Source organism: Streptomyces sp. CNX435 (genome assembly GCF_059570575.1).
Genome location: NZ_JCANTA010000010.1, coordinates 1 through 56,646 on the forward strand (window position 1 = coordinate 1; position 56,646 = coordinate 56,646).

The following is a 56,646-nucleotide window of genomic DNA, read 5'->3' on the forward strand; positions in this document are numbered from 1 at the left end:
GCGCGACATCCGGCAGTGGATCAACGAGTGGAACAAAGACCCCAAGCCGTTCGTCTGGACCAAGACCGCCGACCAGATCCTCGACACCCTCACCGCATACTGCCAGCGAATTAACGACTCAGGACACTAGTGCCGCATCAGGCAACGTTCGCCCTGTTCACGACCTCGCGGAGGCGTTCGTCGGAGGCGTGTGTGTTCCGCCAGATGATGTAGCGGCGGATCATGCTTCCCTGTTCCTTGTGGCTGGCGTGGTCGGTGCCGTCGAGAGCGAAGTAGCGCAGGGCGGTGAACTGGGCTTCGATCCGATTGAGCCAGGAGCTGTTGGTCGGGGTGTAGGCGATCTCCACATTGTTCGCCGCTGCCCAGGTCGCGACCCGCTGGCACCGCTTCGTCGTCAGGTGCGGAGAGTAGTTGTCGCAGACGATCGCAACGCGTACTTCCCTCCGGTGCAGCGAGCGCAGGTAGCGGCAGAACTCCAGGAACTTCGACCTGTTCTTGGTCTTCTTGATGTGCCCGTAGAGCTGGTCCTTGGCGAGGTCGTAGGCGGCGAACAGGTGTCGGACCCCGTGCGGGCGGGTGTAGGTCGCCCGTCGGCGGCGCCTCGGCTCCCGGTTGGAGTCCCTGTGCCGTCCGCTACGCTCGGCCCACTGCCGGCCGGGGTGGGGCTGGAGGTTGAGCGGGCCGAACTCGTCCATGCAGAAGACGACTTCGGGTTCGCCCTCCTCGGGTATGACCTCGCCGTCGGCGATCGCGTAGAGGTGCTCGACACGGGCCTTCTTGGCGGCGTAGTCCGGGTCGCGGGAGGTCTTCCAGGTCTTTATGCGTTGAAACGAGACGCCCTCCTCGCGGAGCAGGACCCGAAGGCCCTCGTGGCTGATGTCATCGACCACCTCCTCGGCGACCAGGAAGTCGGCCAGCTTGGCCAGGCTCCAGGTCGAGAACGGCAGGCCGTGCTCGGTCGGCCTGGACTTGGCGATCTTCTTGATCTCCCGGCGTTCCGGGAGGGTGAAGGTCCTCGGACGGCCGCCCTTGTACTTCGGGTAGAGCGCCTCGAAGCCGTCGGCGTTGAAGTTGTGGATCACGTCCCGGACCCGGTCCGGACTGGTGAAGGTAACTTCGGCGATCTTCGCCACGGGCATGCCCTGCGCCGATAACAGCACCATCTGGGCCCGCCGCCAGGTCACCACCGAGCCGGTGCCTCTGCGGATGATCCGCAGCAACCGCCTGACCTCGTCGTCATCAATCTCCCGGACCTGCACACGTTCAGCCACGTGATCATTCTGGCCGTCCCTCTCCGGTACGCGCTGTTGCCTTTGGTGGTAAGCGCAGTCGGCTTGGTCGTCACGGACAGCCGTGGGCCGATGGCCCGATGTGCTCCTCCGGCATCGACCACGCCAGTAAGGCTTCAAGGTCGCGGTAGGGGTGGGCTTCCAAAGGAATATTGCAACGTACGGTCCAAAACGGCTAAGGTCGCGCCATGGCCCGACCGAGGACGTTCGACGAGGAAGGTGCCCTGGATGCGGCGATGCGCACGTTCTGGGAGAAGGGCTACGAGGCCACCTCCACACAGGACCTGTGTGACGCCACAGGGCTGGGGCGCAGCAGCATCTACAACACGTTCAAGAGCAAGCACGACCTCTTCGAGCGCGTACTGGCCCGCTACATCGACTCCATGACGGCCGCCCAGCTGGCCGTCCTGGAGGATACGCGGCTCAGTGCCGCTGACCGGCTGCGCACCCTGTTCGCCATGGTCGTCGACGGCGAGACGGTGCACCGGACGGGCGGACGCGGCCTCGGCTGTCTGACCGTGAACACCACGGTCGAGTTGGTCGCCCGGGACCCGCGGGCGGCGGAAATGCTGGAGCGCGACACACGGCGTCGGCTGACGGCGCTGCGCGCGGTGCTCGAGGAGGGCCGGCGGGACGGCAGCATCACATCCCCCCGCGACACCGGGGCGCTTTCCCGCTTCGTCAACGCGGCGATCGGCGGCATGCGCATCTCCAGCCAGGGTGGCGCCGACCGGGCCGCACTGGAGTCGATCGCCGAAATCACCTTGGACGCACTCACCGGCTGACGGTGTACGCCGCCGCGGGCCGCGTCCACGTCTGCCCAAGTTTTGGACCGTTCAATACATAACTGACCGAGAAGGAGATCGAATCGTGCCTCGTGCCGTATACGTCCTGGCACTCGGCATCTTCGCCATGGTGACCAGTGAGTTCGTGGTCGCCGGGCTGATGCCGCAGATGGCCGAAGGGCTGGACGCGACCATCCCTCAGATCGGCTACCTCATCACCGCCTTCGCGGTGGCCATGGCCGTCGGCGGCCCGTTCCTGACCGTGGCCCTGATGAAGTTCCCCCCGCGTACGGCGCTGATGGTGCTGTTCGTCATCTTCCTCGCCGGCAACGTACTGGCCGCCACCGCGACCGGCTACGGCACGATGATGGCCGCGCGGATCATCACCGGCATCGCCTCCCAGGCGTTCTTCGGCGTGGGCATCTCGATGTGCGCCCAGATCACCCGCCCCGAGATCCGTGGCCGCGCGATCGCCGTCGCGATGAACGGCCTCATGCTCGGCACCCTGCTCGGGCTGCCCGTCTCCACCCTGGTCGGCGAGCGTTTCGGCTGGCGTGCCGCGTTCTGGACCATCACCCTGATCACCGTGATCGCGGCCGTGGCCACCCTGTTCGGCGTGCCCCGCATCGAGCGGGCGGAGGGCGGCGGCGGCTTCCGCCAGGAGGCCGGCGTCTTCAAGAAGCCCAAGATGTGGCTGGTGCTGTCCAGCAGCACACTGATCATCGGTGCCACCTTCTCCGCCTTCAGCTACTTCAACCCCATTCTCACCGACGTCACCGGCTTTTCCACCGGCACCGTTCCCCTGCTGCTCATCGCCTACGGCGCCGCCACCGTCATCGGCAACAACGTCGTCGGCCGCTTCGCCGACGGGCACACCGTCCCGGTGCTCGCCGTCGGCCTCGTCCTCAACGCGGTGTTCCTGACCGGCTTCGCCCTCCTTGCCGATGTGCCTGCCCCGGCCGTCATCTGCATGATGGGCATCGGCCTGGTCGGCGTCACCATGAACCCGGCCATGGTGACCCGCGTCCAGCGCACCGGCAACGCCGGGCCGCTGGTCAACACCGTGCACTCCTCCTTCATCACCCTCGGCATCATCCTCGGTTCCTCCATCGGCGCCGTGGTGATCGAAACCTGGGGCCTGCGCGCTCCGCTCTGGCTCGGCGCGGTCTTGGCGCTGGTCGGCCTGGCCACCGTCCTGCCCGACCTCGCCCGCCGCCCCGCCCTGGCTACCGGCCCCGCCCCCTTGTCTGCCGTGCCCGACAAAGGGAATGAGTTTGCACCCATTGATCAGTCGGCAAGGTAGCGATAGCAGATGACGGCTGCGGCAATGTCAGTGAAAGCCACGAAGTGCTCCGCCTTGCACTCGTAACGACCCTGGGCATGAAGGTGGAAGCCGTCGAGGTCGAGGAAGTGCGGGCAGCGACCACGTCGTGGAGCCGCTCGCGACTTCCTCGATCCGATCAGGGGTCGGCCACGCGACCCCATCGCGCCAGGCGAACCGATCGGACATCACGCGAGTACTCGTCCAACTTCGTGGCGCTCCCTACTCATTCGGATGCGCAACACCTACCGACTACACCGACCGGGGATGTGCTGCGGCTCGGCGCGTCCCCGGTTTTCCGGTCAACACCTCGGTGCCGCCCGGCGCAGCAACCCAGCGAGGTCACGACAGGGCGAACGTTGGCTGATGCGGCACTAGCTCGGGGCAGGCGAGGAAGTCCAGTTCCGAGCGCTTACGCACCAGGCACTTGCTCCCACACGGTGTGATCGAGTTGGTCAGTCTCGTGCATCTCCGGCCACGATTCTTCGATTGTCACTCTCCGCTTCTTCTCGATCATCCAGCGTGCGTACGGTCTGAAGGGGATGGGTGTCTCAAGACCACCGTTGAGAGACGAGGACCTCCGATGGGACAGCGACCGCGTGAGATGACTCCCGACCGATCGGCGCGGCACTTCTTCGGTGCCGAAATGCGCCGCTATCGAGAACGGGCGCACATGAGCCTCGAATGACTGGCCGACGTGGTGAAGTACAGCCGAAGCCACTTGGCGCGGATCGAGGTGGCCGAGTGCGTGCCGCCGCCTGACCTGGCTGCGGCGTTGGACGAGGCCTTCGGGACAGATGGGATCTTCCAGCGGTTGTATGCACTGGCCAGGCGCGAGGTGCATCCGGACAAGTGCCGGCGAAGGATGGAGTTGGAGGCGCAGGCGCGCGCCATCGGGGGCTTCGTCGCGGGGGTCCGGGGCGGGGAGTTCGCCGAGCGGTTCTGACCTGCGGGTAGCTCGTGGGGGTGAGAGTTATCCACAGGGGGAAGCGGAGGTTGGGGATCCGCGAGAGAGTAGGGGCATGACGGGGGAACAGAGGCCGCTGGGTGAGTTGGCGGCGCGGAATGGTGGCGTGTTGGTTTGTGCCGAGGCGGTGGCGGCGGGGTGGTCGCCCGGGGCTTTGGTGCGGAGGTTGCGGGGGGAGGGGTGGCGGAAGGCGCGGGCCGGGGTGTGGGTGGAGCCCGGGCGGGCCGATGATCTGCGGCTGCGGTTGAGGGTGGCGCAGGCCGGGCGGGCGGAGTTGGTCGTGAGCCACAGTGCGGCTGCCCATCTGTTCGGGGTCGAGCAGCTGGCCGTGCGGCCGGAGTTCACCCACGTGCGGGGGCGGGGGCGGGCGCCGGAAGGCGGTGTGCTGCATCGGACCGGGGTGGGCGAGGAGGAGATCACGACCGTCGCCGGGCTGCGGGTGACGAACCCCGACCGGACCCTCGTCGACCTGCTGCGCACCGCGGAGCGGGATGCGGCGATGGTGGCGGTGGAGTCGGCGTTGACGCGGCGGCCGTTGGTATGCGGGGGCGGGTCGCCGCGGCGGTGGCGGGAGCAGGTGACCGATCTGCACGCGGTCTCCGAGGCCCTGGCCGGCACCGGGCAGCGGCGGGGTGTCATCGCGGCGCGGCAGCGGCTGGCGCTGGTCGACCCGCGCTCCGGGTCTCCTGCTGAGACGATCGCACGGCTGCGCATGTACGACGTCGGGCTGCGGCCGCTCAGCCAGGTGCCGTTCACCGCGCCCAACGGGCGGCTGATACGGGTGGACTTCTTCTTCCCGTTGGCGGGGCTCGTCGTCGAGATCGAGGGATACGGCCTCCACCGCGGCCGGGCGGCCCACTTGGCCGACGTCGAGCGCCTCAACGACCTCGGGCGCTGCCCCGACGTCCGGCGCATACTGCGGTTCACCGCGGCCGACGTCTTCGAGCGGCCCCAGCGGATGCTGCACACCATCCGCGCCGTCCTGGGTGAAATCGGCGCCGGGCGCGGTACGGGCGCGGCTGCCCTGGCTGCGGCGGTCAAAGCTGCTTGAGCGGACACGGCTACCGGTCCACCCCGAGCTGTCGGTCCCTCGTGGCAGGGTGACCGCATGGACGCCTACGTCAGAAACATCGTGCTCGACTGTGCCGACGCCCGCGAGCTCGCCGACTTCTACACGCGGTTGCTCGGCATGCGGGTCATCCGTGAGGAATGGATGGTGATCGCCAAGGACGAAGACAGCTTTCCACGGCTGGCGTTCGAGGAGGTGGCGGGCTACCGCCCGCCGCTCTGGCCCGACCTCGACCGCGAGTATCCCCAGCAGATGCACATCTGCTTCGGCGTCGACGACTCCGCCGCCGCCGGCGAGCTGGCGCTGCGGCTGGGGGCCACGCGGCTCTCCGAGGAGGGCGGCAGTTGTCCGGTGTTCGCCGATCCGGCGGGGCATCCGTTCTGCCTCTGCGGGCCCGGGGAGTAGTCCGCCCCGCCCGCTTGCGGCGGACGGGGCGGAAGTGCCGACGGCCCTGGTGTTCGGGGGGTCGGCCACCAGGGCCGCCGGCGGTCTCGGCGCGCGCCCGGACGCCACGGGGGAAGGTGCGTACGGGCACGCCGGAGACATGGGAGATGGTTTATGGGGGCTTGCGGTCTTCGGGCGGGCGGGGTGCTCCGGCCTCTGGGGCCGGCCGGGGTGCCTTCCCCGCCGCGCCGGTCAGACCGCGGCGCCGTTGTTGCGCAGCCAGGCCAGCGGGTCTATCGCGTCCCCGCCGCCGGGTCGTACCTCCAGGTGCAGGTGCGGGCCGGTGACGTTGCCGGTGGCGCCTACGCGCCCGATGACGTCGGCGGTCGTGACCTCGCCGGAGGACTGGATGATGGAGGACAGATGGCAGTACCAGATCTCGGTGCCGTCGTCGAGCGTGAGGACGATGCGGTAGCCGTACGAGCCGGCCCAGCCGGCCTCGGTGATCGTGCCGCCGTGCACGGCCTTGACCGGGGTGCCGGTGGAGGCGGCGAAGTCCTGCCCGGTGTGGCCCGCGGCCCACATGTCGCCGGACTCGCCGAACGTCGAGGTGAGCGTGTAACCGCTGAGCGGGGCGACGTAGCTGGCGGCGAGCTTGGCGAGGCGCTCGGCCTCCGCCTTGCGGCGGGCCTCCTCCTCGGCCTTGCGGCGGCGCTCCTCCTCCAGGCGGCGCTGGCGCTCCTCTTCCGCCGCCTTCGCCTCGGCGGCCTCTTCGGCCGCCTGCTCGGCGGCCTCGGCCTCGGCGGCGGCGCGGGCCGTGGCGTCGGCCTCCGCCTGCTGCTGGTCGGCCTGCTCCAGGATGCGCGCCCGCAGGGCCTCGCCGGAGTCGGCGGTCGGGGTGGCGGTGTCCGAGCCGGTGTCGGCGGCGTAGCTGACCTGGGTGAGGGGTGCCGTGGTGACGACCGTGTCGTCGGCGGCGGGCTCTTCCTCGGTGGGCACCAGCTCGCCCACGCCCGGCAGGCTCTCGGCGTCCGGGAGTTGAGCGCTTATCCCGCTCGTGACGGCGTCGACCTGGTCGGGCATGGATATCGCGACCGGCGGCTTCTCCTGCGCCGTGGCCATGCTGCCCGCACCGACGGCGGCGAAGACGCCGACGCCGAGTACGGCGCCGCTGCGCGCCATGCTGCCGCCGCGCTGCTTGGCGAGACGCCGACGGCCGCGGGAGGGAAGGTCGTCCTCGGGGAAGACTTCGTCGACCGGCTCTTCGGCATAGCCGACCGGCTCTTCGGCGGCGTAGCCGGTGGGCGCGTACCCCTCGGGGGCGTTGCCACCGGACGCATAGCCGTCGTAGCCGTAATCGTCATAGCCATGGCCGTAGCCAGGCCCAGACCTGTAGGACGCCACGAAGGCGTACTCCTTTCCTTCCTTCTCGCCTACCGGGTTAGCTGACGGGTTCGGAGCAGGAAGGTCTCCTACAGGCCGCCTCCTGGCGGAGGTTGGCCCGATTCACCCCAAGGTGGTGGTTCCCCGGTTCCCTAGGTGTTGCCGTTGCTGCAGTTGTGACGCGTGCGGGATTCGGCGACGGCGCACGGAGCCGCCTCTTGCGGCGGCAGTGACGACCGCGCTGCGTCACCGAACGCTAGCGGACGACGGCGTTCGATTCCAAGTCGTTCCCGTTATTCAGTTGTGCTTTGCTGCGGACGATACGGGCATGTACCTGTGGAAACGGACAAGTTGACGCACCGGCTACGCGGGGTGAGGTCCGGTCGTTAGCTGATCGTGCATCAGTTGTTATGCGGAGGGGCGCTATTCCATTACGGAGAGTGTGCGGGAACGGGAACGGGAGAGGGCGATCTGCGCGCCCCCGCACCCCCCGTCGCGCGCACACGGCGCCCACCGGCGTCAGGCGAGCCGTACCGGGAAGGACTCCAGGTCGTTCTGCGTCAGCACCGGCAGGTTCCGGATCTCCTCCACCGGCACCGCCGCCCGCAGCCCCGGGAAGCGCGCGAAGAGCGCCGGCAGCGCCACCGCCGCCTCCAGCCGCGACAGCGCCGCGCCCGGGCAGATGTGCGGCCCGTGCCCGAACGTCATGTGCCGGATCGGCGTCGGCCGCGCCACGTCGAAGACGTCCGCGTCCGGCCCGTGCTGCCGGGCGTCCCGCCCGATCGCGCGGTACGAGATGACGACGCCCTCGCCCTTCTCGATCACCGTGCCGGCGATCTCGATGTCCTCCGTCGCGAACCGCATCAGCAGGTGGGTCACCGGCGGGTCGTAGCGCAGCGCCTCCTCGATCGCCGTCTCCCACGCCACCTTGCCCGCCCGGACCATGCCGAGCTGCCCGGGGTGCGCCAGCAGCGCGCGCACGGTGGTGAGCAGGAGCGTGATCGTGGTCTCGTGCCCGGCCGCGATCATCGACTTCAGGTTGCCGACGACCTCTTCCTCGGTCAGCGGCTCGCCGCCCTCGTCGGCGAGGATCAGCGCGCTCGTGAGGTCGTCGCCGGGGTCGGCGGTCTTCTGTCGCACCATGTCCGTGAACACGCGGTCCAGCTCCGCCATCACCGCCAGCCGCTCGTCCTGCGGGGTGAGCATGGAGAAGAACGCCTTCCACAGCCGCATCTGCCGCGGTATCTCCGACTCGGCGACGCCCATCAGCGCGCACACCACCCGCATCGGCAGCGGCTGCGCGAAGACCTCCTTGAGGTCGACCACCCCGTCGCCCCCGGCCGCCGCGGCCTCCAGCGCGTCCAGCAGCTCGGCCGTCACCCGCTCGACCACCGGCCGCAGCGCGTCGAGCCGCCGCGGCGTGATGGCCTGCGCCGTCTTGGCGCGCAGCCGCCGGTGCTCGGCGCCGTCGACCGTGAACATCGACCGGCCCGGGTTGACCATCCCGATCAGCGGCCACTCCGACGTGACCTCGCCCGTCTGCCACAGCCGCCAGGCGCCGATGTCCTTGACCAGCCGGGCGTCGGTGAGCAGTTGCCGCGCCTCCGCGTGCCGCGTGACGGTCCACGCGGGCGCGCCCAGCAGCTCGATCCGGGTGAGCGGGGCGGCGGCGCACAGTTGCGCGGTCTCGCCCGCGAGGTCGCGTACGAGGGGGTCGATGGCCAGCGGCTCGGGGAGGCCCCCGCCGGGGCCGGCCGGGGCGGCGCCGGAGCCGGCGGCGCCGGCGGCGTGCGGGCAGTTCACGGGTGACCTCCTGCGGCGCGTACGGGGGTGAAGGTGACCGGCAGCGCGGTCATCCCGCGCAGGAACGCGGACGGCCGCCGCACCAGCGTCCGGGCCGGCACGGACAGGTCCAGGTCGGGCAGCCGGTCGAGGAGCACCTCGATGCCCGTACGGGCGATGATCTCAGCGATCTCCTGGGCCGGGAAGGGGCAGCGGAAGTCGCCGTAGCTGAAGGCGAAGTGGGCGCTGTTGCCCGCCGGCGCCGGTGCGCCCCCGCCGCCGTACCCGCTCGCGTACCCGCCGTCCCCCGCGAGGGCCTGCCGGATCTGCGGGTCGCCGTTGGCGGCGGCGAGGCCGAGGAGCAGCAGGTCGCCGGCGCCGACGGGGCACCCGCCGAGCTGGGTGTCGCGGGCGGCCCAGCGGCCGACGAGGATCTGCGTCGGGGTGTCCTCCCACAGCACCTCGTTCATCGCCTGCCCGACGCTGTGCCGCCCGCCGCCGAGGGCGGCGGCGAAGCGGTCGTCGGTGAGCATGAGCCGGATGGAGTTGCCGATCCAGTCGGCGGTGGGCAGGAAACCGGCGGCGGTGGTGTCCTTGAGGTCGAGCATGACCTCTTCGTCGGTGAAGTGCATGGGGTCGGCCAGCATCCGCGAGGCGACGTCCTGGCCGGGCACGAGCCGCTTGTCGGCGACCAGCCGGGTCATGTGCCCGATGAACGTCTCGTACGCCTTGAGCGCCCCGGGCCCGCCGTCCGCCAGCTCGTTGAGCACCTGCGCCAGCTGCCGCCCCTCGGCGTCGGGGAAGCCGATGAGCCGGGCGAGTACGAGCACGGGCAGCGGCACGGCGTAGTCGCCGACGAGTTCGGCGCTGCCGCGGGAGCAGAACGAGTCGATGAGCCGGTCGGCGAGCTGCTCGCAGTGCCGGCGCAGGTCGAAGGGGTCGACGCTCTCCAGCGCGGCGCCGACCATGACGGCGTGCCGGCGGTGGTCGGCGGCGGACGCGGTGAAGTGGATGGACGGCATGACCTGGCCGACCATCGGCAGCAGCGGCCAGTCGGGCGGGATCTTCTCCCACTGGTTCCACAGCCCGCGGTCCCGCGGGAACAGGTCGGGGTCGGAGGTGACCTGGTGCAGCTCCTGGTAGCCGATGACGAGCCAGGCGGGGATGTCGCCGGGCAGCTCGACGGGGACGACGGGGCCGTGGTCGCGGCGCATCTCGCGGTAGAGGTCGCGCGGGTCGGTGTGGAAGCGGGGGCCGCCGAGGGGTACGGCACCGGCATGCGCCGGGCAGGCCCGCGGGGGGGCGGCGGAAGCGTCGACGGGCGCCGGGTCGTCGGCGGGCCCGGGGGCGTGGGCGGGCCCGGGAGCGCGGGCGGCCCCGGGAGTCTGCGCGGGCTCGGGAGCGTGCGCGGCCTCGGGAGCGTACCCGGGCTTCGGGTCCTCTACGGCCTCGGGAGCGCCGGCGGACTCGGACGGACGAGCCGACTCGGCCGGTGCGGCACCGCGCTCAGCCAGTGCGGCATCCGGTACGCCCGGCCCGCCGGCCGGCTCGGTCGGCGCGGCACCCGGTTCGGGCTCGGCCGGCGCACCGCGCGCGGCGCGCGCGCCCGGCGCCTCCGTCGCGCCGCTCCCCTCACGTGCGGCCTGGTCGTCGGGAGTCGGGGTCATGTCGCGGTCTCCGGTGCGGTGGGGGCGGTGGCGGCGGCGAGGCGCTGCAGGTGCTCGACCAGGGCGATCAGCACGCCCTTGCTGGACTCGCGGGAACGCGCGTCGCAGTCGACCAGCGGGACGTGCGGGTCGAGGTCGAGCGCGTCGCGCACCTCGGCGCGGGTGTAGGGCGGGCCGCCGAAGTCGTTGCGGGCGACGATGAACGGCGTGCCGTGGTGCTCCAGCCGGTCGATGGCGTACCAGGAGTCGGCGAGCCTGCGGTGGTCGACGAGGACGATGGCGCCGAGCGACCCGGAGAACAGCCGGTCCCACAGAAACCAGAACCGCTCCTGGCCCGGCGCCCCGAACAGGTACAGCACGGTGCGCTCGTCGAGGCTGATGCGCCCGAAGTCGAAGGCGACGGTCGTGGCCGTCTTGCCGGGCACGGCGCTGCGGTCGTCGATGCCGCGGCCGGCCAGGGTCATCGTCTCCTCGGTGTTCAGCGGCCGGATGTCGCTGACGGAGCGGACCATGGTGGTCTTGCCGACGCCGAAGCCGCCGACGATGACGATCTTCAGCCCGTTGTCCGTCGTACGGGCCAGCGGGGCACGCTCGGGCGTCGTCGCGCGCGTGTCAGAGGTCGCGGAGTCCAACGAGCACCTTCTCCAGAGTCTCGGGATCGGCGAACCGTACGCCCCCGGGCGTGCGCGCGGGCGCGACCCGCGGATGGCGCGCGGTGATCCGGTCGGCGGCGAGCAGGTCGGACAGCAGGATCTTGGTGATGCCGACGGGCAGGCCGAGGTCGGCGGACAGCTCCACCACGGCGGTCGGGGTCCGGCAGATACGCAGAATGGCCGCGTGCTCGGACTGCATGCCCGGCACCGGCTCGCACGCCGCGACCACCAGCGTGACGAGGTCGAACTCGTCGCTGGCGGGCCGGCTGCGCCCCCCTGTCAGGGTGTACAGCCGGTCCGGATCGTCGTCCCGGCCGGCGCGGCTCATTCCGCCGCAACCCCGTCGGCCGCGGGCGCCGGCCCGCGGGCCGGCGCGCTGAGGTGCTCGCCGAGCTGCTCGACCAGCTCCAGCATGTTGTGCCCGACGAGCCCGGGGTCGGCGGTCTCCGCGGCGATCACGGCGACGTGGCTGCCGGAGCCGGCCTCGGCGATGAAGAGGATGCCGCCGTAGAACTCGGTCATCGACTGCCGTACGCCGCCGCTGCCGTCGCCGAACTCGACGGAGGCACCGTGCGACAGGCTCTGGATGCCGGCCGAGATGGCGGCGAGCTGGTCCGCCCGGTCCTCCGAAAGCTCGGGCGTGTGGCAGAGCTTGAGCCCGTCGCGGGAGAGGACGAGGGCGTGCCTGGCGCCGGGCGTGCGCTCCAGCAACCCCTCCAGCAGCCAGGTCAGCCCGGTGGCCTCGGCGTGGGACTGGGTCATCTGTCGTCCTCCGAAGGTGAAGCGGCGTTGCGTGCGGGGGGTGCGGCGGAGGAGTCGGGGCCGTCGTCGGGCGCTGCTGATTCCTCGGGTGCCGCGGTGTGTGCGCCGGGCTCGTCGCGTACGCCGTCGGTGTCAGCGGCGGCGCGTACGTGCTCTGCATCCGGTACGTCACCGGCGTCCGGTACGTCGCCTGACGGATCGGCGCCGCGCTGGCGGCCGTTGACGGGGGCACCCGCGGCACCCGCGGCACCCGCGGCGCCCGGGCCGCCCGCGCCGTCGCCGCCGCGCTCCTGGCCGGTCACCGCGCGCCGGAAGGCGCCGAACCGGGCGGCGGAGCCGGCGGGTTCGAGCCGCCGGTGCGACCCGGTGTCACCGCCGGCCGCACCGGCGTCGCCGGTGCCGGTGCCGCTGCCGGTGCCAGCGCCCGTACTCGTACTCGTACTCGTACTCGTACTCGTGCCGAAAGCCTCTCCGGAGGCGCCCCCGCCGGAAGCTCCCTCGCCCGCGCCGCCCTCCGGCACCCCGCCCGGGTGCGCCCCCGCCAGGGTGCGCCCGCGCCGCCGGCGCGGCAGCGCGGCCAGCGCGAAGGGGTCGTGACCGCCGTCGCCGGCCCGCTCGTCCGCGTCCTCGCCGTCCGCCACGTCGCGCTGCCGCGGGAGCGGGAGCCGCGTGCTGCCGGTGTCCTCGGTGGGCATGGGCAGCGCCGGCCGCCGCACCGGCTCACTCGGCCGGGCGCGCGAGATCAGCTCCTGCGGGATCATCAGCACCACGCCCGTGCCGCCGATGGCGGAGGGCCGGAACGAGACGGTCAGCCCGTGCTTCTGCGCCAGGTGCCCGACGACGGGCAGGCCGAGCCGGGTGCCGGTGAGCGTGGACAGGTCGGTGGCGGTGCCCGAGACGGCGCGCTCGGCACGCCGCTGCGCGGCCTCGCTCATCATCAGCCCGCTGTCCTCGATGGTGACGACGGCGCCGGCCGGCACCTCCGCGACGTAGACGTGCACTTCGGTGGTGGGCGGCGAGAAGTTGCAGGCGTTGTCGAGGAGTTCGGCGAGCGCGTGCATGACACCCTCGGCGGCGTGGCCGGCGACCGCGACCTCGGAGACGGCCCGCAGCCGCACCCGCTGGTAGCCGGCGATCCGGCCCATGGCGCCGCGCAGGATGGACTCCATCGCGATCGGCTTTGCCCAGCGGCGCCCCGAACGCGCGCCGCTCAGCACCGCGATGCTGTCGGCGACGCGGCCGGCCTGCGCGGTGCGGTGGTCGAGGTGGAGGAGGTCGCCGAGGACGTCGGCGTCGCCGTGCCGGTGCTCCATCTCGCGCAGGTCGGCGAGCATGCTCGTGGTGATCGCCTGCATCCGGCCGGCGGCGTTGGCGCAGGAGGCCATGGCGGCGGCGCGGCGGTTCTCGCTGCGCCGCGCCTCTTCGGCGACCTGCTGCAGGGCGCGCCGGTACGCCTGGTTGTCCAACTGCGGGGCGGCGGCGAGCGCTTCGTCCACGGGGGCGCCGGCGGCGATCTTGGTCAACACCTCGGGTATGACGCGGTCGGCGAAGACGGCGGCGGCACCGGCCGCCGCGGCGGCGCGCTCGTCGGCGCGGGCGGCCTTCGCGCGGTAGCCGGCCGCGGCGGCGACGGCTATGCACAGCAGGACGGCGGCGGCGCCACCGCCGTAGACGATCTGCCGGGTGTGGTCGTCGGGTCCCGCCACCGCCGCCGCGAGCACCGCGACCGCGGTCGCGGGTGCGGTGACGAAGAGGGCCGACAGGGGGGCGGGCAGTCGGGAACGCGAGGCCCGGGGCAGGGCTGCGTCCTGGTGCGCGGTCATCGACGGGCTCCTCCGGGCAGGTGGCCTGCTCCCAGGTGGGGTGTGTGCGCCGGGTTGAGCAATCTGCACACGGGTGCTCAAGCCGCCGACACTATAGGGAGTTTCCTCACCACACCAGCACACCCAGAAGACCGTTTGCAGCACACCTGTGACAAGAGATGACCGCCCTGGTCAGGGCGGCATCGGGAGGTCTTCCCGAGAGTTCCGCGGCCGTGCGCGCACTGGGTCGCGGTCAAGCGGCGCCCCGCTGTGCTGCTCGCCGTCGACCTCTTCACGCCGCACGTGCAGCCGCCGCCGTACGACATGGAACAGGCCGTTGTGCTGACGCTGTTCGGCAACGGCGCGGCGGCGGTGGTGCTGCTGCCGGACGAGCCGGGAGTCCCCGGTGCTCCCGGCGTCCCCGGGGTCGACGTCGTCGACGCCGAGCAGCTCACCGCGCCGGCGCACGCGGACGACCTCCAGGTCCACCTGGGCGACAGCGGGCTGCGCATCCGGCTCAAGCCGTCCATGCCGGACGTCGTCGCCTCGTCCGTCGAGATCCCCGCGCGGACCCTGCTCGCCCGGCACGGGGTGCCCTGGGCCGACGTGGCGTGGTGGGCCGTACACCCGGGCGGGCGGCGCATTCTCGACCGCGTGGACGAAGCCCTGGGGCTGCCGGGGCAGTCGATGGCCGCTGCGCGGGAAGTGATGAGGGAGTACGGCAACACCGCGGCCCCGGCGGTGCTGGGTGAGCTGCGGCGGCTGCAGGCGGCACGGCCGCTGGCGGCGGGGCAGCACGGGGTGGTGCTGGCGTGCGGGCCGGGGGCGACGGTCCGGGCGCTGCTGCTGCGCGGTGCGCGGTAAGGGCGCGCGGAGCACGTAGCGCGTAGCGCACGTAGACGAACGCTGAGAGCAGACAGAAGGAGAAGGAGAAGCTAATGCTGGAAGTCATCGGCGCGGGAGTCGGCCGCACCGGAACGCTGTCGCTCAAGACGGCGCTGGAACGGCTCGGCTTCGGCCCGTGCCACCACATGCTGGGCCTCTTCGAGGACCCCGAGCAGATCCCGATGTGGCGGGCGGCGGCCCGCGGTGAGCGCATGGACTGGACACAGGTGTACGCGAAGTACCGCTCGACGGTGGACTGGCCGGGCGCCCGGTTCTGGCGGGAGATCGCCGGGGCGTTCCCCGAGGCGAAGGTCGTGCTGACGGTGCGCGATCCGGAGAGCTGGTACGAGAGCGCGGCGGGCAGCATCTACGCCGCCGGGCTGGCACCGACCCCGGCGGACGCCGACGAGGTGTACCTGGGGTTGCGCGACATGGCGGTGGAGGTCATCTGGGACGGCCTCTTCGACGGCCGGTTCACCGACAAGGAGCACGCGATGAAGGTCGTCGCCGAGCACGACGCGGCGGTGCGGCAGGGGATCGACCCGGACCGGCTGCTGGTCTTCCAGGTGAGCCAGGGCTGGGAGCCGCTGTGCGAGTTCCTCGGCGTCCCGGTGCCGGACGAGCCGTTCCCGCGGCGTAACGAGCGGAGCCGGTTCATGGACGAGGTGAGGGAACGGAGCGCGGCGGGCGGCAACGCCGGGTAAGCAGGGCGCGAGGGCGCCGGGGCGCGGTGCGGTGATACTCCTCCGGTCATCGACACCGGCCCGCGCGCACGGCCCGTACGAGAGGGCCGGAGGGACCGCCTCCGGCCCTCTCCGCCACCCGGCCCACCGTCGACGCGCACCTGGCCAGGTGCCTCGGCACCCACGGCACTCAGCGGCACCTGCGCTCCTCAACACGGCGGCCGGGGGCCCGGGGCCCCCGCGGCCGCGTATCCGCGCTAGCGCAACGCCCGGATCACCATCAGCGCGATGTCGTCGTGCCGCGTGCTCAGCCGCTCCGCCCGCCCCACCAGCACGTCCGCCAGGTCGTCCAGCGGCCCGTCCCCCGCCTCCGCCAGCTTCTCCGCGAGCCGCGCCGTCGCGCCGCCGACGTCCTCGCCCGGCGTCTCGACGAGCCCGTCGGTGTACAGCGCCAGCATGGCGCCGGGCCGCAGCGGCACTTCGGTGGTGCGGTACGCGGCGGCGGGGTCGATGCCCAGCAGCAGGCCCGGGGGCAGCGGGAGCGCTTCCGTGCGCCCGTCGGGGTGGCGCAGCAGCGGCGGCGGGTGGCCGGCGGTGGCGAGGAGGGCGCGGTGCCGTCGCAGGTCGAGGTGGGCGTAGAGGCAGCTGGTGAAGAGGCCGGGGTCGAGGTCGGTGAGCAGCCGGTTGGTGCGGGTGAGCACGTCGCCGGGCGGGGTGCCGACGGCGGCGTGCGCGTGGACGGCGGTACGGACCTGGCCCATGAGCGCGGCGGCGCTGACGTTGTGCCCCTGTACGTCGCCGATCGCCGCAGCCGCGGTGGTCCCGTCGTAGCGGATGAGGTCGTAGAAGTCGCCGCCGATGTCCATGCCGCGGCCGGCGGGCAGGTAGCGGGCGGCGACCTCCAGGCCGTCGACGGACGGCAGGCTGCGCGGCAGCAGCCCGGCCTGCAGGCTGCGGGCCAGCTCCAGCTTCGTGTCGTACAGCCGCGCCCGGTCGAGCGCCTGCGCGATGAGCCCGGCCAGCGAGGTCAGCAGGGCGCGCTCGGTGGGCGGGAAGGGGTGCGGGCGCCGGTACAACAGGACGAGGGTGCCGACCGTCCGGCCGGAGGCGATCAGCGGCAGAAAGGCGAAGGCGGCCATATCGTCATGGCAGGGCATGGCGGGGTAGGCGTGGCGCAGCTCGGCGACGGTACCGAAGAAGCTGGGCTGACCGGCGGCCAGGACGCGCGCGGCGGGGTCGTCGGCGGCCAGGTCCAGGTTCTCGGCGCCGTCGCGGTACGCGGCGGTGTGGCCGCGGTGGCCGACGGTCCGCAGCCGGCCCTCCTCCGCGGCCATCAGCAGCATCGCCTGCGGGCCGAACGCGGGCACGACGAGGTCGGTCACCAGCCGGACGACCTCCCGGAGGCCGGCCGTCTCGGTCAGCGCCGCCGCCACGTCCATCAGGTGGAAAAGCGCGGTCGCGCCGACGGAGTCGGCGTCGGGCGTCGTCGGCCGGCCGGGAACGGCCTCGGTGGTCGGACCGGTGGGGACGGGGGTGATGTGCACGCTGATCCCGCTGACATCGGGGTACAGCGCGAAGTGCAGCCGCCGGTTCGGCGGCCGTACGGCGGTGAAGGACGTGGGCCGCCGCGAGAACACCGCCGCCCGGTAGCGCTCCTCGCACACCGGGTCGCGCAGCCACTCGGCCGTCTCCCACGGCCGGGCGCCGAGCAGCTGCTCGGCGTCGACGCCGAGCAGCTCGGCCCCTGCCTCGTTGCAGAACGTGATCCGCCCCTCCAGATCCAGCGCACAGCAGCCCACCGGCAGCCGCGCCACGAACTCCAGCGCCGCCAGCGCCTCCGCGCGGTGCGGGGTCCGCGGGGGTACGGGGCTCAGCACCCGCGGCTTGTCCGCCGCCCGCACCGGCTCACCGCGCTCGGCGGCCCGCCGCAGCCACAGGGCGCAGCGGCGGCCGAACGTGCTGAGCGCGGCGTGCTCGGCGGGGCTCAGCCGCGCCGGGCGCCAGATCGGCCACAGCAGGACGAATCCCCCCCACACCGTGTTGTCGGAGGCGATGGGGCGGGCGGCGAGCGCGAAATCGTACGGCAGGACGTACCCGACGCGCGGGTAGCGCCGGGCCATCTCCTCCCGGCCGACGAGCCACACCGGCTGCCGCTCGCGTACGGCGTCCGCGACCGGGATCGAGGCGTCGAGGGGGATGCGCGCCCACGGCGCGACGAGCGTCCACGACGCCCCGGAGACCAGCGCGAGCCGCAGCACCCGCTCCTCCTTCGGCAGCAGGTAGACGACCCCCAGGGAGGCACCGGTGGAGCGCATGAGCCGCCCGAAGGCGGCCTCCAGCCATCCGAGATCGCCCGAGTCGTGGGAGTCGGCGTGCTGCCGCGGGTCGCCGGCGGCGCGCGAGCGGTGGCCCATATAGGGATAATACGCCCGAATGGGGTGGGTGGCGGCCGCGGCGGATTCCGTTTTGATCTGTTGGACACCCTGGTGGACACCCCTGGATGGGCGCTACTCTCCGTGTCGGGTTGGCTACACATCAGCCCCCGCAGCAAGTCGCACCTTGCACAGCCCCATGAGCCCCACGGGAGATCGCCACATGCCACCAAGACGACCCATCTCCGGACGCAGCCAGCAAGCACGACAGCGCTACGCGGAGGAACTGCGGTTACTGCGCACACAGAAAGGTGAGAGCCTGCGGCAGCTCGGCGACGCGCTGGGCTGGGATCCGTCGTTGTTCCACAAGCTGGAGACGGGGAGCACGATCGGCAGCCCGGAGGTCGCCGAGGCGCTCGACACGCACTACGGAACGACGCCGCTGGTGCTGGCGCTGTGGGAGGTGGCGGCGGGGGATCCGACGCAGTTCCGGGAGCAGTACCGGCGGTACATGCAGTTGGAGAAGGAAGCGAGGAGTCTGTGGCATTACGGGGCGGGCATCATCCCCGGCCTGCTCCAGACCGAGGGCTACGCACGTGAGTTGCTGGCGGCGGACGGCATCGAGGGCAAGGAGCTGGACCAGCAGGTGGAAGCCCGCATGAGCCGTCGCGCACTGCTCGAAGGCCCGTGTGCGCCCCGCTTCCGCAGCATCATCTCGGAAACGGTGCTGCGCACCCGGACGCGCGATCGGCAGGCGTGGCGAGCCCAGTTGGAGCATCTGGTAGAGATGGCCGAGCGGCCGAAGGTGACGCTCCAGGTGCTGCTGCCCAGCGCTGGCCTGCATGCACTGGTCAGTTCGGTGATGTTCCTGAGCCTGCCGGAAGGGCGTACCGTGGCCTACATGGAGAACGCCCTCCGCGGCGAACTCGTCCAGGATTCCCACTCGATCGCGCATCTTCAGGGCCTATACGATGCCGCCCGCGACATGGCGCTCACCCCGGCCGAATCGCACAAGCTCATCGTGCAAACGTTGGAGGACGTACCGTGCGACGCATCGACCTGAGTACCGCAAGCTGGCGCAAGTCCAGCTACAGCAACGCCAACGGCGGCCAGTGCATCGAGGTCTCCGACGACTTCCTGCGCTCCGCCTCCTGGCGCAAGTCCAGTTACAGCAACGCCAACGGCGGCGAATGCATCGAGGTCTCCGACGACCACCCCGCCGTCATCCCCGTCCGTGACAGCAAGGACCCCCACGGCCCCGTCCTCGTCTTCGAGGCCGCCGCCTGGGCCGCCTTCGTCACCGCCGTCAAGACCGGCGGACTCTCCGCCTGACCCGGCCACGGCTCCGACGCCCGCCCGCCCCGGCTGCTACGGCAACGGGTGAGGGCGGCGTCGGGCGTACACCGTGACCGGGTTCCCCGCGAACGTGTCCTCGCGCAGCGGCGCGAACCCCAGCCGTTCCGCCACCCGCACCGAGGCGGTGTTCCCGTGGCGGATCAGGGAGATGAAGTACGCCTCGTCCAGGACCCGGAAGCCCCAGTCCAGACAGGCGCGGGCCGCTTCGGTCGCGTAGCCGTGGCCCCAGGCCCCGGCCTTCAGGGTCCAGCCGAGTTCCACCTCGTCCAGGTCGGCCCAGTAGTTCAGCCCGACGCGGCCGATGAACTCGCCCGTGGTCTTCAACTCGACGGCACACAGCCCGTGGCCGCGTTCCGCCCACTGCCGTTCGATCGCGGCCAGCCGTTCCCGCGCCTGCTCGGGCGAGTACGCGCCGACGAACCGGTTCACCCGCGCGTCGGCATGGAGCGCGACGAACGCGTCGACGTCCGCGACCCGCAGCGGGCGCAGCAGGAGCCGTTCGGTCTCGATCACCCTGCCCAGCCTAACCGCGGCCCGCAGCGCGGCCTCAGGCAACGGTGGCCGTCACGGTCAGGGCCGTGTACCGCATCGTGAACGTGCCGCCCAGGCCGTCGACCGCCGCGGCGGTGGCGTCGAGCAGGGCGGCCTGCCGGGCGGGCGGGATACGGGCCATGCCGCCGCCGGTGGGGAGTTGGTCCAGCCACTCGTCGCGGGTGTACGTGCGCTCCCACCCGTAGCGCCACTCCTCCGGTTCATCGAAGGCGCCCGCGCGGCGGATGCCGTCGGCCGTCTTGTCGACGATCGCCGAGTAGCCGTCGAGGGCGGTGCGGCTCCAGGGGTTGAGGGGCGCGCCGGGCAGGGCGTCGCGGTACGCGGCGGCGAGGGCTTCGGCGACGTCGGGGGCGGGCCGGGAGACGTTCCAGAACACGGCGAGCCTGCCGGTGGGGCGTAGCACCCCGGCCGCCTTCGCGGCGCCCGCGACGGGGTCGATCCAGTGCCAGGTCTGGCCGGCGACGACGGCGTCGAAGCGGCGGCCGGCCGGGTCCCAGTCCTCGAACGGGGCGACCTCGACGTCGAGGCCGTCGCGGCGGGCGTAGGCGGCCATGCGCGCGTCGACGTCCAGGCCGAGGACGCGGCAGCCGGCGGCGCGGAGCTGGCGGGCGACGATGCCGGTGCCGGTGCCGACGTCGAGGACGGCGCCCGCGACCTCCGCGATACGGGCGATCAGCTCGTCCGGGTAGCGGGGACGCGTCCGGTCGTAGCGGTCCGGGTCCGAGCCGAAGGACTCCGCCATGTCCCGGGCGCGGTGCGGCTCGGGCGCGGACGCGGCGTCGGCGGGGTCACGGTCCGGTTCGTCCTCCGACGATAGAGTGGGCATGCGCCCACTCTAGTGGGCACTCGCCCACTAGAGCCACCCGCACCGCGGAGGTCTCCCGCCCCATGCCCACCGGCACCGCCATCCGCGACCCCCGCCGGCAGCTCTTCGCCGCCGCCGAGCGCGTCCTCCTCCGCGCCGGACCCAACGCGCTGACCAGCCGCGCCGTCACCGACGAGGCCGGCTGCGCCAAGGGCGTCCTGCACCGGCACTTCGCCGACTTCGACGACTTCCTCGCCGCGCTGGTCCTCGACCGCATCGCCCGCCTCGACGACCAGGCCAGCGCCCTCCGCGCCGCCGCCGACGCCGGCCGCGGCACCGTCGTCGGCAACCTCACCGACGCGCTGACCGCGCTCTTCGAGTCCGTCGCCGTCGCCGTCGTCGGCCTCGTCGTCTCCCGCGACGCCCTACGCGCCCGCCTCCGCCGCACCCGCCCCACCGGGGTGCCGCTGCTCACCGACGCCGCGGACGTGCTCGCCGCGTACCTCACCGCCGAACGCGACCGCGGCCGCCTCACCCCCGACGCCGACGTCGCCGCCCTCGCCCCCACCCTCGTCGGCGCCGCGCACCTCCTCTTCGCCGACAGCACGTCGGCCCCGCCGGCACCGGAGGAGGTACGGAAGGTCGTCACGACGGTCGTCGCCCCCGCCCTCGGCCCCGCCGCCGACCCCGTCCTACGCCCGGACGACCTCCCGGAGTAGAGTGGCGCCCGCCGTGTTCGTCGTACGGGTTCGCCGTACGGGAGAGACGAGAGCGGGAGGTGAGTTGATGACCGCGCTCAAGGCCACCGTGCGCAGCGCCCGGGTCTTCCTCACGTCCCGGGCCGTGGCCTGACCCTCCCCTGTCTTCGCCCACGCCGGGAGCGTGAGCCCGCGGGGCGCCCACACGAACACGACGATCGAAACGGATCTTCATCCCTCATGGGCAACACCTGGATCACACGCGCCGAGACGCGTGCCGACATCCCCGTCATCCGCGAGATCACCCTCGCCGCCTTCGGCAGGGCCCGCGAGGCCGACCTCGTCGAAGAGCTGCGCGCGGACACGAGCGCGTGGCTCGACGGCCTGTCCCTCGTCGTCACGGAGGACGACGACGCCGACCGCCGCCGGGTCGTCGGGCACATCCTGCTCACCCGCGGCCACATCGGCGACACCCCGGCGCTGTGCCTGGGCCCCGTCTCCGTACGGCCGGAGCGGCAGCGCGACGGGGTGGGTTCCGCGGCCGTACGGGCGGCGCTCACGGCCGCCGCGGCGCGGGGCGAGCGCTACGTCGTCCTGGTCGGACACCCGGCGTACTACCCGCGGTTCGGCTTCACGCGGGCGTCCGCGTACGGCATCCGCGTCAGCGTCGACGTTCCGGACGACGCGCTGATGGCCCTCGCGCTCGACGAGGCCGCTCACCCGCTGCCCGGCGGCATGATCCGCTGGCCGGCGGCGTTCGGGATCTGACCCGTCCCCGGACGGTCCCGACGGTACGGGGCACGCGCCGCCCGGCGCGTGCCCCGTACCACCCTCAGGACGGCTTGCGCGCCTCGACGAGCGTGCGCGAGCTGTACGCGACGAACGGGCCCTCCGACCGGATCCGTTCGTGCATCTCCCGCAGCCGCGGCCGGTACGCCGCCACCGTGAAGCCCGGCACCATCCAGACCACCTTCCGCAGGAAGTACGCGACCGCCCCCACGTCGTGGAACTCCATCCGCAGCCGCTCGGTCCGCAGGTCCACGACCGCCAGCCCGGCCGCCTCCGCCGCCGCGCGCTCCCGCTCGGGATCGCGGCCGTTGCGCGCCTCCTCGGGCCGCGGCCCGAGGAAGAACTCGACGACCTCGAAGACGCTCGCCGGCCCGACGTGCTGCGCGAAGTACGTGCCGCCGGGCCGCAGGACGCGGACGATCTCGTCGAAGTACGGCTTCACCGGGTGCCGGCTCACCACGAGGTCGAACGCGCCGTCGGCAAACGGCAGCGGCGGCTCCTCCGGCGCGGCGACGACGACGGTGCCGAGGGGGTGCAACAGGGCCGTGGCCTTGGCGACGTTCGGCGGCCACGCCTCGGTGGCGACGGACAGCGCCGGCCGCACGGGCACCCCGGCGAGCACCTCGCCGCCGCCGGTCTGGATGTCCAGCGACGCCTCGGCGCGGGCCATCCGCGCGCCCATGGCCCGCTGGTACCCCCAGGAGGGCCGCGCCTCGGTGGCGCGGCCGTCGAACCAGGAGAAGTCCCAGCCGTCGACGGGGGCGGCGGCGGCTTCGTCGAGGAGGCGGTCGAGGTCGGGGGCGGGGTCGGCGGTGGCCATGAAGGCGATCCTCGCAAAGGGGAGAGGGCGGAGGCGACCGGATAAGGCCGCGCCGCCCCCCTGACGCCGGGCGGCGCGCGCACCGCGTTCGCCCCTGGTTTTCCACGGTTTGCCTCGGATACGCCGCACGCGGCGCACTCCGGCGTGACAAATTGTCGTTACGCCGAAGTCGCCCGGTCGCGGCGGCGGCGCGGAACGATGGGCCCTGAGGCCGACGGCGCCTCGCGGCAGATCCGTAGATCCGGTCAAAGCAGGAGGCTCGCCGTGCACACCAACGAAATGGGAGTTTTCGGAGTCTCCCCCGCGGAGGAGCAACTGTACCGGCACTTCCTCCGGCACCCGGATTCACCTTCCGAGGGCGTCCACGTGAAGCTCGGCATAGCCCCACATGAAATGGAGCAGGCCATGACCCGCCTGGTCCGGCTGCGGCTGCTCAGACCGGGGGATCGGCCTGGGTGGTTCCTCCCCGTCGATCCGGAGCAGGTGGTGGCGCGGCTGACCGAGCTGCGGCTGCGCGAGATGTACCAGGAGATCCAGCGGGTCACCCAGAGCCGGCATGTGCTGGCGACGCTGCGCGCGGAGGGCATGGCGGCCACGGCGGCCTCGGTGGAGGGCGGTACGGGAAGCGCGTACGTCGGGGAGCACGGGGTGGAGGAGATCGACGACCGGGCGGAGCTGAGCAACCGGATGGAGGAACTGGTCTTCTTCGCCCGGGAGGAGATCGCCTCCGTCGAGCCCGGCGTCCATCTGTTGTCCGAGGCGGTGCTCAAGCGGCGCACGGTGGAGTGGCGGGCGCTGAAGCGCGGGGTGCGGCGGCGGCTGGTGCTGCCCGCGGACATGTTGCGGCACTCCCGGGTCGCCGGGCACGTGCGGGAGTTGCTGGCCCGCGGCGGGGAGGTCCGGGTGGTGGAGGAGATCACGGACCAGCTCGTGGTGTACGACGGGCGGGTGGCCCTCATGCCCAAGGACCCGAAGAACAGCGACGGCGGCGCGCTGTTGGTACGGGGGCGGGGGCTGGTCAGCACGCTGTCCGGGCTCTTCGAGAAGGTGTGGGAGCAGGCCGAGGACGTCTCCGTCGAGCTGCGCGAGCCCGGCGAGGAGCAGGAGGCGGAGCTGTCGGAGGCGGAGCTGCGGGTGCTGCGGATGATGTGCGAGGTGGGCAAGGACGAGACCGGCGCCCGGGACCTGGGGGTCTCGGTGCGTACGTACCGACGGCACATCGCCGACGTGCTGCGCCGGCTCGGCGCCTCCACCCGCGCCCAGGCCGCGCTGCTCGCCCGCGAACGCGGGTGGGTCTGAACCCGTTCCGCACCCGTTCCGCCGTACGCGGGCGGGGTCGGGCCCCGTGCGGCCGAACGCGGGCGGCTCCGCGCCGCGTTCAGCACTCCATCGACCAGCCCACGCACGCCCGGTGCGTCAGGACGTCCCCCATCGCCCGCTCCGCCACGACCGCCGTCCCGTCCTCCGGCACCGCCAGCGTGAGCCGGATCCGCTCCGACTCCACCCGCAGCTCGTGCGGCAGGTGGGCCCGCAGCAGCCACAGCAGCCGGACGGCCGTCGTCTCCGCGGGCGGGGCGTCGTAGTCCTGCCGTACGAAGGCCACTTCGAGTGTCCGGCCCCCGCTCATCGGCGCCCCTCGCGGGAGCCGGCGCCGGCGCGGGAGCCCGGGTCCGCCCCCGGCCCCGCCCCCGCTCTGAGCGCCCGCCGCGCCGCCGCCGCCAGCGCCTCGATGCCCGTCGGCAGCGTCGTACGCAGGTCCGGCGCGAACCGCGGCGAGTGGTTCCCCGGCACCGGGCGCCCCGTGCGGGCCGCTTCGCGGCGGGCCGACGCGGAGACCGTACCCAGCATCCAGTAGCCGAGCCGGACGCCGGGGGCCCCGTGCACCTCCGCGCCGGCGGGGCCGTACCAGGCGAAGTCCTCCGCCGCGGTGGCCTGTTGCCAGCGCAGCACCCGCGCCGGGGACAGCGCCGCGACGTGTGCCGCCCGTAATCCCGCGGTCAGCGCCGCGTCCGGCAGCAGCGCCCGCGAGCGGGCCCGCACCGTCACCTCCGGGGGCCGCGGCGCGCCCGCCGCCGCCGCCTCGCCGGCCAGCACCCGGCGTACGCCCGCGAGCAGCCGGTCCAGGGTGCCCTCGTCGAACGCCCGCAGGCTGATGCCCAGTTCGGCGCGGTCGGGGATGACGTTCGCCTCCGTGCCGGCCGCGAGCCGGCCGACGGTCAGCACGGCCTGCTCCGCGGGCGCCCGTTCGCGGGCGACGAGGGCCTGCAGCCGCAGCACGGCCGCCGCCGCCGACACCACCGGGTCCACCGTCAGGTGCGGCGCCCCGGCGTGGCCGCCGGTGCCGTGCAGCACCGCGTCCACGGCCACCGTGCCGGCCAGCAGCGGGCCGCCGTCGGCGTGGGCGACGGTGCCGGCGGGCAGCGGCGCGGTGTGCTGGGCGAGGACGGCGTCGGGCGGGCCGGTGAGGTCGTAGAGCCCGGCGCGCAGCATCGCCAGCGCGCCGTCGAGCGTCTCCTCGGCCGGCTGCCCGACGATCGCCACCGTGCCCCGCCAGCCCCCGGTGCCCCCGTCGTCGCGGGAGTCGCCGGCGTCGCGGGCGTCGCGCGCGAGCAGCCGGGCGGCGCCGGCGAGCGCGGCGAGGTGCACGTCGTGGCCGCAGGCGTGGGCGACGCCGGGGACGGTGCTGGCGTAGCGCAGGCCGCTGTCCTCCGTCACCGGCAGCGCGTCGAGTTCGGCGCGCAGCAGCACGGTCGGGCCCTCGCCGCGGCGCAGCAGGCCGACGACGCCGTGGCCGCCGAGGCCGCGGGTGACGGCGTAGCCGTCCGCGGCGAGCCGGTCGGCCAGCGCGCCGGCGGTGCGCTCCTCGGCGCCGGCGGGCTCGGGGTGGAGGTGGACGTCGAGACAGAACTCCACGGCGGACCGGAGGACATCCGCGGGTACGGACATGCGCGCCTCGCTCCTCTGCTGGGGCCCCCGAGCACCCCCAGCCTGCCCGACGCGATGATCAACGCGGCTTCAGCCCTCTGTCGCCGGGTGTCAGCGAGGTGACAGCGAATCGCCGCCGGGGGTGGCAGCGCCCCTCGATTCAATGTTCGGGTCAAGCATCGGATCCGCCGGTCGCACGGTCGGCGGGCCCGCCCTCGATACGGAAGAAGGAGTTCCCATGGCTGACAAGGCGCTCTCCACCCTTGCCGACGAGATCCTGGAGCTGGAGTCGGAGACCTTCGAGATCTCGGACTACTCGGACCAGGCCGAGGTCGTCCTCGCCGGTTCGACCTCCTGCTCCTCCACCTCGACCTGCTCCAGCACCACGAGCACCACCTCGTGCAGCGCCTGACGTTCCGTCGGTAGCGCCGCGCCCAAGGCAGCCCTCCCGGGACGGATCGGTCCTCCCGCGAGGGCTGCGGCGCGTCCCCACGACCGTGCGCTTCGGGAACAGGTCGCTACGGGAACGGGTGGGGCACGACGCGGAGGCCGCCGGTGTCCGCGGCCGGGGTTGCCAGCAGCCGGGGCATGTTCAGGGCCCGCTGCCGGTGCCAGCCGAAGTCCAGCGGCAGCAGCCCCGGCGCCAGCGTCGCGACCGTCCGCAGGCCCACCGCCCGCTGCTCCGGCGTCGTCTGGTCGACGGCCATCGCGTCGTACCCCTGCACCGCCAACGCGTCGACGAGCAGCCGCAGGTCGTCCCGGAGGTCCAGGGTCGCCGGCCGCACCTCGGCCCAGTCGGCGTACACCTCGGCCAGCGGCAGCGCCCGGTCGTCCGTCAGGAAGTCCCCCGCGTGCCCGGCCATCCGCGGCAGCCCGTAGAGCTGCGCGTGGTCCTTCAGCTGCCGTACGCGCCCGAAGTCCTCGGCCATCGCCTCCAGTTCGGCACGCCGCTCGGTCACCTGGTACGGCAGGTGCGGGATGTACGTCAGCACCTCGCTGAGCGCGCCGGCCAGCGCACCCGCCGGGTCCAGGCCGGCCGCGGCGCCGAAGGACAGCAGCCCGGGGCCGCCGTCCTCCCGTACGGCGACCGCGGTGATCACCGGGATGCCCAGGTCGCTGCGGGTGTCGAAGGCCCGTACCGCGTAGCCGAGGAGCGCCGCCCGGTCCAGCATGCCGCGCACCCGCGGGTCGCCCGTCGAGCGCGGGTCGACGCGGGTGAGCGGGCCGCGGCCGTACCAGGCGAGGAGGAAGGCGTCCCGCTCGATCAGCTCCAGCAGCCCGTACAGCACGGCCTCCGCGAGCGTGCCGCCGGTGGCGCAGCCGTTGGAGCACTCGAAGACGAAGTTGTCGTCGGGCAGCCCGGCGCTGTAGTGCACCAGCCGCGCCGGGACGAGCACGGGGTGGTCGTCGCGCAGGCAGTGGCCCCAGATCCAGGGGATGGGACGGTCCGGGTCGAAGGGGGCGACCATCGGGTCGTCGCGGTACGTCTCCGGGGCGTAGAGCCCGGTGCGCCGGGGGTCGACGACGGTGTTCTCGCCCCACTCGGCGGCCAGTTCGCCGAGGGAGGCGGTCACGGGGCGCAGGCCGCGGCGGGCGTGGGTGCCGGCGTAGCGCTCCAGGCCCTCCAGGTACGCGAGGGTGCGGCTGGTGGCGTACGCGTCGGACTGGCCGGAGAACGTGACGTCGTTGAGGCCGGCGTAGCCGCGGACGAAGGCGCTGCCGGAGATCGGCGCGGTGGTGGTGGAGGCGGGGTTGAGGTGGGTGGTCGAGCCGAGGGCGCCGCAGACGGGGTTGGCGAGGGCCGCCTCGGGGAGGTCGAGGGCCGCGAGCGGGGTGACGCGGTAGACGTCGGTGGCGGGCTTCGGGGTGGGGGTGAGGTACATCCGGCCGTGCTCGGGCGCGTCGTCCGCGGGCGTCACGCAGGCCGGGCAGAGCGGCTCGGGGAGGAGCGGGAACGTCGCCAGCGCCAGGGTGCCGAGGTCGACGCGGGTGACGCGGGCCAGCCCGTCGGGCGAGCGCCGGCCGGCGACCGCGCGGCACACGGCCCACACGGCGTCGGCGGCGTGGTCGGTGAGCACCGGCCACGCCGCGCCGCCGGCGGGCGCGAACCCGCCCTCCAGCGCCTCCCGTTCGGAGCGGGTACGGAGCCGCTGCCAGCGCATCGCCAGGCACCGGCCGCAGGCGGGCCGCGGTGCGGGCGGTCCGCCTGCCGCCGGTTCCCGGTCGGCGCCCCAGGGGCCGACGAGCACCGCGCGGGAGCTGAGGTGCACGGTGGCGCCGGGGCGCTCGTCCGGCCACGGGTCGCGGCCGGGGTGCAGGGTGTCGGCCGCGCCGAGGGGCACGACGACGGGGGGTGCGGGGAGGTTTGGATCGGGGGAGGCGTAGAAGTCGCCGGAGCCCGCGGAGCCGCGCGGCCCCTCGGAGCCGCCGAGTCCGCCGGGCCCCCCGGAGCCCTCAGGACCGCCGGGGCGCAGAGGTTCGCCGGAGCCCCCAGGGCTTCCGGAGCCGCCGGGGCGCAGGGGGCCGCCGGGGCGCAGGGGGCCGCTGCCGTCGCCGGTCGCCCGGCGGGCGCGTAGCGCCTCCGCCAGCCAGGCGCGGGCGGCCTCGAACGGCGCCGGCGCCGGCGCCTCGTCCCGTAGCACGGGGGTCGTCTCTTCCGTCGTCGCCGTCACGTCCGGTCGCTCCAGCGGAAGACACGGAACGCCACGGCCCCGAACACCACCGCGAACGCCGCCAGCCCGCCGCACGCCACCGCGATGTCCGCGCCGCCGCCCGCGTCGGTGAGCGCCGCCGACACCCCGTCGTTGAGGTGCCGCAGCGGCAGCACCCAGCTCATCGTCTGCATCCACGACGGCATGGCGTCCAGCGGGTAGAACGAGCCGGACAGGAACGCCATCGGCACCATCATGAAGTTGGCGACGGCCGCCACCGCCTCCGGCGTACGGGCGTAGGAGCCGACGATCGCGCCCAGCGCCAGGAACGCCGTGATGCCCAGCACCAGCACCGGCACCGCCAGCGGCCAGCCCGCCGCCAGTTCGAGCCCCAGCACCGGCAGCAGCGCCACCGCCACGAACAGCACCGCCTGCACCAGGCCGATGCCCACGGCCAGCACGTAGCGCGAGCCCAGCACGGCGGACAGCGGCGCCGGCGTCATGCGGATCACCCGCAGGATGTCGTCGCGGCGCCACTGCATCAGCACGAAGCCGACGCCGAAGACCGCCGCGTTGCCGACGCCCCAGGACAGCACCCCGGGGGCGATGTACGCGATGTAGGGCCGGCCGCTCTCCTCCACGTCCTGGCCGTGGAAGATCAGCCCGAAGACGACGAGGAAGAGCAGCGGGAAGGCGAAGGTGAAGAAGAGCGTGGTCTTGTCCCGGGTGTACGCCCGGTAGCCGGCCTCCGCCAGCGCGGAATAGGCACTCATCGGGACTCCTCCATGGCGGCGGTCAACTGTCAGTCCTGGCCCGTGAGCTGGAGGTAGACGTCCTCCAGGCTGGCCGTGCGGGTACGCACCCCGTGCAGCCCGGCGGCCTTCTCCACGGCGGCCAGCACCGGCCCGGCGTCCTCGGTGCGCAGCACCAGGGCGTCGGACTCGCGGGTGACCTCGGTGACGCCGGGCAGCACCCGGGCGTCCTCCTCGCTCAGCCGCTCCGCGGGCACCAGCAGCCACACCGCCGAGCCACCGCGCGCGACCAGCCTGCCCGGGGTGTCCAGGGCGGTGACCCGGCCGCGGTTGACGATCGCGACGCGGTCGCACAGCGCCTCGGCCTCGTCCAGGTGGTGGGTGGTGTAGACGATGGTGCGGCCGGCCCGCTTCAGGTCGCGCAGCACCTCCCAGAGCGCGCGCCGGGCCTGCGGGTCGAGCGCGGCGGTCGGCTCGTCGAGGAAGATCAGCTCCGGTGCGTGCACGAGCGCGGAGGCGATCGCGAGGCGCTGCCGCTGCCCGCCGGAGAGGTTCTCCACCCGTACGTCCGCCTGCTCGGTGAGGCCGACGAGGGCCAGCGTGCGGTCGGCGGCGGCGCGTTCCGTCCCGTACAGCGCGGCCATGGTCTTCAGGTGCTCGTACGCGGTGAGCCGGACGAAGAACGCCGAACTCTGCGTCTGCACGCCCAGCCGCGGCAGCAGCTCCGGGTCCCGCGGCCAGGGCCGCCGGCCCAGCACCTCGACCGTGCCGCCGTCGGCCTCCCGCAGGCCCTCCATGATCTCGATCAGCGTGGTCTTGCCCGCGCCGTTGGGGCCGAGCAGGCCGAAGAACTCGCCGCGCCGGACCGTGAACGAGACCTCGTCCACCGCCCGCACGTCGCCGTAGCTCTTGCGCACCGCCTCCAGGCGGACGGCCGGGGGCTGCCCGGCGGGGTCGTCGGTGTCGGTCGTCACGGGATTCTCCTTAGGAGATTCAGCGGGAGCCTGGGTCATCGCCTACGCCGCCAGCACCACGGCGCGTACGAGCAGCACCAGCACCACCGCCAGCGCCGCGACCGTCAGCGCCGTGCCGGCGGCGTAGCCGGTGTAGACGGCGCGGGCGCGGCGCGGGTACGCGGCGGCGTCCGGGGAGCGGCGCAGCGCCAGGGAGAGGTACGTACGGCTGCACTCGGCGAGCCGCAGGCCGCCGAGGAGCTGGCCGACGACGGTGTAGCCGTCGAGCGGCGGGAGCGGCACGAGCATCGCCGCGGCCTGCAGCACGCCGAGGAACAGCAGCCCGGCGAGGCCGTCGCGGGTCGGTCCGTCGGGGGCGAGCGCCCACCAGCAGCAGAACGGCAGCAGGAACAGCAGGTTGGCGACGGCCCCGGCGCCCGCGACGACGATGCGGGCCCGGCGGCCGGCGAGATACAGGTAGTCGTCGACCGTGCAGTACATGATCACCACGGGCAGCCGCCAGCGCAGCCCGATCTCCGCGACCCGGCCGCCGTAGTGCCGCGCGGCCACGCCGTGCGCCAGCTCGTGCAGCGCGGTGGACAGCCACAGCGCGGTGGCCACGGCCACCAGCAGCACGGGCCGGGTGAACACGGCGGCGGCGCCGTCGACCAGTTCGCCCGGGTGCAGGGCGAGCACCAGCAGCATCGCGCCGAGGACCGCCAGCAGCACCGGGCCCCAGACGCGGCCGAGGAGGAAGCCGGTGGCGCGGTGCAGCCGGCCGGCGGTGGCGTGGGCGTCGGCGACGAGCCGTACGCTGCCGGCGAGCAGGCTCCGGGCGGGCGGCTGGGCGGATGGCTGGGCGGACGGGCGGTCGGGTCCGGCGGGATGCGGGGCGCCGTCGAGCAGGCCGCGGCGGCCGAGGAGCTGGAAGAGCCGGCCCCAGTGCGCGTCCCCGAGCCGCTTGCCGAAGGCCGCCGCGTACTCGCCGCCCAGCTCCGCGACCGTACGGGAGCCGTCCATCCGTACCATCAGGAACCGCTCCCGCGGCCCGACCTCGAAGGACTGCCCGGTGGCGGTGTCCTTGACCAGGTGCACGGTACGGGGCCCGTGCAGCAGGGCGTCGCTGACGAGCACCCCGGGGCGCAGCCGGGGCTGGTGGGCGGCGAGCGACTCCCTGGTGCCGCTCACCGCGCGCTCCCGGTGACCGGCCGGACCGGCCAGATCGGCTGGTCCGCCCGGACCGGCCGCCGCTCCGCGGCGCGCGCGTGCAGCGCGCGGGCCAGGACGTGGGAGAGGTACGCCTCGTCCTGGATCGTCACGTGCAGCCGGTTGTTGGTCATGTGCATGTACGGGGACAGCAGCCGCTCCAGCGCCTCGTCGGGGTCGTCGACCGGCTCGTCCTCCGTGCCGTCCCAGGACCTGAAGACCAGCTCGCCCCGCTCGGCCAGCTCCACCACCCGGGCGCGCAGCTCGCGGCAGTGCTCCGCCCAGCGGGCCAGCAGCGCCGGCAGGGTGCCCGCGCCGGCCGCGGCGGCGCGGATGCGGCCGTGCCAGGTGAGCAGCCCGGGGGCGACCTCGTCGGCCTTGCGCTCGTACGCGGCGCTGCCGATGAAGCCGGTGTCGGGGAACGCGCGGTGCCAGAAGGTGTAGTAGCGGTCGAGGAAGTCCGCGAGCCGGTCGTCCTCGGTCAGGAAGGCGGTGGACATGATCAGCATCAGCTGCGCGGACGTGCCGAGAAGCACGGTGCGCAGGTGCAGGTTCTTGCCGCGCAGCGCGTCGCACACCAGCTCGCTGGAGCGGGCGAAGTGCCACTCGGCGAGCGCCACGCCGGCCGGGCCGCCGTACTTGCCGTACTCGGGCTCGTACGGCAGCCAGGCGCGGGAGTTGTTGGGCCGCAGGTTCATGCGGCCCTCGGCGTCGGTGTAGCCGGCGCGGTCCTCGGGGCGGAACTCGATGTCGAAGAGCTGGTTGTAGAACTCGTTGAGGAAGCCGGAGTCGACCTGGTAGAGCGCGGGGCGCTCCGCGAGGAAGGCGTCGACGGCGCGTTCGGCGCGGGCCCGTACCTCCGCCTCCGCCCCTGGGGAGGCGGGGCGGAGACGGAGGCGTACGTGGGGACCTTCGAGCCAGTAGTTGAGGAAGAACCAGCCGTGGAGGAGACCGTCGTCGCGTAGCTCGCGGACGAGCGGGCGGACGCACTGGAGGAGGAGAGGGACGGGGTTGGCGGCGTAGTAGACGTGGAGGGCCTGCCAGGCGCCGGGGGTCCCCTCGGCACCGGGTGCGGCGGGCGCGGCGGGCGCGGCGGGCGCGGCGGGCGCGGCGGGCGCGGCGGGCGCGGGCTGGTCGGTCACGGGGTCTCCCCTTCCGCGGTGACGGCCGCCGGTGTGGTCACTACCGCCTGTGTGGTCACTGCCGCGGGGGCGGTTTCCACGGCCAGTTCCACGACGTGGCCGCCGTGTTCGGTCGTCAGGTACGGGCCGTCCTCGTCGGGCAGCGCCTCGCGGAACGTCACGCGCGCCGCGTCGCTGCGCAGCAGGCCCTCGAAGGCCAGCAGCGACAGCGGGCTGTCGAAGTCGACGTACTGCGGCTTGGCGCCGGTCGCGCCGCGCGCCGCGTCGTCCCTGACCATGGCGTACGCCCGGGCCGGCAGCCCGTGCCGGCGGCGCCAGCGGTGCCAGGCCAGCAGCCAGCCGCCGTCGCCGGTGCCGGCGGCGCGGGGTGGGAGGGCGGTCGCGGGGACGCGCCAGGAGCGGCGGGCGAGGACGAGGCGGCCGTGGCGGACGCGCGGGCGGTGGGTGACGCCGTCGTCCGGCTCGCCCTCGGGGACGCCGGCCCAGACGTCGACCGGGGACATCGAGGTCGGGGAGAGCAGGAGCAGGGTGCGGGGGATCTCGGGGAGGGCCAGCGGCACGAGGTAGCCGAGGTAGACCGGGACGACCTCGCGGCCGAGCCGGGCGGAGCGCAGCACCAGCCGGTCGGTCGCGGGGTCGTGTGCCAGGCTGAGGTCGTCCAGGGCGATGCGGTGCCGCGGCGGCGCGGAGCTGGTCTCGCCGGGGCAGACGATCTCGTAGTCGGTGAGCCGGCCGTGCAGGTTGAGGTTGCTGGTCACGGGGCCGCCGGTGACCTCGGCGAAGACGGCGCCGGGGGGCTGGAGTTCGCGGGCCCGGGCGCGGAGTTCGGCGGAGAGGCCGCCGTCGGGGCTGGCGGGCCGGTCGGGGCTGCCGGGCTCGTCGGGGGTGCCGTCGAAGCAGTGGGTGAAGCGGCTGAACGGGAAGTGCAGCCCGCCGTACGAGCGGTTGAGCACCACCAGCGGCTCGGACCCGGCGAGCTGCACGTGGTGGCTGTGCAGCGCCGGCTCCGCCGGCAGCGCCGCCAGCTCGGCGGCGACGGCGTCGAACAGGTCGGCGCCGAGGACGAGTTCGGCGCCGGTGCCGGAGCCGGTCCCGGCGCGCTGCTCGTACTCCGCCCAGCGGTCCCGTACCCCGGCGTGGAACGCGCGGCGCGCGGCGTCCAGCGCGCGCAGCTGCGGCAGCCCGAGCCAGTTCTCCTCCGGTACGTACTCCCCCTGCGCGTCGAACGGCGTGCGGCGCGAGGTGAACGACAGGTACTGATCGAAGAAGTCCTCGTGGAAGTCGTGGATGAGCTTCAGCAGGTCGGTGCAGCGCCCGCCGGTGCCGTAGCGGGCGAGGAAGAACCCGCGCAGCGTCAGCCGCTGCGGCAGCGTCAGGTCGAACGCGGGCAGGATGCGCTCCACCGCCGCCAGCGGCCCGGCCAGCGCGTCCACGAGCCCGGCGGGGGCGATGTCACCGGCGGGTCCCGCACCGTGCGCCACTCCGGCACCGTGCGCCGGTCCCGCACCGCGGGCCGTCACCTCCGGCGCCGTCGTGTCCTCGTACAGCACCGTCCGCGGCACCCGGGGCTGCGCCACGCCCAGCTCCCGCTGTACGTCCGCCAGCCCCCGGCGCAGCCCGCCCAGCAACTCGCGCCGCGCCGCGGGCGGCGCCGCGGGGTAGCGGGCCAGCAGGTCCGCCGGGCCCTCCAGCGCGGCGGCGACGTCGTCCGCCCACGGCCGGTCCAGCCCGCGCAGCGCCCGCTGGAAGGCGCGCAGCGGGTCGGTGTCGTGGGCGCCGAGGTCGAGGCAGGGCACGCGGACCATGCCGACGTCGAGCAGGGCGGACAGGTACTTCTCGACGGCCTCGCGGTCGGCGTCCAGATCGGCGCGGAGCCACTCGGCCAACTCCCCGTAGCGAACGGTCTCCCGCTTCTCCAGCAGCCCGAGCATGCGCTCCAGCACGCCGCTGCGGCGCAGGAAGAACAGCCGGTCCCGCACGGTGTCGAAGGTGACGGCGGTGTCGTCGTCGCCCGCGGTCACCCAGCGGCGCACGTAGCGCACCCGGTCCTCGTCGCGGCCCCAGCCGGGCGCGGGCGCGACGGGCAGGTCGGCGCGGCGGCGGGGGTCGGTGAGGACGGCGGCGGCGAGGCGGCCGACGGCGAGGACGTTGAGGCGGGGGTGGCTGCGGGGGGTGTACGGGCCGGTGAGGCGCAGCGCGGCGGGCTCTGCGCCGTCCGGGGCGTCGGTCGCGTCGTCCGTCAGCCGGCCCAGGGCGACGGACGTGAAGGCGGCGAACGGGCTCGTCTTGCACGCCGTGCGGTAGAGGTACGCGAGCAGCGAACGCTCCACCTTCCGCGTCCGCTTGTCGGCGCGCGCCGGGTCCGAGGCGGCGAAGGCGTCCAGCTGCGCGTCGAGGACGGGCGAGGCCAGCAGCACGCCGCCGCGCAGCCGGTCCTCGTCCAGGACCGCGCGCAGCGCGCCGCGGGTGCGCAGGAGTTCGGCGGTCAGCAGCTCCTCGCCGGCCGCCAGGTCGTCGTCCAGCCGCGCCCGCAGCTCCAGCCAGCCGCGCAGCGGCTCGGCCACCTGCGGGGCGAGGCCGGCGACGAGCGCGAGCGCGGCCCGCGGGTCGGCGGGGCGGCGCCCGTTGAACACCTCGCGGCGCAGCCGGAGCAGGTCGCGCCGCACCCGCTCGTCGTCGCGGCCGGCGACGAGGTCGTGCAGCCGGTCGCCGAGCGGCGCGGCGATACCGGCGAGCCGGGCCTCGGTCGCGAGCACGCCGTCCGCCCAGTCGCACACGGCGGGCGAGCGCAGAGCCCGTACGGAGTCGGCGGGCATGCCGGCGATACGGGCGAGGAAGCGCGGTCCGAGGGCGGGGCCGGTGCGCGCGGCGCCTGCGGCGGGCGCGGGTCCGCCTGCGGCGGGCGCGGCGGGGGGCAGGGCGCCGTCGGGCCGGGCGCCGTCGGCTCGGGCATCGTCGGCTCGGGCATCGTCGGCCCGCGCGCCGTCGGCCCGGGCGCCGCCGGGCCGCCGCACGCCCCTGCGTCGTACGCCCTCGCGCACTGCGCCGCCGGCCGCCGCGCCGCCGGTCCGCGCCTCGTCCGGCCGCGCGCCGTAGACGGCGCCTGCGGCGGGCCCGCCGGCCGGCCGGGCGTCGTCCGGGCGGGTGCCGTCGGGCGACACCCCCTCCGTCCGCCGCACACCCCTGTGCCGGCCGTCCTCCCGTCGTGCGCCAGCGCCCCCCGCGCCGCCGGCCTCCGCGCCGGCGGGCGCCGTCTCCGTTGTCATCCCCGTCATCCCCGTCATCTCCGTGGTCCCCGCCCCTCAGGCGATCTCGAAGCGGAAGTCGGACGCCCCGCGCCGCTCGTGGCCCAGCATCATGATCAGCAACGGCATCTCGTCCGTCTCCTGCAGCCCGAACCGCTCCCGGTACGCGATGTTGTCGAAGCCCAGCGCCACCCCGCAGCCGACGCCGAGCGCCGCCGCGGCGGTGTACGTGGCCTGGGCGACGCCGCCGATCAGCGCGTTGACCAGGCGGTAGCCGCGGTCGCCGACCGCGTCCAGGACGCTGTGCGTGCGCACGGTGGGCACGAGGACCGCGCCGGCCTGTTCCAGGTTGTAGTTGGCGAGGAAATAGTTCTCCTGCAGAAAGGCCCCCGGCGGTTCCGCCGAGACCCGCCGCAGCGTGCCGGGCTCACCCCCGGGCACGTACTCGTACGTCCCCGGCTCCACCCCGGTCACGTGGTTGACCAGCGCGTACAGCTTCACCAGACCGTCCGCACCGGCCGCCGCCGCGTCCCCGCCGAGCCGCGAGCCGCCCGCGGCGGCGGCCAGACAAGCCGTCAGGTGGGCGCCGTCCAGCGGCCGTTCGGCCGCGAACCGGCCGAAGCTGCTGCGCCGCGCCCGCAGCGCCCCGCGTACGTCCCGGGCCAGCGGTGCCCGCGCCGGCAGCGCCGTCTCCGGCCGCCGCGGGGCGCCGGGCGCGAGGGCCGCGGCGCCGGCCAGCGCGCCGGGGGCCGGGCGGGCGGTGGCGCCGGCGGCGGTGGCGTGCTGCATGGCGGTGAGGTCGTCGAAGGTGCGGACGGTACGGGAGCGTTCGGCGTCCCGTTGGCGTACGGAGACCTCGGGCGGCGTGGCGGGTACGGGCGCGGCCCCGCCCACGTAGTCCGCCCAGGGCAGCGGCACGACCGCGAAGATCCCCTCCTCCTCGCCCGCGACCCCCAGCAGCCGCGCCAGCCGCTCCTCGTCGAACCACAGCGCCGGCTCCAGCGCCGTGCCCCGCGCCCCGGCCCAGGTCCGCCAGGTGCCCAGCAGCGCGCCCACGTCCATGCTCACGGCGTGGAAGGAGAAGCTGTTGTACTTGAAGGAGTTCTGCCAGTACTTCACGCCCAGCACCAGGAACTGGTCCGTGTCCGGCCCCGGCGCCCCCTCCCCCAGCGCCTCCCGTACGACACCCGTGACGTCGCCGGTCAGCAGCCGGCGCAGGGCGTGGTGGCGGGCGGAGTAGTAGTGCACGCCGGGCGGTACGGGCGCGGAGGCGCCGCTGACCCAGTAGACGGAGACGGGGTAGAGGCCGCCGCCGGAGGCGGTGCCGCGGGACCAGTTGGCGAGCGGGTAGAACGGCAGGGCGCTCAGGTCGGTGTTGGCCTGCACGCCGAGGCGCCGGCCCACCAGCCCGTACGAGTCCCGCAGCAGCCCGCCGAGGCGCCCGAGGTCGAACGCGGCCCCGCCGCCGCCCGCCGGGTTCAGCAGCCCGCGCTCGACGGTGGCGGACGCCGGGTAGGCGGGGCCGGCCGGCAGCGGCAGCCGGTCCGTGCCCGGGTAGTGCTTGGTCTTGCGGGGACCGTCCGCCCAGTCGGGCACGAAGTCCACCGGCTCCATCGGCACGCGGCCGCGATGCATGATCGCGGTCGCGTATCCGTGGGCGTATCCCATCGTCTGCTCCTTCTGCGGATGGTGGCCTCGTGGCTTCTTCGTGCGGTGGTCGGTCAGGGGAACGGGTGCGGTGCGGGGTTCAGCTCGGCGTCGGTGAGGTCGTGGTCGCGCAGGCCGGCCTCGCGCAGCCCGGTGCGCAGCCGGGGCATCCCCAACGCGCGCTGCCGGGACCAGCCGAAGTCGATGGGCAGCAGCCCCGGCACGAGCACGCTGACCGTCCACAGTCCGAGTGCGCGCTGCTCGGGCAGGGTCTGGTCGACGGCGATCACCTCGAACCCGGCCTCGGCGACCGCCGCCACGCACGCCGCGGCGTCGTCGGCGAGGTCGTCGGAGACGGGGAGGGTACGGCCGGGGCCGTACCGCTCGCGCAGGGGGACGGGTTGCCGTCGCGGCTTGAGGAGGAAGTCGGCGTAACGGGCCATCTCCGGCAGGCCGTAGACGAGGGGGTGGTCGTGGAGGGCGGCGACCCGGTCGAAGTCGGCGGCCATCGCCCGCAGCCGGGTCTCCTCGCGCTCCGTACGACCCGCGAGGTTGACGGCGTCGGTGGCGATCTCGTCCAGCGCGGAGGCGAGCGCCGCTTCGGGGTCGAGACCGGCGCCGGCGCCGAAGCACATCCGGCCGGGGCCGCCGTCGTAGCGCTCGGCGACGCCGGTGACGACGGGGATGGGGAAGGTCAGCGCGGCGTCGAAGAACCGGGCGCGGTAGCCGTACATCTCCAGCCGCGCCACCATCTGCCGGGTGGCGGGGCGTTGGGCGGAGGCGGGGTCCAGCTCGGGCAGGGGCTGCTGCCCGTACCAGGCGAGGAGGAAGGCGTCGCGCTCGACGACCTCCATGAGGCCGTAGTAGACGGCCTCGGCGGCGGAGCCGCCGGAGGCGCAGCCGTTGGAGCTCTCCTGCACGAAGCGGTCGGTGAGGCCGGGGGTGTGGTAGTACGTCAGCACCTCGGGCACGAGCAGGGGGCGGCGGTCGGTGAGGGAGTGGCCCCAGACCCAGGAGATCTCGCGCTCGGGGGTGAAGGGGGCGATGCCCGTCGTCCGGTGGAACCCGGGGGCGTAGAGGCCGCAGCGGCGGGGGTCGAGGGCGGGGCGGCCGGCGGCGGTGAGCTGGTCGAGGCTGGCGCGGACGGTGGTCGCGCGGGCGCGGGGGCGCATGCCGGCGTAGCGCTCCAGGCCCTCCAGGACGCCGATGCGCAGGCTGTCGCGGAAGGTGTCGGCGTGGCCGCCCCAGAAGGTCTCGCGGAGGTAGTCGCCGGAGCGGAGCGAGAAGCAGCCGATGGTGGCGGAGGTGGAGGTGGAGGAGACGTCGAGGACGACGGTGGGGCCGAGGGCGCCGCAGACGGGATTGGCGAACGCCTCGGTGGGCAGGTCGTAGTCCGCGAGAGCGCGGGTGCGGAACGCGCCGGGGCGGTGCTTGGGGGACGGGTCGAGGGCGAGGACGGCGGCGTCGGCGGAGTCGCGCTCGCGGGGCCCGCAGGCGGGGCACTCGGGGTCGGGGACGAGGGGGTAGCGGCGGACGGTGAGGACGGCGAGGTCGAGTTGGTAGACGTCACGGAAGACGGTGCCGCCGTCGCGGTCACGCCGGCCGGCTGCGGCGACGGCACCGGCGACGACGGCGGCGAGCGCCGCGGCGGCGAACGGCGTCCACTGCGGCGGCACCCCCACCGCCGCGGTCCCCGCCCCGAGTTCGACGGCCTCCCGCAACGCCGTGGACCGGGCAGCCTGCCACCGCCGCTCCAGACACAGCGCGCATCCGCGGGCGCCGGCGGCGGGGAGGGGCCCGACGATGGCGTGCCGCCCGTAGATCCGAACGGGTACCGCATCCGCGGGGGCCGCATCCGCGGGGGAGGCGGTACGCGACGGGTCGGCGACGCCGCCGGCCGCGTCGGCCGTACGGCCGGTCTGCGCATCGGCGGCGGCGCCGGAGGCGAGCGCGGCGTCCGCAGGACGTGAACGCACGCTGGGAGCCCCGCCGGACACCTCTTCGGGACGCCGCGAACCCCTTCCGACACCCGGCACGCTGCCCAGGCCGACCGACTCCGCCGGGACGGCGGCTGTACGCGCCGCAGGCGCGGCGGCGTCGGTCGCACAGCCCGGCCGCCCGCCGACGGCGTCGGCGGCAACCGGCTCGGTGAGAACGCCACCGGCCTCTCGACCAACCGGCCCCGCCGGGACGGCGGCCGTGCGCGCCGCAGGCGCGGCGGCGCCCGCCGCGGAAGCGGCACCCGTACGGCCCGACGGCTCACCGGCGTCGCCGGCCGTACGGGCCGCCGGCAGGGCGAACGCATTGGTCAGGCCCAGCGGGGCCACCTCCACCCCCACCGGGGCGGCCAGCGCTGCCAGGTGGGCCGTCAGCTCCGCCGCCAGCGCGTCGCACGCCGCGCCCCACGGGCCCGCCGCCGGCGGGTCCGTGGCGGCCGGGGCCTCGGGCTCAGCGATCGCCACCGGTGCCCTCCCGGGTGAGCAGCACCCGCGCCGTGTGCATCCCCGCCGACCGCAGGTCGACCGGCGTCGTGTCGCACCACAGCACGTCGCGCCCGGCGGCGCGCAGCCGCTCCAGGACGACGGGGAACGTCACCGCCCCCGCCGCGCCGCTCCCGGCGCCCGAGGCGCCTGACGCGCCCGGTCCGCCGGGGCCCCCGACCCCCGACCCCGCCTCCTCCGGGCCCGGCACCCGCACCCGCACCGCCCCCGGCGCCAGGTCCGGCAGCAACTCGTCGCCCACATCCGGCGCTTCGCCCGTCTCCGCGGCCAGCTGCACCTGCCCCAGCAGGTCCCGCAGCGCCGCCACCGCCGCCCCCGCCGGCGTCAGCGAGGCGCCCACCGCCCAGCGGGCGGCGGCGGCCACCCCCGGCCCCACCCCCGGCCCTGGCGCCGGCCCCGGCGCCGAACCCGGCCCCACCCCCGGCCCCGGTTCCCGGGCCAGCGCCACCGACACCCCGCTGTGCTCCGACTCGCCCAGGTCCAGCAGCTCCACCGCCACCCCGAGCGTCTCCGCCGAGCGGGCCAGGAACACCCACTCCGCATCGTCCCCCGTTGACTGCGCGCGGTGCGGGGTAGCCCCGTGACCACCCCGAACCGCGCGCAGCAACCCTTCGTGCGCCAGCGCCGACAGCAGTGCGTGCCCCGCCGCCTCGCCCGCGCTCTCCCCCGCGCCCGTACCCCACGCCCCGCGCAGCACCAGGCCGTCGCGGTTGGCAGCCCCCGCGGGGCACAACGCCGCCGCCGGCACGGCGACTTCGTCCTTCGTCAGCAGCGACGTGGCCCGCGCCCACGCCGTCACCCCGTCCGCCGCGATCCCCGTACCGCCGTCGGCGACCAGCGCCTCCGGCCCCAGCCGCCGTATCCGCGCCGGGAGTCCGGCCAGGGGCAGGGGCCGTACCGGGGCGGCGTGCTCCGCGTACAGCGTCGCCGCCGCGCGCAGCCCGCGCTGCCGGGCGCCGGCCAGGTGGTGCACGTCGAACGCCGCCACCAGCCGCGCACCCGCCGCGGCGCCGCCGCGCGGCACCTCGATCCGGCTGACCTTCAGCGGCGTCTGCGTCAGCTCCTCGTCGCGGTAGCGCGTGAAGACGCCGACGTGCGGGCGGATGAGCGCGTCACCGAGCCGGTTGAGCCGGGCCACCAGCTCCTCCGCCTCCCGGGCCGTCTCCACCGTCACCGCCGGGGCGACCGTCAGCTCCTCCGGCCGCGGCGCGGCACCGTCCGTCCCCGCGCCGCCCGCCGGGACGGCACACCGCGCGCAGCGCGGGTGCGGGTGCAGCGGTTCGGCGACGACATCGAGGGAGTCCAGGTCCTGGATGAGCACCTGGCCCTCGGTCTCGGCGGGCAGCGCGCCGGTGGCGGTGCGGAAGACCTCGTACGCGAGGAGGTTGCCGACCATCGCCGCGACCGGCCCGGTCAGCGCCCCGCCCGCCGGGACCGCCGCCGGCTCGGCCACCCCGGCCAGCTCCGCGAGCAGCGCCGCGGCGCCGGCCGGGTCGGTGGTGTCGCCGAGCCGCAGCAGCGCGCAGCCGAGGCAGCCGGGCCAGCCGGCCCCCGCTCCGGCGGTCGGCCCGCCGGAGCGGGGGCCGACGACGACACGGTCGCCGAACGTCCAGGCGGGGATGAGGAGCTGGCCCTCGGCGAGGCCGTCCCGCAGCAGGGCGTGGGTGCGGGCGGGCGCGTCGGCGCCGGTCACGACGAGCACGTCGTACGAGGAGAGCGCGCCGGCGTCGACCGGGCTGAGCACGGCCGGGGACCCGGCGGCGGTCAGCTCGTCGGCCTCCGCCAGCGCCGTCTCCGGCCGCTCCTCCGCGGCGACTTCGGCCAGCCCGTTCCGTATCAGACCCAGCACGCACCAGCGCGCCGCCTCGCCCGTGCCCAGCACCGCGACCCGGGTCTGGCGGAAGCGCGCGAAGCGGGCCGCGGCCTCGGCGTCGGCCACATAGTGGTCGACGTACGCGATCTGCGCGGCGAACCGCTCCGCGACCGCCGCCGGCGGGCCGGGCGCCACGGCCGGCGGGGCGTCGCGGGCGAAGTCCCGCTCCACCAGCGAGCCGACCAGCTCCGCGACCATCGCCCGCTGCGGTTCGCCGAGTCCGGCGCAGATGTCGGTGAGGGGCCGGCTGCCGTCGAGGTGCGGCACGATCAGGGAGGCGAAGCGGTACGCCGTACGGCCCGCCAGGTGGAAGCCGCCGTCCGCGTTGTGGAACAGCACGCCTCCGGGGGTCTGGGTGAACAGCACGTCCCGGCGCAGTCTGGGCCGCATCCCGGCGAGGTCGTCGAAGGCTCGTGGCATCGCTCTCACACCTTCTGTTTCGGCTGGCTGGTCCGGTTCGGCTGGTTCGGCTGGTTCGGCTGGTCCGGTCGGGCCGGCTGACCAGGCCGACCAGGCTGCCCGGACGGCTCGGCCGGGCCGGCTTGCGCGGGCCCGCCGGGCCGGCGCCGCGGCGGCGCCGCGCCCGCGCGCCCCGCGACCAGCCGCGCGTGCCGCCGCAGCAGCGGATGCGGGTGGTACGGGCCCGGCGGCCCGTCCTCCAGCAGGCCCGCGTCCGCGAGCCGTTCGAGCACCGTCTCGCACTCCGCGGGCGGCAGCCCGAGCACGGCGGCGGCGTCCGCGGCGTCCCAGCCGGGCGTCTCCAGCGCGCCGAGCGCGGCGTACGCCTCGGCGAGTCCGGGGTCGAGCCGGTCCAGGGCGGCGTCGAACAGCTCCACCACCGACATCCGGGGGTGGCCGCTGAGCGCCAGCCGGCCCAGCGGGTCGCCGGCCAGCCAGCGGGCGCAGTCGCCGAGCCGCAGCGCCGGCCGGGTGCCGAGCCGGGCGGCGGCGATGACCAGGGCCAGCGGGTGGTGTCCGCACACCTCGGCCAGCTCCTCCGCCCCGCCCGGCTCCTCCGCCACCCGCTCCGCGCCCAGCACCGCGGCCAGCAACTCCCGCGCCTCCGCGGCGGGGAGCGCGCCGAGGCGGTGGACCCGTACCCCGTGGGTGGCGACCAGCCCGGCGAGCCCCAGCCGGCTGGTGATCAGCACCCCGTGCCCGGGCACCGCGGACAGCACCTCGCGCGCCTGCGCCGCGTCGACCACGTCGTCGAGGAGCAGCAGCGCCCGCTCCCCCGGAAGCGCCCGTTCACCAGGCGCGGCCCGCCCGGCGCCGACCGGCGCGGCCCGCCCGGCGAGTTCATCGATCACCTCGGCGGCGCTGCGCGGGGAGCCGTCCGGCGCCGCCATGGGGACCAGCACCTGCCCGCCGGGGAAGTCGTCGCGTACGAGGTGCGCCACCTGCTGGGCGAGGGCGGTCTTCCCGATCCCGGGCCCGCCGCAGACCAGTTCGGCCACCGGCGTACCCGAGCCGTCGGGCGCCGCGGTCAGCCGCCGCCGCAGCGTCACCACGGCCTCCGCCCGGCCGGTGAACCACGGCACCGGCGGCAGCGCAGGCGGGGCGGCCACCGGCGCGGGCGGCGCCGCGGCCGTCGCCGGGAGCGCCGCGCGGGCCGGCGGCCCGGTCGCCGGGCCCAGATCCTCGCCGCGCAGGATCGACAGCTCCAGCCGCTGCAGCGCCGCCGAGGGCCCGACGCCGAGGCCGTCCGCGAGGTACGCCTTGAACCTGCGGTACTCCGCCAGCGCCTCCGTCTGCCGCCCGGTGCGGTACAGCGCCTCGATCAACTGCTCCCGGAACCGGCCGTGGTCGGGGTGCGCGCGGGTGACGCTCCACAGGTCCGCCAGCGCCGGCCCGCACTGCCCCAGCTCCAGCCGCAGGTCGCACAGCCGCTCCACGACCCGCAGCCGCTCCTCCAGCAGCCGCGGCACCTCGTCGCGGTGGATGACCTCCGACCGCACGTTGGCCAGCACCCCGGTCTGCCACAGCGCCAGCGCCCCCTGCAGCGCCCCGAGCGCCGCCTCGGCGGAGAGGCCCGGCTCCTGCGTGGCCCGTACCCGCTCGCGGAACTCCACGAGGTCGAGGGAGCGCGCGTCCGCGGTGATCCGGTAGCCGCCGGGGACCGCCTCGATGGGGGTGCCGGCCACCTCGTGCTTGGCGAAGAGCCGCCGCAGCCGCAGCACGCACGTCTGCAGCGCGGCCCGCGCGGTCGCCGGCTGCTCGTCGCCCCAGACCATGCGCTGCAGGTACTCGACGGAGACGATGGCGCCCGCGTTGAGCAGCAGCGCGGTCAGCAGGTTGGCGGGCTTGGAGGGGTGCAGCACGACGGTCTCGCCGCCGTCGGTGATGCTGAGCGGCCCGAGCAGCTGGAACCGCACCGTGCTCACCCGCGCCCCGGAGGTTCGACGGGGCCGCGAAGTCGGAGTGCCGGCGGGGGTGGGAGCGTGATCCGGGTCGTCATGCGGGCCACCTGTGTCCTGTACGTGGTCAAGGAAGGACGCGGGCGACGCTACCCACGCGGACAGCCCCCCGGCGGGCCCGGACCTGTCAGCAAGCTGCATTCCGCCCCGCAGCAAGCGGCCAGATCCCCCCGAAGCGGGACGCCGCCAACCGGCGGGCAGCCGGCCGGCGGTGCTCAGGTCGGCCGGGCGATGCGAAGAGGGATGGCCCGCGATCGGTGATCGCGGGCCATCCCTCTCAGATGTGTCCTGCGGGGACCTGCAGCCAGGTCAGACGTCGAACTCGGATGCGAACCGGATGAAGGCGCCGAATTCGGCGGGGGTGAAGGCCAGCGTGGGGCCGTCAGGGTCCTTGGAGTCCCGAACGTGGATCGCGCCGGCCGTCTCCGCAACCTCGACGCACTGCCCTTCCTCCGACCCGCTGTAGGACGACTTGTGCCAGGTCAGGCTAGTCTTCTCATCGGTACGGGTGCAGCCGGTCATGAAAAATTCTCCTCAAGGTGAGTGTTGATGCGACCCCGCGACTCGTCCGCGGGAAGTGCGGTCTCGGCGATCTTCTCGAACACGACCGAGAGGTAGTTCACTTCGGCTGGTTCATCCAGAAGGCTGCCGCCCACGGAGCTGTCGATGGAGACGAGTGTGGGCCAGGGGTGGCGGAAGTTCAGGATCGTCATGGCCTGGTTCGCAGCCGCGTAGGCGGGCGCCTCTACCGGGATAATCTGGATGGTGATGTTGGGCTGCCCGGCGTCGTCGGCCAGCTTGCGTAGTTGCTCCTTCATGACCCCCGGGGCGTTGGGGAAGCGGTGCAGGAGGGCGGCTTCCGGGATCAGCGCGTGGAGGTGGGCCGGGTTCCCGGGGCGGTGGAGGACTTCCTGCCGCGCCATCCGGATAGCGCTCAGCAGGTTCGACCGTTCGCGGTTGTGCGGATGGACAGCGTTGGCCATGATCTCCCTGACGTATCCGGGCGCCTGGAGCTGCCCGGGGATGATCGCCGGGTTCTGGACCTGGATCTTCTGCGCCTTCGACTCAAGGACGATGAAGTCGAGGAGCGCATCGGAGATTTGGCCCACGTAGGAGGCCCACCACCCGGCCCCCGGTGGCTCGTTGGAGGCCGCGGCCAGCTCACGAACGGCCTCCTCGTCCCCCTGGATGCCGTACGCCTCCAGCATCTTCCGGACGTCGCCTTCGGGAACTCGGTAGATGCCGCGCTCGATGCGGCCTTGCCGGGTGGAGTCCCAGCCGAGTCGCTTGGCAGCCGCTCCGGGCGCAAGCCCGGCCGCTTCGCGGTACGAGCGCAGCAAGTTGCCTACACGGCGCCGCATCACGGGCGGAGGGAGCTTCTTCTGCGTCATGGGGAGCATTGTGCCAGTCGCGCGGAGCAGTGGCTATAAAACAAGTGTTCACTCAAATGAATGACTCTGTGCTCGATATTGCGCATAGCAACGCGGCTGGAGCATACTGAAGCCGCGGTGAGCGTGACTGCTCATCAGGTCATGATCCACCGTCACGCTTGGTTACCGGCCCGCGGGCTACGGCCAACAAGCGCCCCTCCACCCGGCACTCCCAGAGCAAGGAGCGTGGTGATGACAACACTCAACCCCACCGAGGTGACCCAGGTTGAGGATCCCCTCGACGTCGCCGTCATCGCCGACACCATCCAGTCCATCCGCCTGCGGCTCCACCCGCCCGAGGGCCAGACGCCGACCACGCTGCTGGACCGCTGTGTGTCCTGCGCCGACGTTCTGCGTACGACCAGGCCCTTGGGGCATGCCGTGCTCGATCGCCTGCGGCGGGCTCGCGTGCCGCTGGGGCCGGTGGCGGACACCGTTCCCCGGGCGACGGTTGAGTTCGTCGTTCCTGCCGGTGCCTCCGGGGCGTGGCCGGTGTTGCCGCCGTGGACGGCGTGCGTTTCCGCGTGCCGTACGCGGTGGCCGGTGCCTGGTCGGACGGGACGTGTGGCGGGGCGGCGGTGGCTGGTTGCGCCCTGGGCGTGCGCGGTGCCGTACACGGACCCCGACATCCTGTGTGAGGCGGTCGGGGCCGAGATGCTGCGGCATGCGGCGGTGCCGGTTCCTGCCGGACGGGTGTGTTCGTGACCGGGCGGCGTGCGACCGTTCCCAGCGTCACCCGCGATCTCCTCGCGACGCTGGCGGCGGTTCGTCGTGGCCGTCCGCAGGGGTGTCTTGCGCTGCCCGGCGGTTCCACGAGAACGCCGGGCACCGCGCGGGCCATGGTCCGCGAGTGGCTGAGGGCCTGGGAGATCCCGCCGGAGCAGGCAGAGGACACGGCGGTGATCGTCACCGAGCTGACGGCGAACGCCGTGCAGCACACGAAGAGCGCCCAGGTCGTCGTGGCGGTGCAGCTCACCGGCCGGCGGGAGTTGCGGCGGCTGACGGTCCGGGTGAGCGATCAGGGCCCGTACAGCGGGCCCATCCGGGCCGGCGACCGGGCCGATCCGGATGAACGGGATCTCTCCTGCCTCGCTGACTGCGGCCGTGGGCTGGCGATGGTCGACTCGCTCGCGGATCGGTGGGGGGCGGTCCGCGGGCATACGGGCACCCATGTCTGGGCGGTGCTGCTGATCCCCGCGGCCGGTTCGCCTTCGGCGCATGCGCAGCCTGCCGGCACGACGACGGGGGGCGCCCGGTGAGGTTCCGTGACGTGCTCGTAGTGGCGATCGGGGCCGTGGAAGAAAAGCGTGCCCGTCGCGCCTGCCCAGAGCTGTATCGGCATCTGGACGCCGCCCGCCTGGCGGTGCCGCTACGGGAGTTGACCCCCGAGGAGCGGGACGCGGCTGAGGCGCTCATCGCCGACCGGGTCGCTCACCGGCTGATCACGGCCGTGGAGTCCCATCTGCTGTTCCCTCCCGAGCGGGCCGCGGCCGACCTTCGCATGGAGCTGCTCGAAATCCTGCGCCGGGTCGCACGGCGCGACGGCGGCGACGAGCCACCGACCACATCACCGAGCCGATAGAGAGGCGAGACCGGACGCCATGAGCACGAGCAGGATGCACACAATGATCAATGAAGACGACGACGCCGGGCGGCCGAACGAGCAGGCACAGCCCGGCGCCGACCAGACGGACGGCCGCCCCGCCGCAGGCGACTCACCCGGGGAACCGCCTGACGCGGCAGTGCACGTCATGAGCTTCAGCTACGGGTGCGGCCCGATCCCCTTCTCCGGCACGGACATCACCCTCGACCTACGCGGCCAGTTCAGCAGTTCCCCGGTGCCGGAACCCGGCGACATCACCGATGTCACCGCTCTGACCCTCTGCGACGCATGCACGCAGACGGAACCGGCGGCGGACGGCGCCGCCGAGCTGGTCGAGGGCGTGATCCCCCTGGTGGCGGCGTTCCGCAGCGGGACGGGCGAGCAACCGGTCACCGTGGCGGTGGGATGCGCCGACGGACAGTTGTCCGCCGCCGTCGCAACCGCGATGCAACGGCGGATGAACGGCCTGATCCGCGTGACGGTAGAGCACCTCGCCCGCACAGCCGAGGCCGAGGCCCAGCCGCGGCCCGGAACGGAGCCGGCCGCGCCACACAATCCCCTTGCTCCGCCCCAGTCGGCAGGGGCGGACAGCCCAGCCCCGCCCGCGACATCGGCATCTTGAATGCCTCTCAACAACCGGAGCCGCCTCGGACGGTCCTGAGACACGAACTCGTCACCATGGCGGCCCTCTGACCACCCGCACCACGCCACAGGGCCGCACGCGGCGGTTGGCTCATTCCCGCCCCCGCTGCCCAAGGCGGCCCCACCCACAGGTTTCACCGCTCCGTGCGGGCGGGGAAGAACGAGCACTTCCCATCCATCGAGAAAGGGGAAGCAATGCCCACCACGATTGAAGAGCGCCGCCCCGTCGGCATCGCGCTCGACGTACCGGAACTGCGGTTGCCGCTGAGCACTGACGGCGCCGCAGTCCTGCCGGAGCTATCCGAGGGCAACGGGCCGTCGCCGTTCGCGTTCCGATTCCTCGTATCCGTCCCGGCAACGGGCGGCATCCTGCCGGCCGATGTCGAGTACGACGAGGACACCCAGACGGGAACCTATGAGGGCCTGCCGCCCGGCGTCTACATGACCAAGAACCCGCCGAAGACCTACGGTCCCACGCAGCCTTCGGGCCAGATGGACGCGCCGGACGACCCCGGACCGAGCGACGACTGATGACAGACGCTGGCCAGGTTCTCATCCTGGCGGGTCGCTTCGACCCGACCTGTGATCTTGTGGTTGAGGAACTGAACCGGCGTGCCGTGCCCGTCTTCCGGGCAGATATGGCCGAGTTCCCGCTGAGGCTCACGCTCGCCGCGAGCCTCAGCGGGGACCGCTGGAACGGCACGCTGAGAAACGACCGCCGCACGCTCGACCTCGCGTCGGTCCGCTCGGTCTACTACCGCCGCCCCACCCGCCCGAAGTTCCCCGAGAGCATGTCCCCCGAGGCGCGCAAGGTCGCCGAGACCGAAGCCCGCTGGGGCTTCGGCGGTCTGCTGTCGGCCCTGCCGTGCCGATGGCTCCCGCCGCCGGGGAAAGCGGCCGATGCCGAGTACAAGCCGCTGCAACTTCGCGTCGCGGCAGAGGCGGGACTGAGCGTTCCCCGGACACTGATCACGAACGACCCGAACTCGGCGCGGGACTTCGCCGAAGCGGTCGGCGGCCCCCTTGTGTACAAGCCGTTCTTTCACGTACGCGGCACCACGAACGGGCAGACCGTCGCCGTATACGCGAACGTCATCGACCCGGATGACCTGCCGCACCCGGACATCGCGACCACCGCCCACCTCTTCCAAGAGTGGGTGCCCAAGGCGCACGAGGTGCGGCTGACCGCCATCGGCGGGCGGATCTTCGCGGCCGAGATCCACACCGAATCCGACGCCGGCCACATCGATTGGCGAAGCGACTACGACAGCCACACGTACAAGGTCTGCGAGCCGCCCCCCGAGGTGGCGGCCGGAGTCCTGCGGATGCTCGACCTCCTCGGACTGCCCTACGGTGCCTTCGACTTCGCGGTAACCCCCAAGGGGGACTGGCGATTCCTGGAAGTGAATCCGAGCGGACAGTATGGGTTCATCGAGCAGGCGACCGGACTGCCGATCACGGCCGCGATCTGTGACTACTTGGAAGGAAACGGCCAGTGACGAACATCCTCGACGACGAACAGCGCCTCCTCGACGCCCGCGTCTCCCTCACACAGCAGATCGACCGCGGAAGCGTCGTGCTGTCCTCACGCCTGGCGGGCGCCTTCCTCAACGTCCCCCGGCATCCGTTCGTACCCGTCTTCTACCGCCGCGACGGCGAGCGGTTCATCCCGTGGCGCGGCACCGATGGCGACGCGGATGCGTGGCTCGCCGCCGTCTATGCGGACGACTCCCTCATCACCGAAGTGGACGGAGTCCACGCCGACGACGCGGCCCCCGGGGGGCTGACCGGCGTCCCTACCTCGTCCTCGACGGCGCCAAGCCTCATGGCGGACATGCTCGACGCCCTCGGCGTGAACGAGGGGGACGAGGTCTACGAAGCCGGGACCGGCACGGGCTACAACGCGGGCACGCTGTGCTTCCTCGCCGGAGACAAGCACGTCACCACCGTCGACCGGACCGAAGCCCTCACGGACAAAGCCCGGCTCCGGCTGAACGCCGTCGGCTTCGGCCCCCTCGTCATCCACGGCGACGGCGCCCGAGACCTCCCCGCCGACACCATGTATGACCGGCTCATCGCCACCGCGTCCGTCCGCCGTATCCCGCCCGAGTGGCTGACGCGCCTACGCCCCGGCGGCATCATGGTCATCCCCATCAAGGGCGCCCTCGCAGGCGGGATGGTTGCCCGCCTCACGAAGCTCCCGGACGGCGCCGCCGTCGGCTACATCCTCCACACGCCCGCCGCGTTCATGCCGCTCATCAGCGGCCCGGACACGTCCGCACAGGTGCCCGTCGTCCCGGACGGTCCCTGTGCGGACGCCGAACTCTCGGCGCGCGTGCTGGACGACTGGACGTTCTCGTTCTTCGCCCAACTCCATATGCCCCCCGGCCTCGTCCGCGCCTACGGAACGAACGACGACGGGCTACACGTCACCACCCTGTACGACCCCGCCGACGGCTCGGCAACCCGCATCGACGACATGCCCGACGAGCCGCCGGTGGTCACCACCAGCGGACCGCGCGACCTGTGGGAACCGATCGAGGCCGCCCACAAGCTGTGGCAGGAACTCAACCGGCCCCGCCGCGAGTGGTTCACCATCGAGGCCACCGCGAACGAGCAGACCGTGAGGTACACCGCACCGGACGGGCGAGTCCACCGCTGGACCCTGTAACGGCGACGACCACGGGTCGAAGAGCACCAATCGGACCCGCGGCCGACGCCGAGCGGCGGCCCGGGACGACATCGGCCGCGCCGCACAACCCCGCGCCTACGGCTGCGGGCTGTCCGTCCCCGCAGACCGAGGCGCAAGGGTCCCTGACCCCGGTCTTCTGCCCCTGCTTCGCGGACTGCAGGTCCAGGCCCTTCCAGTAGCCGAGAACAGCAGCACGCCAGGTCTCCAGAGGCGTCAGGTCGCTCATGGCTCCTCTTCTTCTATTCAGGTATTCAGATGCTGCCGGCAGGCAGCCCGTACGCTGCTTCGGCCGCACGCGTCGCAGCTGCCCTGTCGCAGGCGCGGAACGCGTCACGGAGCCTGGAGGCGATGTCGTCGGGGATCGCTTCGGGGCGCGGAACGGCGATCTTCCGCAGGTATTGCGCCTGGAATCGCAGCGTGCCGCCACGCATCTTCACGCCATAGGAGCTCACGAAAGCCTCTGCGATTCGAGAGAGCAGCAGCCCGCCGAGCACTTCCATGTCCCACGACGACGAGACGACGTAGTACAGGTTGTGGTGCGGGTAGTAGCCGCCCGGCTCCAGCACCGGTGTGATCTGGGCTTTCATGTCCTGAAGAAGCAGCTTCGGCCGTTCGGCGAGGCCCGGGTAGACCTTGTCGATCGTGCGGTGCCAGGTGCTCGGGTTCTTCCTCGCGACGAAGCGCTTCTTGACGTCCGTGTGCGACGCAAGCGCGGCTGCGAACTTCGGGTAGTCCGCGAGATCCACGAGCCTTCCCTCATCGTCCCACGGGTTCAGCAGCATCTTCGCAGGCGTCGTGAGACGGCCTGCGCGGATGTCCCCGGCCATGACGATGGGCGTGAGCCGATCTTGCTCGACGTCGACGCCAGCGTCTTGGCTGATGATGTACGCCTCGTCGGCTCCGGTCGCGACCCCAATGCTGATCTTCGTCGTGCCGTCGGCTTCGAGCGTCGGGAAGTTCTCCTGCAGGTGCTCTAGCAGCTTGATGGTGTGAGGGGATCCCGTGGGCCAGAAGTCGTCAGTCTCGAACCAACTGGGCAGGCGCACGCCCTCCCAGCCCTGGCCCGAAGCCTCCTCCGCCGTGCCCCGCACGAACGCCACGGCCTCGCTCGCGGAGGCCATTCCGAACGCGGCAGTGGTGTCGATGAACGTGGCGCTGTTCTGCTTGGAGTTGGCCAGTACCGTGATCGCCGGATAGGCCGAGACCTCTGCTTCAAATGCGTCCACGTCGTGCATCTGCCACACGGACTCGACCGCGTAGCGTGAGGTCACGAGACCCCGAAGGTGCTTCCCGTAGGCGTTCCGCATCCAACGGTCCGCGCAGATGAACCCGACTTTCCCCCCGCTTGCGAGCATGGACAGCGAACGCTCGTAGAAACCGACGTAGATGTCCGCCCGTCCGCGCATCGTCCGCCATGTCTTGCGGTAGGCAGCCTCGGTCTCATCATCGAGATCCTCGGTGCGGATGTACGGCGGGTTGCCGATCACGAAATCGACATCCGTCGGTACCTCGTCGAGAAGGAAGTCGCCGTGACGCAGCCAGCCTGCGGACAGGGCTCGGGCTTCTGCAGGACTTGCCCCGGCGGCATGGAGCATGTCCGCCGACTTCTTCCGGCAGGTCGCGACACGCTCGTGCTGGAGATCGAGACCGTACAGACAGTCAGTCAGCGCCGACAGCTCGGTGCCATGGACCTTTGCAGACTCGAGCAGCCGCTCCAGTACGGGGACGAAGAACGCGCCGGACCCGATTGACGGCTCGACGAGCTTCATCTGGGTGAGGTCCTTGTTTGCCGTGTAGCCGACCAGATCAAGAATCGTCTCGACGACCCATCGACGGGTGAAGACCTCGCCGTACTCGACCTCGTCGGGGGCAACTGCGGCCATGGGTTCCTCTCGTCATGGCTCACTGCACGAGCCCTCACCTCAAGGCTATCGGTGGGTACGGCCCGCCAGAGGGCTTCTCGCGCCTCACTACTCGGATTCGTGGCTCCACGGCGGCTCGTCGAAGCTCTCCTCTGTGATCAGCGAGGTGTGTTCATCCTGAACGTGCAGGTCACGGGGGTGGCATCGGTGCGTGATGTCGTACTCGTGCGGGTCGCCGGGCCCTGTCTGGTGCGAAGATCGTCGGTCAGCGGGAGTGTCACCCGTCACAGCCTCCCCGAACACCCCCGTACACCCATCCGACGCAGGATGAGGACCCGCATGCCGAAGGGGGCCGCCCGCGGGCAGTCCCCCTGCCAAGTCTGAACCCCCGGGGGCCCGGCCCCCCGCCCCGCCGCGCCCCTCGGCGCCGTGCGCGGGAGGGGTCCCGGGCCCGCCGCGGTACAACCGTTCCGATGGCCGCCGGACCCCGGCCGTACGACCACTCGGGGCCCCGCGGCGGGAGGGCGGGACAGCGGGAAGCCGGGAAGGGGGCGGGCGCGCCGATGGCGGCACAGCGGACGGCGGGGGACGCGGCTGCGCGACGCCCGCGGACCCCACCGTGACGGACTGGCCCATGTTGTTGCTGAACATGTCCAGTTCACGGGATGGCTGCATGCGGAGGCTCGCAACGATGGCCGCGCCGTTGTCCTCCTGGCTGAGGCGGTGGAACTGGCCGACGAGGTGCAAGACGGGCCGCTAGCAGCCCAGGCACTCAACTTCCATGGCTATCTGGCACGGCAACAGGGGCGGACCCATGCGGCGTCCCGCTGGTTCACTGCGGCGTACCTGTCTCCGGGTGCACATCACGCGCAGCGCATGGGGGACGCATCTCAGGCGGCGCATGCATACGCGGCGATGGGAGACCGGCGAAGGGCGCAACGTCTGCTCGGCGAGGCTACGGACCTTGCTGAGGCAGCCGGCAGTACTGCGCCTCCTGAAACGGCTTACTGGCTGACCAGTGACTACCAACTCCTTAATCTGGGGCTCGCCTACCTTGCGCTGGCTGAGCACGCCAAAGCTGCTGACCATCTCAAGCATGGGCTCGCCACGCTCCCAGCGGACCAGAAGGACGCAGTGTGGGCGCGGGAGTACAAGAATGCTCTCGATGCATAGTTCGGAGCGTAGCCAGGTTGCCAGCGGTGGCCGCATGACATGCACGTCCTCCACCCGGCCGTATCGGGGATGAACTCCGTGATCAGCCTGAACATTTTGTCCAAGCTGGCCGCCGTTCAGAAGCTGGACGCTGGGGTTCCCGAGACTCTGCGGGACGCGCTGGACCACATTCCACGCGAGATCAGCCGCGATCCGTACATGCTCCCGTAGCCCCAGGGGTCATCGGCACTTGCTGCGTTCCCTGACATATACTGATCGACGCGCCCCCTGGTCAACGTGTAACGCGAGGGGGCGCCCGCCAAATTCGGGCGGTCCGATCGGGTTTCTCTGCCCTACTCGTCCAGGAAGAGAACAGCAGTGATGGTCTTTTCGCAGACGTCGCAGTGCATGGGAGCCTCTACGCTCGCCAGATCGCATTCGATCGATGTCATCCGGTCAACGATGCCGGTGTTGACCTCGGTCGCCCATGCTGTCCGCCACCGCGTGGTGTTCTCCTGGAGTCGCGTGATGTAGCCGCGCGTCATCTGGTAAAAGCCGCGTACGCCGTGCTCCTTCATGTATGTCCAGTTGTACTCAAGGCTTTTGAGTACAACTGGGAAGGGGTGGAGCGACTGAGAGCGGCCCCAGCTCTCCAGCACATCGGGGATGTCCAGCCGGGCCACCTTGTTGTCTAACTCGTTCCACTGGCCGGTGTCGTCGAAGTCGCTGACCACCTGATCGATGATGGCAGCGCAGTGCTGGAGATTCGCGGCCTTGTCGGCGAAGATGCGCTCCACTTCGGCGTGGTTTTCTTCGGTGCCGTTCTTGCGTACGTCGGCGATGGCGCGAGTGAGAGCGGTGCTGTGGGCTGCTTCCTCGCACAGGGCCTGGCCGAAGGAACGCCAGGGGTCGGGGAATCCCCGCTCGGCGGTGACTTCGAGTATTCGATCTCCTTGCTTGCCCATCCGTTCCTCCTGAGAAGGCTGGTCAGTTGGATGGTGTGAGCCTTCGTGAAAGCTCTGCGGCGGCTTCGGCATACGGGACCTGTACTTGTTCGCCGGTGGTCATGTCCCGCAGGGTGACCATATTGGCGTCGCGCTCGGCAGTACCGTAGATCACGGCGTATCGTGCACCCTGGTCGCTGGCCCACTTCATCTGCTTGGCGAACTTACCCGAACTGCCCAGATAAATCCCTGTCCGTCTCTGCGTACGTCGGATATCGGCCGCAAGCCGAAAGCTGTCTGTGGCCAGTTCCGGACTCATGACGGTGACCGCGACATCCAGTCGGCTGTGCTCGTCTGACTCGTCGCTGCGCAGGAGCGGGAGAATACGTTCAACGCCCAGAGAGCCGCCGCACGCTGGGGCGGGCTTGCCTCCAAGATTGCCGATCAGATTGTCGTAGCGCCCACCGGACGCGATGGAACCGGGCATACCAGGCGCTACCACTTCATAGATGGGGCCCGTGTAGTAGTCGAGTCCCCGGACCAGACTTGGCGTCCATGCAATCTGTTCGTCCGAAATGGAACCTTTTGTGAGCTGGAGCAATTCGTCGACTTCAGCCAGTCCACGCTGGCCTGTTGTGCTTGACGTGAGCTGCTTTCGGATGCGGTCGGCAGCATCGGCTGCGGTGAGATCGTCGACCAGGTCTTGTGCTACAGCTTCGGGAAGCCCGCGCTTGGTGGTGAGTTCATCGATGACGGCCGTGGGCGGCAGCTTGTCGAGCTTATCCAGCGTGATCAACACGACTCCGCCGAGATCGGCGGGAACATCGTATGCCTCAAGGAGCCCCGTCAGGATCGCCCGGGAGTTGACGAGGAACCGGAACTCGGCAAGCCCCAGTGTGGCCAGTGCATCATGCAGCGCCAGGACAACTTCGGCGTCGGCCAGCGGCGACGTGGAGCCGACGATATCGAGATCGCATTGCGTGAACTCGCGATACCGTCCCTTGCCGGGCCGGTCTGCGCGCCATACAGGACCGATGGCATAACGCTTGTACGGAGAGGGAAGTTGACCGCTGTAGGCGGCTACCGCACGGCTGAGAGGAACCGTGTGGTCGTAGCGAAGGGCGAGATCGGCATCCCCGCTTGCCTCGTGATCCCCACGGCGAAGGATCTTGAAGATCAACTGATCACCTTCGTCCCCGTACTTACCAGTCAGCACGTCCAAACGCTCGACGGCAGGAGTCTGGAGAGGTTCGAACCCGAACCCGGAGAAGACGCGCCGGATGCAGGCGAACGCACGTTCGCGGTGCGCGTACTCCGCGGCGAGGAAGTCACGGGTTCCGCTCGGAGGATCGAACTGGGTGGATGCCATGCGCGACAGTTTCCCGGAACCCATGGGTGACGACCAAAACGCCTGCGTCTGGGCCCCCCGAACGCCCCGGAACACCCGGCCGCCGCAGGCTGAGAACCCGCATGCCGAAGGGGGCCGCCCGCGGGCAGCCCCCTGCCACGTCTGCATCCCGGGACCCGGCCGCCCGCCGCGCCCCTCGTCGCGGTTCGCGGGAGGGGTCCCGGGCCCGCCGCGGTACAACCGATTCCGATGGACGCCGGACCCCGGCCGTACGACCACCCGGGGCCCCGCGGCGGGAGGGCGGGAAGCGGGCAGCCGGGAAGGGGGCGGGCATGCCGATGGCGGCACAGCGGACGGCGGGGGACGCGGCCGGCGCGGGGGAACCCCTGCTGGCCCACGGCCAGCGGGTCCACGGCGGCCTGGTGGTCGACCGCAGGCTGGGCGAGGGCGCGTTCGCCGAGGTGTACCGCGTACGCCACCACGTCCTCGGCTGGCAGGCGCTCAAGCTCTTCAAGCACGTGGCCTCGCTCGGCGCGACCTTCAGCAGGCTCGACGAGGCGCGCATCCTCTCCACGCTCGGCCACCCCAGCATCATCCGGGTGTTCGACGCCGGCACGGTGGACACGGCCGAGGGCGTACGCGGCTACCTCACCATGGAGTACGTGGCCGGGGGCAGCCTGGAGCGGCTCGTCGAGTCGCACGCCGGCGTCGTCCCCGTCGACCGGGTCACCGCCGTGCTGCGGCAGGCGGCCGACGGCCTCTCCGTCGCCCACGGGCGGCAGCCCCCGGTCGTGCACCGCGACCTGTCGCTGGCCAACGTGCTCCTCACGTACGACG

General features: G+C 73.1%; 51 protein-coding genes, 2 pseudogenes and 1 riboswitch (1 of these 54 only partly in view). Of the genes and pseudogenes, 24 read left to right on the top strand and 29 right to left on the bottom strand.

Features of this window, described 5'->3' with window-relative positions; genetic code table 11:
• Window positions 1–130, top strand: a pseudogene (locus T328_RS17910) (IS630 family transposase); the annotation flags it as partial.
• Between the two features lie 7 nt (window positions 131–137).
• On the opposite strand, the gene T328_RS17915 reads toward T328_RS17910, so the two are convergent.
• Entirely contained in the window at window positions 138–1,271 is a 1,134-nt protein-coding gene (locus T328_RS17915) for an IS630 family transposase (RefSeq protein WP_496497080.1), read from the bottom strand.
• 206 nt (window positions 1,272–1,477) lie between these two features.
• Between T328_RS17915 and T328_RS17920 the strand changes: the two genes are divergently transcribed.
• The 5 genes and pseudogenes from T328_RS17920 (at window position 1,478) to T328_RS17940 (ending at window position 5,836) form a co-directional block, all read left to right on the top strand.
• Window positions 1,478–2,074 (top strand): TetR/AcrR family transcriptional regulator, encoded by a 597-nt coding sequence (locus tag T328_RS17920; RefSeq protein WP_496497081.1) that lies wholly within the window; start codon window positions 1,478–1,480, stop codon window positions 2,072–2,074.
• 85 nt (window positions 2,075–2,159) lie between these two features.
• Entirely contained in the window at window positions 2,160–3,377 is a 1,218-nt protein-coding gene (locus T328_RS17925; RefSeq protein ID WP_496497082.1) for an MFS transporter, read from the top strand.
• A gap of 706 nt (window positions 3,378–4,083) precedes the next feature.
• A pseudogene (locus T328_RS17930) lies at window positions 4,084–4,290 on the top strand (transcriptional regulator); the annotation flags it as partial.
• Window positions 4,291–4,642: 352 nt separating this feature from the next.
• Window positions 4,643–5,413 carry a putative endonuclease domain-containing protein gene (locus tag T328_RS17935; protein WP_496497083.1) on the top strand — a complete coding sequence of 257 codons (771 nt, stop codon included), beginning with the start codon at window positions 4,643–4,645 and terminating at the stop codon, window positions 5,411–5,413.
• Window positions 5,414–5,470: 57 nt separating this feature from the next.
• Window positions 5,471–5,836 (top strand): VOC family protein, encoded by a 366-nt coding sequence (locus tag T328_RS17940; protein WP_496497084.1) that lies wholly within the window; start codon window positions 5,471–5,473, stop codon window positions 5,834–5,836.
• A gap of 231 nt (window positions 5,837–6,067) precedes the next feature.
• Here T328_RS17940 and T328_RS17945 read toward each other — a convergent pair whose 3' ends face one another.
• From T328_RS17945 to T328_RS17975, 7 genes are all read right to left on the bottom strand, one after another.
• A complete protein-coding gene (locus T328_RS17945; protein ID WP_496497085.1) occupies window positions 6,068–7,219 on the bottom strand; it encodes a M23 family metallopeptidase in 1,152 nt (383 codons plus the stop codon).
• Between the two features lie 11 nt (window positions 7,220–7,230).
• A riboswitch (cyclic di-AMP (ydaO/yuaA leader) is annotated at window positions 7,231–7,373 on the bottom strand.
• A gap of 344 nt (window positions 7,374–7,717) precedes the next feature.
• Window positions 7,718–9,001 carry a cytochrome P450 family protein gene (locus T328_RS17950; protein WP_496497086.1) on the bottom strand — a complete coding sequence of 428 codons (1,284 nt, stop codon included), beginning with the start codon at window positions 8,999–9,001 and terminating at the stop codon, window positions 7,718–7,720.
• The gene (locus T328_RS17955) at window positions 8,998–10,194 is read right to left on the bottom strand and encodes a cytochrome P450 family protein (RefSeq protein WP_496497282.1); all 1,197 of its coding nucleotides are present in this window, start codon (window positions 10,192–10,194) and stop codon (window positions 8,998–9,000) included. Before T328_RS17955 ends, T328_RS17950 begins: the two co-directional genes overlap by 4 nt.
• 449 nt (window positions 10,195–10,643) lie before the next feature.
• Window positions 10,644–11,279 carry a GTP-binding protein gene (locus T328_RS17960; protein WP_496497087.1) on the bottom strand — a complete coding sequence of 212 codons (636 nt, stop codon included), beginning with the start codon at window positions 11,277–11,279 and terminating at the stop codon, window positions 10,644–10,646.
• Window positions 11,260–11,628 (bottom strand): DUF742 domain-containing protein, encoded by a 369-nt coding sequence (locus T328_RS17965; protein ID WP_496497088.1) that lies wholly within the window; start codon window positions 11,626–11,628, stop codon window positions 11,260–11,262. The genes T328_RS17960 and T328_RS17965 overlap by 20 nt, the downstream gene beginning before the upstream one ends.
• Window positions 11,625–12,062 (bottom strand): roadblock/LC7 domain-containing protein, encoded by a 438-nt coding sequence (locus tag T328_RS17970; RefSeq protein ID WP_496497089.1) that lies wholly within the window; start codon window positions 12,060–12,062, stop codon window positions 11,625–11,627. The genes T328_RS17965 and T328_RS17970 overlap by 4 nt, the downstream gene beginning before the upstream one ends.
• The gene (locus T328_RS17975; RefSeq protein ID WP_496497090.1) at window positions 12,059–13,885 is read right to left on the bottom strand and encodes an ATP-binding protein; all 1,827 of its coding nucleotides are present in this window, start codon (window positions 13,883–13,885) and stop codon (window positions 12,059–12,061) included. The genes T328_RS17970 and T328_RS17975 overlap by 4 nt, the downstream gene beginning before the upstream one ends.
• 249 nt (window positions 13,886–14,134) lie before the next feature.
• Between T328_RS17975 and T328_RS17980 the strand changes: the two genes are divergently transcribed.
• Together T328_RS17980 and T328_RS17985 are read left to right on the top strand one after the other, a co-directional pair.
• Entirely contained in the window at window positions 14,135–14,728 is a 594-nt protein-coding gene (locus T328_RS17980; protein ID WP_496497091.1) for a 3-oxoacyl-[acyl-carrier-protein] synthase III C-terminal domain-containing protein, read from the top strand.
• Window positions 14,729–14,802: 74 nt separating this feature from the next.
• Window positions 14,803–15,453 carry a sulfotransferase family protein gene (locus T328_RS17985; protein WP_496497092.1) on the top strand — a complete coding sequence of 217 codons (651 nt, stop codon included), beginning with the start codon at window positions 14,803–14,805 and terminating at the stop codon, window positions 15,451–15,453.
• A gap of 236 nt (window positions 15,454–15,689) precedes the next feature.
• Here the strand turns inward: T328_RS17985 and T328_RS17990 are convergent, their stop codons facing one another.
• Entirely contained in the window at window positions 15,690–17,846 is a 2,157-nt protein-coding gene (locus T328_RS17990) for a SpoIIE family protein phosphatase (protein ID WP_496497093.1), read from the bottom strand.
• A 181-nt stretch (window positions 17,847–18,027) separates the two neighbouring features.
• Between T328_RS17990 and T328_RS17995 the strand changes: the two genes are divergently transcribed.
• Window positions 18,028–18,867, top strand: a complete 840-nt coding sequence (locus T328_RS17995) for a helix-turn-helix domain-containing protein (protein WP_496497283.1) — start codon at window positions 18,028–18,030, stop codon at window positions 18,865–18,867.
• The gene (locus tag T328_RS18000; protein WP_496497094.1) at window positions 18,849–19,136 is read left to right on the top strand and encodes a DUF397 domain-containing protein; all 288 of its coding nucleotides are present in this window, start codon (window positions 18,849–18,851) and stop codon (window positions 19,134–19,136) included. Before T328_RS17995 ends, T328_RS18000 begins: the two co-directional genes overlap by 19 nt.
• Before the next feature lie 36 nt (window positions 19,137–19,172).
• Here the strand turns inward: T328_RS18000 and T328_RS18005 are convergent, their stop codons facing one another.
• Window positions 19,173–19,673 carry a GNAT family N-acetyltransferase gene (locus T328_RS18005; RefSeq protein ID WP_496497095.1) on the bottom strand — a complete coding sequence of 167 codons (501 nt, stop codon included), beginning with the start codon at window positions 19,671–19,673 and terminating at the stop codon, window positions 19,173–19,175.
• Between the two features lie 34 nt (window positions 19,674–19,707).
• Window positions 19,708–20,454: a class I SAM-dependent methyltransferase gene (locus T328_RS18010; protein ID WP_496497284.1), complete on the bottom strand. Its 747-nt coding sequence runs from the start codon at window positions 20,452–20,454 to the stop codon at window positions 19,708–19,710.
• Window positions 20,455–20,600: 146 nt separating this feature from the next.
• Between T328_RS18010 and T328_RS18015 the strand changes: the two genes are divergently transcribed.
• Both T328_RS18015 and T328_RS18020 read left to right on the top strand, forming a co-directional pair.
• Window positions 20,601–21,236 (top strand): TetR/AcrR family transcriptional regulator, encoded by a 636-nt coding sequence (locus tag T328_RS18015; protein WP_496497096.1) that lies wholly within the window; start codon window positions 20,601–20,603, stop codon window positions 21,234–21,236.
• Between the two features lie 219 nt (window positions 21,237–21,455).
• Window positions 21,456–21,983 carry a GNAT family N-acetyltransferase gene (locus tag T328_RS18020; protein WP_496497097.1) on the top strand — a complete coding sequence of 176 codons (528 nt, stop codon included), beginning with the start codon at window positions 21,456–21,458 and terminating at the stop codon, window positions 21,981–21,983.
• Between the two features lie 64 nt (window positions 21,984–22,047).
• Here the strand turns inward: T328_RS18020 and T328_RS18025 are convergent, their stop codons facing one another.
• Window positions 22,048–22,824 carry a class I SAM-dependent methyltransferase gene (locus T328_RS18025; RefSeq protein ID WP_496497098.1) on the bottom strand — a complete coding sequence of 259 codons (777 nt, stop codon included), beginning with the start codon at window positions 22,822–22,824 and terminating at the stop codon, window positions 22,048–22,050.
• A gap of 264 nt (window positions 22,825–23,088) precedes the next feature.
• On the opposite strand from T328_RS18025, the gene T328_RS18030 reads away from it, so the two are divergent.
• Window positions 23,089–24,123, top strand: a complete 1,035-nt coding sequence (locus T328_RS18030) for a helix-turn-helix transcriptional regulator (protein WP_496497099.1) — start codon at window positions 23,089–23,091, stop codon at window positions 24,121–24,123.
• A gap of 79 nt (window positions 24,124–24,202) precedes the next feature.
• On the opposite strand, the gene T328_RS18035 is transcribed toward T328_RS18030, so the two are convergent.
• Window positions 24,203–24,451: a hypothetical protein gene (locus T328_RS18035; protein ID WP_496497100.1), complete on the bottom strand. Its 249-nt coding sequence runs from the start codon at window positions 24,449–24,451 to the stop codon at window positions 24,203–24,205.
• Complete coding sequence (locus T328_RS18040) at window positions 24,448–25,770, bottom strand: amidohydrolase (RefSeq protein ID WP_496497101.1); 1,323 nt, start codon at window positions 25,768–25,770, stop codon at window positions 24,448–24,450. The genes T328_RS18035 and T328_RS18040 overlap by 4 nt, the downstream gene beginning before the upstream one ends.
• Window positions 25,771–25,987: 217 nt before the next feature.
• Here T328_RS18040 and T328_RS18045 point away from each other — a divergent pair, with 217 nt between their 5' ends.
• Window positions 25,988–26,161: a thiazolylpeptide-type bacteriocin gene (locus T328_RS18045; RefSeq protein WP_018840305.1), complete on the top strand. Its 174-nt coding sequence runs from the start codon at window positions 25,988–25,990 to the stop codon at window positions 26,159–26,161.
• Between the two features lie 106 nt (window positions 26,162–26,267).
• Here T328_RS18045 and T328_RS18050 read toward each other — a convergent pair whose 3' ends face one another.
• From T328_RS18050 to T328_RS18105, 12 genes are all read right to left on the bottom strand, one after another.
• A complete protein-coding gene (locus T328_RS18050; protein ID WP_496497102.1) occupies window positions 26,268–28,421 on the bottom strand; it encodes a TOMM precursor leader peptide-binding protein in 2,154 nt (717 codons plus the stop codon).
• The gene (locus T328_RS18055) at window positions 28,418–29,173 is read right to left on the bottom strand and encodes an ABC transporter permease (RefSeq protein WP_496497103.1); all 756 of its coding nucleotides are present in this window, start codon (window positions 29,171–29,173) and stop codon (window positions 28,418–28,420) included. Before T328_RS18055 ends, T328_RS18050 begins: the two co-directional genes overlap by 4 nt.
• 29 nt (window positions 29,174–29,202) lie before the next feature.
• Window positions 29,203–30,126 carry an ABC transporter ATP-binding protein gene (locus T328_RS18060; RefSeq protein ID WP_496497104.1) on the bottom strand — a complete coding sequence of 308 codons (924 nt, stop codon included), beginning with the start codon at window positions 30,124–30,126 and terminating at the stop codon, window positions 29,203–29,205.
• 42 nt (window positions 30,127–30,168) lie between these two features.
• Window positions 30,169–31,293, bottom strand: a complete 1,125-nt coding sequence (locus T328_RS18065) for a metalloprotease (RefSeq protein WP_496497105.1) — start codon at window positions 31,291–31,293, stop codon at window positions 30,169–30,171.
• The gene (locus tag T328_RS18070; protein ID WP_496497106.1) at window positions 31,290–32,453 is read right to left on the bottom strand and encodes a lantibiotic dehydratase C-terminal domain-containing protein; all 1,164 of its coding nucleotides are present in this window, start codon (window positions 32,451–32,453) and stop codon (window positions 31,290–31,292) included. Before T328_RS18070 ends, T328_RS18065 begins: the two co-directional genes overlap by 4 nt.
• Window positions 32,450–35,719 (bottom strand): lantibiotic dehydratase, encoded by a 3,270-nt coding sequence (locus tag T328_RS18075; RefSeq protein WP_496497107.1) that lies wholly within the window; start codon window positions 35,717–35,719, stop codon window positions 32,450–32,452. Before T328_RS18075 ends, T328_RS18070 begins: the two co-directional genes overlap by 4 nt.
• Before the next feature lie 36 nt (window positions 35,720–35,755).
• Complete coding sequence (locus T328_RS18080; RefSeq protein WP_496497108.1) at window positions 35,756–37,366, bottom strand: nitroreductase family protein; 1,611 nt, start codon at window positions 37,364–37,366, stop codon at window positions 35,756–35,758.
• 53 nt (window positions 37,367–37,419) lie between these two features.
• Window positions 37,420–39,390, bottom strand: coding sequence for a TOMM precursor leader peptide-binding protein (locus T328_RS18085; RefSeq protein ID WP_496497285.1), 1,971 nt, complete (start codon window positions 39,388–39,390; stop codon window positions 37,420–37,422).
• Between the two features lie 403 nt (window positions 39,391–39,793).
• Window positions 39,794–42,139 (bottom strand): TOMM precursor leader peptide-binding protein, encoded by a 2,346-nt coding sequence (locus tag T328_RS18090; RefSeq protein WP_496497109.1) that lies wholly within the window; start codon window positions 42,137–42,139, stop codon window positions 39,794–39,796.
• 5 nt (window positions 42,140–42,144) lie between these two features.
• The gene (locus T328_RS18095; protein WP_496497286.1) at window positions 42,145–44,094 is read right to left on the bottom strand and encodes an AfsR/SARP family transcriptional regulator; all 1,950 of its coding nucleotides are present in this window, start codon (window positions 44,092–44,094) and stop codon (window positions 42,145–42,147) included.
• A gap of 351 nt (window positions 44,095–44,445) precedes the next feature.
• On the bottom strand, window positions 44,446–44,658 hold the full coding sequence (locus tag T328_RS18100; RefSeq protein WP_496497110.1) for a DUF397 domain-containing protein: 213 nt from the start codon (window positions 44,656–44,658) through the stop codon (window positions 44,446–44,448).
• Window positions 44,655–45,527 (bottom strand): helix-turn-helix domain-containing protein, encoded by an 873-nt coding sequence (locus T328_RS18105; RefSeq protein WP_496497111.1) that lies wholly within the window; start codon window positions 45,525–45,527, stop codon window positions 44,655–44,657. The genes T328_RS18100 and T328_RS18105 overlap by 4 nt, the downstream gene beginning before the upstream one ends.
• 231 nt (window positions 45,528–45,758) lie before the next feature.
• Here T328_RS18105 and T328_RS18110 point away from each other — a divergent pair, with 231 nt between their 5' ends.
• From T328_RS18110 to T328_RS18140, 7 genes are all read left to right on the top strand, one after another.
• Complete coding sequence (locus tag T328_RS18110; protein WP_496497112.1) at window positions 45,759–46,271, top strand: hypothetical protein; 513 nt, start codon at window positions 45,759–45,761, stop codon at window positions 46,269–46,271.
• Window positions 46,268–46,825 (top strand): ATP-binding protein, encoded by a 558-nt coding sequence (locus tag T328_RS18115; RefSeq protein WP_496497113.1) that lies wholly within the window; start codon window positions 46,268–46,270, stop codon window positions 46,823–46,825. The genes T328_RS18110 and T328_RS18115 overlap by 4 nt, the downstream gene beginning before the upstream one ends.
• An 11-nt stretch (window positions 46,826–46,836) precedes the next feature.
• On the top strand, window positions 46,837–47,148 hold the full coding sequence (locus tag T328_RS18120) for a hypothetical protein (RefSeq protein WP_496497114.1): 312 nt from the start codon (window positions 46,837–46,839) through the stop codon (window positions 47,146–47,148).
• 43 nt (window positions 47,149–47,191) lie between these two features.
• Window positions 47,192–47,791 (top strand): hypothetical protein, encoded by a 600-nt coding sequence (locus T328_RS18125; RefSeq protein WP_496497115.1) that lies wholly within the window; start codon window positions 47,192–47,194, stop codon window positions 47,789–47,791.
• Window positions 47,792–48,006: 215 nt separating this feature from the next.
• Window positions 48,007–48,342 carry a hypothetical protein gene (locus T328_RS18130; protein ID WP_496497116.1) on the top strand — a complete coding sequence of 112 codons (336 nt, stop codon included), beginning with the start codon at window positions 48,007–48,009 and terminating at the stop codon, window positions 48,340–48,342.
• A complete protein-coding gene (tgmB, locus tag T328_RS18135; protein ID WP_496497117.1) occupies window positions 48,342–49,310 on the top strand; it encodes an ATP-grasp ribosomal peptide maturase in 969 nt (322 codons plus the stop codon). Before T328_RS18130 ends, tgmB begins: the two co-directional genes overlap by 1 nt.
• Window positions 49,307–50,482 carry a methyltransferase domain-containing protein gene (locus T328_RS18140; RefSeq protein WP_496497118.1) on the top strand — a complete coding sequence of 392 codons (1,176 nt, stop codon included), beginning with the start codon at window positions 49,307–49,309 and terminating at the stop codon, window positions 50,480–50,482. The genes tgmB and T328_RS18140 overlap by 4 nt, the downstream gene beginning before the upstream one ends.
• Before the next feature lie 272 nt (window positions 50,483–50,754).
• Here T328_RS18140 and T328_RS18145 read toward each other — a convergent pair whose 3' ends face one another.
• On the bottom strand, window positions 50,755–52,386 hold the full coding sequence (locus T328_RS18145) for an Eco57I restriction-modification methylase domain-containing protein (protein WP_496497119.1): 1,632 nt from the start codon (window positions 52,384–52,386) through the stop codon (window positions 50,755–50,757).
• Between the two features lie 408 nt (window positions 52,387–52,794).
• On the opposite strand from T328_RS18145, the gene T328_RS18150 reads away from it, so the two are divergent.
• Window positions 52,795–53,538: an NsdA family TPR-like regulatory protein gene (locus tag T328_RS18150; RefSeq protein WP_496497120.1), complete on the top strand. Its 744-nt coding sequence runs from the start codon at window positions 52,795–52,797 to the stop codon at window positions 53,536–53,538.
• A gap of 78 nt (window positions 53,539–53,616) precedes the next feature.
• Window positions 53,617–53,748 (top strand): hypothetical protein, encoded by a 132-nt coding sequence (locus T328_RS18155; RefSeq protein WP_496497121.1) that lies wholly within the window; start codon window positions 53,617–53,619, stop codon window positions 53,746–53,748.
• A 122-nt stretch (window positions 53,749–53,870) separates the two neighbouring features.
• Here T328_RS18155 and T328_RS18160 read toward each other — a convergent pair whose 3' ends face one another.
• A complete protein-coding gene (locus T328_RS18160; protein ID WP_496497122.1) occupies window positions 53,871–54,482 on the bottom strand; it encodes a hypothetical protein in 612 nt (203 codons plus the stop codon).
• Window positions 54,483–54,504: 22 nt separating this feature from the next.
• On the bottom strand, window positions 54,505–55,830 hold the full coding sequence (hisS, locus tag T328_RS18165; protein WP_496497123.1) for a histidine--tRNA ligase: 1,326 nt from the start codon (window positions 55,828–55,830) through the stop codon (window positions 54,505–54,507).
• Window positions 55,831–56,141: 311 nt separating this feature from the next.
• Between hisS and T328_RS18170 the strand changes: the two genes are divergently transcribed.
• Window positions 56,142–56,646, top strand: the 5' portion of a protein-coding gene (locus T328_RS18170; RefSeq protein ID WP_496497124.1) for a serine/threonine-protein kinase. Its footprint extends 629 nt past the window's final position; only the first 505 of its 1,134 coding nucleotides appear in the window; it begins with the start codon at window positions 56,142–56,144; the stop codon falls past the right edge of the window.

Excerpts from the sequence above, each read along its gene's own strand:
- T328_RS17975 (WP_496497090.1), bottom strand. The coding sequence starts at position 13,885 with ATGACCGCGCACCAGGACGCAGCCCTGCCCCGGGCCTCGCGTTCCCGA.
- T328_RS18160 (WP_496497122.1), bottom strand. The coding sequence starts at position 54,482 with ATGGGCAAGCAAGGAGATCGAATACTCGAAGTCACCGCCGAGCGGGGA.
- T328_RS18110 (WP_496497112.1), top strand. The coding sequence starts at position 45,759 with ATGACAACACTCAACCCCACCGAGGTGACCCAGGTTGAGGATCCCCTC.
- T328_RS17985 (WP_496497092.1), top strand. The coding sequence starts at position 14,803 with ATGCTGGAAGTCATCGGCGCGGGAGTCGGCCGCACCGGAACGCTGTCG.
- T328_RS18025 (WP_496497098.1), bottom strand. The coding sequence starts at position 22,824 with ATGGCCACCGCCGACCCCGCCCCCGACCTCGACCGCCTCCTCGACGAA.
- T328_RS18090 (WP_496497109.1), bottom strand. The coding sequence starts at position 42,139 with ATGCCACGAGCCTTCGACGACCTCGCCGGGATGCGGCCCAGACTGCGC.
- T328_RS17955 (WP_496497282.1), bottom strand. The coding sequence starts at position 10,194 with ATGCGCCGCGACCACGGCCCCGTCGTCCCCGTCGAGCTGCCCGGCGAC.
- hisS (WP_496497123.1), bottom strand. The coding sequence starts at position 55,830 with ATGGCATCCACCCAGTTCGATCCTCCGAGCGGAACCCGTGACTTCCTC.
- T328_RS18045 (WP_018840305.1), top strand. The coding sequence starts at position 25,988 with ATGGCTGACAAGGCGCTCTCCACCCTTGCCGACGAGATCCTGGAGCTG.
- T328_RS18015 (WP_496497096.1), top strand. The coding sequence starts at position 20,601 with ATGCCCACCGGCACCGCCATCCGCGACCCCCGCCGGCAGCTCTTCGCC.
- T328_RS18040 (WP_496497101.1), bottom strand. The coding sequence starts at position 25,770 with ATGTCCGTACCCGCGGATGTCCTCCGGTCCGCCGTGGAGTTCTGTCTC.
- T328_RS18100 (WP_496497110.1), bottom strand. The coding sequence starts at position 44,658 with ATGACCGGCTGCACCCGTACCGATGAGAAGACTAGCCTGACCTGGCAC.
- T328_RS18105 (WP_496497111.1), bottom strand. The coding sequence starts at position 45,527 with ATGACGCAGAAGAAGCTCCCTCCGCCCGTGATGCGGCGCCGTGTAGGC.
- T328_RS18130 (WP_496497116.1), top strand. The coding sequence starts at position 48,007 with ATGCCCACCACGATTGAAGAGCGCCGCCCCGTCGGCATCGCGCTCGAC.
- T328_RS17995 (WP_496497283.1), top strand. The coding sequence starts at position 18,028 with ATGCCACCAAGACGACCCATCTCCGGACGCAGCCAGCAAGCACGACAG.
- T328_RS18080 (WP_496497108.1), bottom strand. The coding sequence starts at position 37,366 with ATGGGATACGCCCACGGATACGCGACCGCGATCATGCATCGCGGCCGC.
- T328_RS18020 (WP_496497097.1), top strand. The coding sequence starts at position 21,456 with ATGGGCAACACCTGGATCACACGCGCCGAGACGCGTGCCGACATCCCC.
- T328_RS17970 (WP_496497089.1), bottom strand. The coding sequence starts at position 12,062 with ATGACCCAGTCCCACGCCGAGGCCACCGGGCTGACCTGGCTGCTGGAG.
- T328_RS17965 (WP_496497088.1), bottom strand. The coding sequence starts at position 11,628 with ATGAGCCGCGCCGGCCGGGACGACGATCCGGACCGGCTGTACACCCTG.
- T328_RS17940 (WP_496497084.1), top strand. The coding sequence starts at position 5,471 with ATGGACGCCTACGTCAGAAACATCGTGCTCGACTGTGCCGACGCCCGC.
- T328_RS18035 (WP_496497100.1), bottom strand. The coding sequence starts at position 24,451 with ATGAGCGGGGGCCGGACACTCGAAGTGGCCTTCGTACGGCAGGACTAC.
- T328_RS18075 (WP_496497107.1), bottom strand. The coding sequence starts at position 35,719 with ATGACAACGGAGACGGCGCCCGCCGGCGCGGAGGCCGGCGGCGCGGGG.
- T328_RS18125 (WP_496497115.1), top strand. The coding sequence starts at position 47,192 with ATGATCAATGAAGACGACGACGCCGGGCGGCCGAACGAGCAGGCACAG.
- T328_RS18145 (WP_496497119.1), bottom strand. The coding sequence starts at position 52,386 with ATGGCCGCAGTTGCCCCCGACGAGGTCGAGTACGGCGAGGTCTTCACC.
- T328_RS17920 (WP_496497081.1), top strand. The coding sequence starts at position 1,478 with ATGGCCCGACCGAGGACGTTCGACGAGGAAGGTGCCCTGGATGCGGCG.
- T328_RS18055 (WP_496497103.1), bottom strand. The coding sequence starts at position 29,173 with ATGAGTGCCTATTCCGCGCTGGCGGAGGCCGGCTACCGGGCGTACACC.
- T328_RS17990 (WP_496497093.1), bottom strand. The coding sequence starts at position 17,846 with ATGGGCCACCGCTCGCGCGCCGCCGGCGACCCGCGGCAGCACGCCGAC.
- T328_RS18010 (WP_496497284.1), bottom strand. The coding sequence starts at position 20,454 with ATGGCGGAGTCCTTCGGCTCGGACCCGGACCGCTACGACCGGACGCGT.
- tgmB (WP_496497117.1), top strand. The coding sequence starts at position 48,342 with ATGACAGACGCTGGCCAGGTTCTCATCCTGGCGGGTCGCTTCGACCCG.